This is a genomic window from Antarcticirhabdus aurantiaca (assembly GCF_009765365.1).
In the GTDB taxonomy this organism is placed as follows: Bacteria; Pseudomonadota; Alphaproteobacteria; order Rhizobiales; family Rhizobiaceae; genus Antarcticirhabdus; species Antarcticirhabdus aurantiaca.
Map to the genome: position 1 here is coordinate 276,103 of NZ_VTOM01000001.1, position 55,306 is coordinate 331,408.

57 protein-coding genes and 1 tRNA gene (2 of these 58 running past the window's edge) are annotated in these 55,306 nt (G+C 69.1%); 48 read left to right on the forward strand and 10 right to left on the reverse strand.

Going from position 1 to position 55,306, the window contains the following annotated elements; translation table 11 throughout:
* Positions 1-561 carry the 3' portion of a DedA family protein gene (locus tag FZN60_RS01370; protein WP_158870265.1) on the forward strand. 99 nt of this gene lie to the left of the window's left edge, so the window shows 561 of its 660 coding nt (coding positions 100-660); the start codon falls outside the window, past its left edge; it ends in the stop codon at positions 559-561.
* Between the two features lie 395 nt (positions 562-956).
* Positions 957-1,127: a hypothetical protein gene (locus FZN60_RS01375; RefSeq protein ID WP_210253405.1), complete on the forward strand. Its 171-nt coding sequence runs from the start codon at positions 957-959 to the stop codon at positions 1,125-1,127.
* A gap of 433 nt (positions 1,128-1,560) precedes the next feature.
* Here the strand turns inward: FZN60_RS01375 and FZN60_RS01380 are convergent, their stop codons facing one another.
* The gene (locus FZN60_RS01380) at positions 1,561-2,220 is read right to left on the reverse strand and encodes an RraA family protein (protein ID WP_158870269.1); all 660 of its coding nucleotides are present in this window, start codon (positions 2,218-2,220) and stop codon (positions 1,561-1,563) included.
* An 18-nt stretch (positions 2,221-2,238) separates the two neighbouring features.
* Positions 2,239-3,447 carry an aspartate transaminase gene (locus tag FZN60_RS01385; protein ID WP_158870271.1) on the reverse strand — a complete coding sequence of 403 codons (1,209 nt, stop codon included), beginning with the start codon at positions 3,445-3,447 and terminating at the stop codon, positions 2,239-2,241.
* Positions 3,448-3,581: 134 nt separating this feature from the next.
* Between FZN60_RS01385 and nac the strand changes: the two genes are divergently transcribed.
* The 12 genes from nac (at position 3,582) to FZN60_RS01445 (ending at position 13,279) form a co-directional block, all read left to right on the forward strand.
* A complete protein-coding gene (gene nac / locus FZN60_RS01390; RefSeq protein WP_158870652.1) occupies positions 3,582-4,520 on the forward strand; it encodes a nitrogen assimilation transcriptional regulator NAC in 939 nt (312 codons plus the stop codon).
* Between the two features lie 108 nt (positions 4,521-4,628).
* Positions 4,629-5,072 carry an acetyl-CoA carboxylase biotin carboxyl carrier protein gene (accB, locus tag FZN60_RS01395; RefSeq protein ID WP_158870272.1) on the forward strand — a complete coding sequence of 148 codons (444 nt, stop codon included), beginning with the start codon at positions 4,629-4,631 and terminating at the stop codon, positions 5,070-5,072.
* Positions 5,073-5,077: 5 nt separating this feature from the next.
* Entirely contained in the window at positions 5,078-6,430 is a 1,353-nt protein-coding gene (accC, locus tag FZN60_RS01400; protein WP_158870654.1) for an acetyl-CoA carboxylase biotin carboxylase subunit, read from the forward strand.
* Entirely contained in the window at positions 6,427-7,086 is a 660-nt protein-coding gene (pxpB, locus tag FZN60_RS01405; RefSeq protein WP_158870274.1) for a 5-oxoprolinase subunit PxpB, read from the forward strand. Before accC ends, pxpB begins: the two co-directional genes overlap by 4 nt.
* The gene (locus FZN60_RS01410) at positions 7,083-8,072 is read left to right on the forward strand and encodes a 5-oxoprolinase subunit C family protein (protein WP_158870276.1); all 990 of its coding nucleotides are present in this window, start codon (positions 7,083-7,085) and stop codon (positions 8,070-8,072) included. The genes pxpB and FZN60_RS01410 overlap by 4 nt, the downstream gene beginning before the upstream one ends.
* Complete coding sequence (locus FZN60_RS01415) at positions 8,069-8,488, forward strand: acetyl-CoA carboxylase biotin carboxyl carrier protein (RefSeq protein WP_158870278.1); 420 nt, start codon at positions 8,069-8,071, stop codon at positions 8,486-8,488. The genes FZN60_RS01410 and FZN60_RS01415 overlap by 4 nt, the downstream gene beginning before the upstream one ends.
* 18 nt (positions 8,489-8,506) lie before the next feature.
* Positions 8,507-9,271 (forward strand): LamB/YcsF family protein, encoded by a 765-nt coding sequence (locus FZN60_RS01420; RefSeq protein ID WP_158870280.1) that lies wholly within the window; start codon positions 8,507-8,509, stop codon positions 9,269-9,271.
* Between the two features lie 141 nt (positions 9,272-9,412).
* Positions 9,413-10,177 carry an SDR family oxidoreductase gene (locus FZN60_RS01425; protein ID WP_158870282.1) on the forward strand — a complete coding sequence of 255 codons (765 nt, stop codon included), beginning with the start codon at positions 9,413-9,415 and terminating at the stop codon, positions 10,175-10,177.
* Positions 10,174-10,875, forward strand: a complete 702-nt coding sequence (locus tag FZN60_RS01430) for an amino acid ABC transporter permease (RefSeq protein WP_158870284.1) — start codon at positions 10,174-10,176, stop codon at positions 10,873-10,875. Before FZN60_RS01425 ends, FZN60_RS01430 begins: the two co-directional genes overlap by 4 nt.
* Before the next feature lie 3 nt (positions 10,876-10,878).
* On the forward strand, positions 10,879-11,628 hold the full coding sequence (locus FZN60_RS01435; protein ID WP_158870286.1) for an amino acid ABC transporter permease: 750 nt from the start codon (positions 10,879-10,881) through the stop codon (positions 11,626-11,628).
* A 17-nt stretch (positions 11,629-11,645) separates the two neighbouring features.
* Positions 11,646-12,407, forward strand: a complete 762-nt coding sequence (locus tag FZN60_RS01440) for an amino acid ABC transporter ATP-binding protein (protein ID WP_304505828.1) — start codon at positions 11,646-11,648, stop codon at positions 12,405-12,407.
* 32 nt (positions 12,408-12,439) lie between these two features.
* Complete coding sequence (locus tag FZN60_RS01445; protein WP_246726536.1) at positions 12,440-13,279, forward strand: ABC transporter substrate-binding protein; 840 nt, start codon at positions 12,440-12,442, stop codon at positions 13,277-13,279.
* Positions 13,280-13,355: 76 nt separating this feature from the next.
* Here the strand turns inward: FZN60_RS01445 and FZN60_RS01450 are convergent, their stop codons facing one another.
* From FZN60_RS01450 to FZN60_RS01460, 3 genes are all read right to left on the reverse strand, one after another.
* On the reverse strand, positions 13,356-14,375 hold the full coding sequence (locus FZN60_RS01450) for a LacI family DNA-binding transcriptional regulator (protein ID WP_158870290.1): 1,020 nt from the start codon (positions 14,373-14,375) through the stop codon (positions 13,356-13,358).
* Positions 14,376-14,438: 63 nt separating this feature from the next.
* Positions 14,439-14,966, reverse strand: coding sequence for a gluconokinase (locus tag FZN60_RS01455; RefSeq protein ID WP_246726517.1), 528 nt, complete (start codon positions 14,964-14,966; stop codon positions 14,439-14,441).
* 10 nt (positions 14,967-14,976) lie between these two features.
* Complete coding sequence (locus FZN60_RS01460; RefSeq protein WP_158870292.1) at positions 14,977-15,750, reverse strand: SDR family oxidoreductase; 774 nt, start codon at positions 15,748-15,750, stop codon at positions 14,977-14,979.
* Positions 15,751-15,879: 129 nt separating this feature from the next.
* Between FZN60_RS01460 and FZN60_RS01465 the strand changes: the two genes are divergently transcribed.
* From FZN60_RS01465 to FZN60_RS01485, 5 genes are all read left to right on the forward strand, one after another.
* A complete protein-coding gene (locus FZN60_RS01465; protein ID WP_158870294.1) occupies positions 15,880-16,827 on the forward strand; it encodes a 2-hydroxyacid dehydrogenase in 948 nt (315 codons plus the stop codon).
* 11 nt (positions 16,828-16,838) lie between these two features.
* Positions 16,839-17,870, forward strand: a complete 1,032-nt coding sequence (locus FZN60_RS01470) for an L-idonate 5-dehydrogenase (protein WP_158870296.1) — start codon at positions 16,839-16,841, stop codon at positions 17,868-17,870.
* A gap of 258 nt (positions 17,871-18,128) precedes the next feature.
* The gene (locus FZN60_RS01475) at positions 18,129-18,350 is read left to right on the forward strand and encodes a helix-turn-helix transcriptional regulator (protein ID WP_158870298.1); all 222 of its coding nucleotides are present in this window, start codon (positions 18,129-18,131) and stop codon (positions 18,348-18,350) included.
* 566 nt (positions 18,351-18,916) lie between these two features.
* On the forward strand, positions 18,917-21,244 hold the full coding sequence (locus tag FZN60_RS01480) for a DUF4214 domain-containing protein (RefSeq protein ID WP_158870300.1): 2,328 nt from the start codon (positions 18,917-18,919) through the stop codon (positions 21,242-21,244).
* A 207-nt stretch (positions 21,245-21,451) separates the two neighbouring features.
* Positions 21,452-23,002, forward strand: a complete 1,551-nt coding sequence (locus tag FZN60_RS01485; protein ID WP_158870302.1) for a methyltransferase regulatory domain-containing protein — start codon at positions 21,452-21,454, stop codon at positions 23,000-23,002.
* 57 nt (positions 23,003-23,059) lie between these two features.
* On the opposite strand, the gene FZN60_RS01490 is transcribed toward FZN60_RS01485, so the two are convergent.
* The gene (locus FZN60_RS01490; RefSeq protein ID WP_246726519.1) at positions 23,060-24,085 is read right to left on the reverse strand and encodes a class I SAM-dependent methyltransferase; all 1,026 of its coding nucleotides are present in this window, start codon (positions 24,083-24,085) and stop codon (positions 23,060-23,062) included.
* 683 nt (positions 24,086-24,768) lie between these two features.
* Here FZN60_RS01490 and FZN60_RS01495 point away from each other — a divergent pair.
* Positions 24,769-25,623 (forward strand): outer membrane protein, encoded by an 855-nt coding sequence (locus tag FZN60_RS01495; protein WP_158870304.1) that lies wholly within the window; start codon positions 24,769-24,771, stop codon positions 25,621-25,623.
* A 593-nt stretch (positions 25,624-26,216) separates the two neighbouring features.
* Here FZN60_RS01495 and FZN60_RS01500 read toward each other — a convergent pair.
* Positions 26,217-26,306, reverse strand: a tRNA-Ser gene (locus tag FZN60_RS01500).
* Between the two features lie 407 nt (positions 26,307-26,713).
* On the opposite strand from FZN60_RS01500, the gene FZN60_RS01505 reads away from it, so the two are divergent.
* The 4 genes from FZN60_RS01505 to FZN60_RS01520 all read left to right on the forward strand — a co-directional run bounded on the left by FZN60_RS01505 (position 26,714) and on the right by FZN60_RS01520 (position 30,083).
* Positions 26,714-27,010 (forward strand): PetM family of cytochrome b6f complex subunit 7, encoded by a 297-nt coding sequence (locus FZN60_RS01505; RefSeq protein ID WP_158870306.1) that lies wholly within the window; start codon positions 26,714-26,716, stop codon positions 27,008-27,010.
* Positions 27,011-27,057: 47 nt separating this feature from the next.
* Positions 27,058-27,735: a peptide-methionine (S)-S-oxide reductase MsrA gene (gene msrA / locus FZN60_RS01510; protein ID WP_199266451.1), complete on the forward strand. Its 678-nt coding sequence runs from the start codon at positions 27,058-27,060 to the stop codon at positions 27,733-27,735.
* A 209-nt stretch (positions 27,736-27,944) separates the two neighbouring features.
* The gene (locus tag FZN60_RS01515) at positions 27,945-29,027 is read left to right on the forward strand and encodes a BMP family lipoprotein (RefSeq protein WP_158870308.1); all 1,083 of its coding nucleotides are present in this window, start codon (positions 27,945-27,947) and stop codon (positions 29,025-29,027) included.
* 117 nt (positions 29,028-29,144) lie between these two features.
* A complete protein-coding gene (locus tag FZN60_RS01520; RefSeq protein ID WP_158870311.1) occupies positions 29,145-30,083 on the forward strand; it encodes a nucleoside hydrolase in 939 nt (312 codons plus the stop codon).
* 199 nt (positions 30,084-30,282) lie between these two features.
* Here FZN60_RS01520 and FZN60_RS01525 read toward each other — a convergent pair whose 3' ends face one another.
* Entirely contained in the window at positions 30,283-30,498 is a 216-nt protein-coding gene (locus FZN60_RS01525) for a SlyX family protein (protein WP_158870313.1), read from the reverse strand.
* Entirely contained in the window at positions 30,495-30,947 is a 453-nt protein-coding gene (locus FZN60_RS01530; RefSeq protein WP_199266452.1) for an acyl-CoA thioesterase, read from the reverse strand. The genes FZN60_RS01525 and FZN60_RS01530 overlap by 4 nt, the downstream gene beginning before the upstream one ends.
* Positions 30,948-31,083: 136 nt before the next feature.
* Between FZN60_RS01530 and FZN60_RS01535 the strand changes: the two genes are divergently transcribed.
* Genes FZN60_RS01535 through deoA form a run of 8 tightly spaced genes read left to right on the forward strand, consistent with a single transcriptional unit; the run spans position 31,084 to position 38,489 of the window.
* Positions 31,084-32,616, forward strand: coding sequence for an ABC transporter ATP-binding protein (locus FZN60_RS01535; RefSeq protein WP_158870315.1), 1,533 nt, complete (start codon positions 31,084-31,086; stop codon positions 32,614-32,616).
* A complete protein-coding gene (locus tag FZN60_RS01540) occupies positions 32,613-33,077 on the forward strand; it encodes a VOC family protein (RefSeq protein WP_158870317.1) in 465 nt (154 codons plus the stop codon). The genes FZN60_RS01535 and FZN60_RS01540 overlap by 4 nt, the downstream gene beginning before the upstream one ends.
* Entirely contained in the window at positions 33,074-34,213 is a 1,140-nt protein-coding gene (locus tag FZN60_RS01545; RefSeq protein ID WP_158870319.1) for an ABC transporter permease, read from the forward strand. The genes FZN60_RS01540 and FZN60_RS01545 overlap by 4 nt, the downstream gene beginning before the upstream one ends.
* A complete protein-coding gene (locus tag FZN60_RS01550; RefSeq protein ID WP_158870321.1) occupies positions 34,213-35,181 on the forward strand; it encodes an ABC transporter permease in 969 nt (322 codons plus the stop codon). Before FZN60_RS01545 ends, FZN60_RS01550 begins: the two co-directional genes overlap by 1 nt.
* A complete protein-coding gene (locus FZN60_RS01555; protein ID WP_158870323.1) occupies positions 35,181-35,582 on the forward strand; it encodes a cytidine deaminase in 402 nt (133 codons plus the stop codon). The genes FZN60_RS01550 and FZN60_RS01555 overlap by 1 nt, the downstream gene beginning before the upstream one ends.
* Complete coding sequence (locus tag FZN60_RS01560; RefSeq protein ID WP_158870325.1) at positions 35,579-36,382, forward strand: purine-nucleoside phosphorylase; 804 nt, start codon at positions 35,579-35,581, stop codon at positions 36,380-36,382. Before FZN60_RS01555 ends, FZN60_RS01560 begins: the two co-directional genes overlap by 4 nt.
* The gene (gene deoC, locus FZN60_RS01565) at positions 36,379-37,158 is read left to right on the forward strand and encodes a deoxyribose-phosphate aldolase (RefSeq protein ID WP_158870327.1); all 780 of its coding nucleotides are present in this window, start codon (positions 36,379-36,381) and stop codon (positions 37,156-37,158) included. Before FZN60_RS01560 ends, deoC begins: the two co-directional genes overlap by 4 nt.
* 11 nt (positions 37,159-37,169) lie before the next feature.
* Complete coding sequence (deoA, locus tag FZN60_RS01570) at positions 37,170-38,489, forward strand: thymidine phosphorylase (RefSeq protein ID WP_158870329.1); 1,320 nt, start codon at positions 37,170-37,172, stop codon at positions 38,487-38,489.
* A gap of 4 nt (positions 38,490-38,493) precedes the next feature.
* Here deoA and FZN60_RS01575 read toward each other — a convergent pair whose 3' ends face one another.
* Positions 38,494-39,054, reverse strand: coding sequence for a retropepsin-like aspartic protease family protein (locus tag FZN60_RS01575; RefSeq protein ID WP_158870331.1), 561 nt, complete (start codon positions 39,052-39,054; stop codon positions 38,494-38,496).
* A 269-nt stretch (positions 39,055-39,323) separates the two neighbouring features.
* Between FZN60_RS01575 and FZN60_RS01580 the strand changes: the two genes are divergently transcribed.
* The 16 genes from FZN60_RS01580 to flhA form a co-directional block, all read left to right on the forward strand.
* Entirely contained in the window at positions 39,324-39,893 is a 570-nt protein-coding gene (locus tag FZN60_RS01580; RefSeq protein WP_158870333.1) for a flagellar basal body-associated FliL family protein, read from the forward strand.
* A gap of 5 nt (positions 39,894-39,898) precedes the next feature.
* Complete coding sequence (fliP, locus tag FZN60_RS01585; protein WP_158870335.1) at positions 39,899-40,699, forward strand: flagellar type III secretion system pore protein FliP; 801 nt, start codon at positions 39,899-39,901, stop codon at positions 40,697-40,699.
* Between the two features lie 211 nt (positions 40,700-40,910).
* The gene (fliF, locus tag FZN60_RS01590; RefSeq protein WP_158870337.1) at positions 40,911-42,635 is read left to right on the forward strand and encodes a flagellar basal-body MS-ring/collar protein FliF; all 1,725 of its coding nucleotides are present in this window, start codon (positions 40,911-40,913) and stop codon (positions 42,633-42,635) included.
* Between the two features lie 3 nt (positions 42,636-42,638).
* Entirely contained in the window at positions 42,639-43,478 is an 840-nt protein-coding gene (locus FZN60_RS01595; RefSeq protein ID WP_158870339.1) for a hypothetical protein, read from the forward strand.
* Positions 43,475-44,632 (forward strand): flagellar motor protein MotB, encoded by a 1,158-nt coding sequence (locus FZN60_RS01600; protein WP_158870341.1) that lies wholly within the window; start codon positions 43,475-43,477, stop codon positions 44,630-44,632. The genes FZN60_RS01595 and FZN60_RS01600 overlap by 4 nt, the downstream gene beginning before the upstream one ends.
* Positions 44,629-46,209: a MotC family chemotaxis protein gene (locus FZN60_RS01605; protein WP_158870343.1), complete on the forward strand. Its 1,581-nt coding sequence runs from the start codon at positions 44,629-44,631 to the stop codon at positions 46,207-46,209. The genes FZN60_RS01600 and FZN60_RS01605 overlap by 4 nt, the downstream gene beginning before the upstream one ends.
* Positions 46,206-47,750, forward strand: a complete 1,545-nt coding sequence (gene fliK, locus FZN60_RS01610) for a flagellar hook-length control protein FliK (RefSeq protein ID WP_158870345.1) — start codon at positions 46,206-46,208, stop codon at positions 47,748-47,750. Before FZN60_RS01605 ends, fliK begins: the two co-directional genes overlap by 4 nt.
* A 303-nt stretch (positions 47,751-48,053) precedes the next feature.
* On the forward strand, positions 48,054-48,722 hold the full coding sequence (locus tag FZN60_RS01615) for a response regulator transcription factor (protein WP_158870347.1): 669 nt from the start codon (positions 48,054-48,056) through the stop codon (positions 48,720-48,722).
* 182 nt (positions 48,723-48,904) lie between these two features.
* A complete protein-coding gene (locus FZN60_RS01620; protein ID WP_158870349.1) occupies positions 48,905-50,275 on the forward strand; it encodes a flagellar hook protein FlgE in 1,371 nt (456 codons plus the stop codon).
* Between the two features lie 106 nt (positions 50,276-50,381).
* Positions 50,382-51,806: a flagellar hook-associated protein FlgK gene (gene flgK / locus FZN60_RS01625; protein WP_158870351.1), complete on the forward strand. Its 1,425-nt coding sequence runs from the start codon at positions 50,382-50,384 to the stop codon at positions 51,804-51,806.
* 17 nt (positions 51,807-51,823) lie between these two features.
* Positions 51,824-52,906, forward strand: a complete 1,083-nt coding sequence (locus FZN60_RS01630) for a flagellar hook-associated family protein (protein ID WP_158870353.1) — start codon at positions 51,824-51,826, stop codon at positions 52,904-52,906.
* Positions 52,907-52,962: 56 nt separating this feature from the next.
* Entirely contained in the window at positions 52,963-53,313 is a 351-nt protein-coding gene (gene flaF, locus FZN60_RS01635; protein WP_158870355.1) for a flagellar biosynthesis regulator FlaF, read from the forward strand.
* Positions 53,310-53,777 carry a flagellar biosynthesis repressor FlbT gene (flbT, locus tag FZN60_RS01640; protein ID WP_158870357.1) on the forward strand — a complete coding sequence of 156 codons (468 nt, stop codon included), beginning with the start codon at positions 53,310-53,312 and terminating at the stop codon, positions 53,775-53,777. The genes flaF and flbT overlap by 4 nt, the downstream gene beginning before the upstream one ends.
* Entirely contained in the window at positions 53,774-54,184 is a 411-nt protein-coding gene (gene flgD, locus FZN60_RS01645; protein WP_158870359.1) for a flagellar hook assembly protein FlgD, read from the forward strand. Before flbT ends, flgD begins: the two co-directional genes overlap by 4 nt.
* 15 nt (positions 54,185-54,199) lie before the next feature.
* The gene (gene fliQ, locus FZN60_RS01650) at positions 54,200-54,466 is read left to right on the forward strand and encodes a flagellar biosynthesis protein FliQ (protein WP_158870361.1); all 267 of its coding nucleotides are present in this window, start codon (positions 54,200-54,202) and stop codon (positions 54,464-54,466) included.
* A 194-nt stretch (positions 54,467-54,660) separates the two neighbouring features.
* Positions 54,661-55,306, forward strand: the 5' end (the start) of a protein-coding gene (gene flhA, locus FZN60_RS01655; protein ID WP_158870363.1) for a flagellar biosynthesis protein FlhA. 1,451 nt of this gene lie beyond the right edge of the window; 646 of the gene's 2,097 nt are visible here — the first part of the coding sequence; its start codon is at positions 54,661-54,663; its stop codon lies beyond the right edge, outside the window.

Sequence of the window (55,306 nt, forward strand, 5' to 3'; positions counted from 1 at the left end):
CTGGTCGGGCTCCTCATTCCGGCCACCGCGATCATGCTGCTGATCGGTGGCCTGGCCGGAGCAGGCCTCGTCGAGCCGTTGCCGGTGCTGGCCGGCGCGATCCTCGGAGCGATCCTCGGCGACATCGTCTCCTATTTCATCGGCCGCTGGCTGGGACCGGGCATCGTCCACCGTCCGCTCCTGCGGCGCTACCGGCCCGCAGTCGCCCGAACCCGCCTGTTCTTCCGACGCTACGGCTTCGCCGCGGTCTTTCTTGGGCGCTTCCTCGGGCCGATCCGCTCCACCGTGCCGCTGGTCGCGGGCATGATGGCGATGGGGCAGGCACGCTTCCAGATCGCCAACGTCGCCTCCGCCGCCCTGTGGGCGCCGCTGATGCTGGCGCCGGGCTTCCTGGGCGCGCGGGGCGCCGGCGAGGTCGGGGCGATGAGCGGCGAGGGCGCCTTCGGCATCGTCGGCCTCGTTCTCGCGCTCACCGTGGTCGGCACCGTCCTCGTCGGCAAGCGCATGGCCGGCGCCAACCGGCCCCGCCGCAGACTGGCCGCTCCCCGCCCGGTCGCGTGAGGCCGGAGCGCCGCGGCGCGGGCCGGCGCACCATCATCGCTTCAATCGGAAGGCTTTGACGTTCCACGAAATGGATCGCAGGAGCGCCGAACCGCCGGCATGTCGCCGCGGGCGCTTTCGCGCGGGCGTATCCCGACGCGGGGCCAATGAAGCCGTTCGGGCAGACGCTCATCGAGATGATCACCGGCACTTCGGTGGCCGCCTATGCCGGAAGGTTCACCCACTTTTTGGTCATTCAGCGACGGTGAATCGGCTAAGCCCCTGATGTCGGTCAGGGTGCTTGCCGCTCGACTGTGAAAGCGCGCATGTTTGCCGCCGGGGCTGAACCGGATCCCGGGATGCCCGGGGATCGGTCTCCCGGAGCGGGATGCTGCAAGGGGATGTTGGAAGAGGCGATGGTTCACGATCAGACACCTCCAGGCGGTCCCAAGCCGGAGACGACAAGCGAGAAATCGAAGCGGCTGAAGGAGGCTCGACTGCAAGCCGAGCGGGACAAGGAGGCGCGTATCGAACGTGCCAACCGCAAGGCGGCGGCTCGACGGAAGGTTCTCGGCGGCGCGACCTGAGGGACGAGCCTGCCTTCGTGACGCGCGGGGGAGCGACGGGTTCGCTCCGCAGCCCGTGTAGGGAATGAGGATCGCACGGCACGGCACGACGCTGGCGATGCGGTGTCGACGTCACTCTCTTCTGTGCGAGCACGACCGCCCAATCGTTCAGCGAGGCAAGGGGCGATGGCCCTCGACCCGATCACGTCGCTGCTCGACGATCCGTCGCGCATCCCGAAGGCACGTTACCGGCAGCGCGTCCACCCCGACGCCTCGGCATGGGGCCGAGCATTGGTTGGGCCTGTCAACCGACGGTCGCCTCGGTCGACAGGCTCGGGAATGGGATCGGCAGCGGTTCAGCCTCTCCGCCGCGCGAGATTTGGGGCCGCCGCGGAGCTTGCTCCCCAACCTCTCGGCAGGCAGGCGCCGGTGCCGCGGTCCTGCGGAACCGCCATCAGTTCACGGCTCTCGCTTCCAGCGCGTCGACGAAGGACAGGTCCCAGCGATTCTCGCGAATGGCCTGCATCGTCGCTTCTTCCTTGGCGTGCTGGGCGAGGGCGCCGGCGATCACCGTCTCGGCCTCCTGGCGACCGAAGGCGAGGATGCCGTCCTGATCGCCGACGACGATGTCGCCGGGATGGACCAGCATGCCGCCGACGCTGACGGGCACGTTGATTGCGCCGGGGCCGTCCTTGTAGGGGCCGCGATGCGTGTGGCCGCGCGCATAGACCGGGAAGGTGCGCGCGCCCAGTTCGGCGATGTCGCGCACGGCGCCGTCCAGCACCATGCCCGCCATGCCGATCGTGGCGGCGTGGAACGTCATGATGCCGCCGACGAGCGCGTTGGCCGTTTCTCCGTCCGCATCGATCACGAGGACGTCGCCCGGGCGGCACTGGTGGAAGGCGCGCAGGATGGCGAGGTTGTCGCCGCCGCGCGTCCTCACCGTCAGCGCCGTGCCGGCCATCGGCGCGGGGCTGTGATAGGGTTTGAGAAGCGCCGTCCCGCGGTTGCGGTGGAGCTGGTCGCTGAGGAGCGCGACGGGAATCTCGCGCAGGCGCCGCAGGATGTCGGCATCCACCGGCTCGGCGTTCGGGTTCGTCTCGATGGTGGGCATGGAGCCGCTCCGTTCGGGTTAGGCGAGGTCGCCGACCGCCTTGGCGATCCGCGCGAGGCCGTCGTTGAGAATCTCGATCGAGGTCGCGATCGACAGCCGGAAATAGGGCGACAGGCCGTAGGCCGTGCCCGCGACCACGGCAACGCCGACACGTTCGAGAAGGTAAAGGACGACATCGTTGTCGGTCGCCAGCACCTTGCCGTCCGGCGTGCGCTTGCCGATGAGGCCCGCGCAGTTGACGAAAAGATAGAAGGCGCCCTCCGGCAGGCGGCAGGACAGGCCGGGAATGGCGTTGATGCCGGCGGCAATCGCGTCGCGCCGTTCGCGGTAGGTCGCGAGGCTTTCCGCGACGAAGCTCTGGTCGCCGTTCAGCGCCGCGGCGGCCGCCGCCTGGCTCACCGAGCAGCTGTTGCCCGCCGACTGCGAGGTCAGCGTGTCGAGGGCGCGGATCAGCTCGCGCGGCCCGGCCGCCCAGCCGATGCGGAAGCCCGTCATGGCGTAGGTCTTGGAGACGCCGTTGACGGCGAGCGTGCGCTCGCGCAGCTCGGGCGCGGCGTTGAGGAGATGAGGCGCGGTGCCGCCCTCGAAGCGGATGTGCTCGTAGATGTCGTCGGTCATCACCAGCACGTGCGGGTGGCGCGCGAGAACGGCGGCGAGCGCCTTGTACGCCTCGATCGAATAGGTGGCGCCGGTCGGGTTGGACGGCGAGTTCAGGATCAGCCAGCGCGTCTTGGGGGTGATCGCGCTTTCGAGCTTCTGCGCGGTGAGCTTGAAGCCCTCGTCCTCCGTGCAGGCGACCGCGACGGGCGTTCCGTCGCAGGCGAGCACCATGTCGGGGTAGGAGACCCAGTAGGGTGCCGGAACGATCACCTCGTCGCCCGGCTCCAGCGTCGCGGCCAGGGCCGTGTAGATGACGCTTTTTGCGCCGTTGCCGACGATGATCTCGGTGATGTCGTAGTCGAGCCCGTTCTCGCGCTTCAGCTTGGCGGCGATCGCCTGGCGAAGCTCCACGGTGCCGGGCAAGGCGGTGTAGCGCGTCGCGCCCGCGTTCATCGCCTTGGCCGCCGCCTCGCGGATGTGGGCGGGCGTATCGAAGTCCGGCTCGCCGACCACGAGGCTGACGATCGAGCGGCCCTCGCGCTTGAGCTGGTTGGCCCGGTCGGCCGCCGAGGAACTCGGCGAGGGCTTGATGCGCCTGACGCGCTCGGCGACGTGGATCGAGGTCAAGGTTTGGTCATCCCGGCTGACGATGTCCGCCGGACGCTAGTCCCGCTCCTTGCGCGAGGCTAAGACGAGTTGGCTCTGCCCTGATAGCCAACGCTTATATCTCGGCAGGCGGGATGCAGGGGGCCACGCGCATGATGAACCTCAGACGCCTGCACTACTTCGTGAAGATCGTCGACGTCGGCAGCCTCACCCAGGCGGCGGACATCCTTCACGTGGCGCAGCCGGCATTGAGCCAGCAGCTCGCGACGCTGGAGGGCGAGGTGCGCCAGCAGCTTCTCCTGCGCACCAAGCGCGGCGTCACGCCGACGCAGGCCGGCGAGGTGCTTTATCGCCATGCCCAGGTCATCTTGCGCCAGTGCCAGCAGGCCATGACGGAGATGCGCGCGGCCGGGCGCGAACTGTCCGGCTCGGTTTCCGTCGGCCTCGCGCCGGGAACGGCTGCGGCCGGCCTCGCGGTGCCGCTGCTCAGGACGGTCCGGGCCCGGCATCCGGGCATCCTCCTCTACCTCAACGAGACCTATGGGACGACCCTGTCCGAGCTCGTCATGAACGGGCGGATGGACATGGCGGTGCTTTACGGCGGGCGCGTCGCGGTCCACGGCCTCGCCTTCCGTCCCCTTCTGTCCGAGCGGCTGTTCCTCGTCGGGCACGGCGACATGCCGCCGCCGCCCGCCGCGCAGGTGCCCCTCGGCGACATCGCCGGACGCGAACTCTACCTCCCGCGGCCCTACAACGTCGTGCGCAAGATGGTGGATGACGCCTGCGCCGGGATCGGCATCGTGCCGAGAGTCGTCGCCGAGATCGAATCGGACGGGACGCTGACGGCCGTCATGGCCGAGGGGCTGGGCGCGACGATCCTGCCCGAATCCATGGCGCGCCAGGTCGTGGCCTCGTGCGACGCCTGGCTGTGCCGCATCGTCGAGCCCTCGATCGAGGCGCCGCTGGCACTCTGCGAGTCCGACCATCTCCCGCTGTCGGAGCCCGCCCAGGCCGTGAAGGACATTCTCCTGGAGCTTGCCGCCGAGCTGCCGGGCTTCGCGGCGTCGCCGGAGACCGGTGCTCCCGCGACATAAGCTGCCCTTATCCACACAGAGACAATCCGTCTTGGATGCGCGCCCGGCGCCTCGGTAACCTTTTGCCGAGGATCGCCGCTCCCCGCGGCGAGACGGTTGGGCCCGGCCATGGATATCGACGAGATCAAGGTTCTGATGGAGGCGATGGCGGCCTCCGACCTGTCCGAGATGCAGGTCGCGAAGGAGGGCTGGACGCTCCGCCTGACCCGGGCCGCCGGCCAAGTTGGCACTGCGCAGGCCGCGACCGCGCCGGCCGGCAAGGCGGTGGCCGCCGCCCCTGCCGCGCCCCGGTCCGGCGAGCCCGCTGCTCCGGCGGCGGACAGGACCGTCCGTTCGCCGCTGTCCGGCGTCGTCCACTTCCGCCCGTCGCCCGACGCGCCGCCTTTCGTGGAAACCGGCCGGGCGGTGTCGGCCGGCGAGGTCCTTTGCCTGGTCGAGGCCATGAAGATGTTCAACGAGATCCGCGCCGAGCGCGCCGGCACGGTGGAGGCGATCCTCGTTTCGCCCGGCGAGGACGTCGATGCCGGACAGCCGCTCCTGACGCTCGCGTGAGGCCCATGTTCCGCTCGCTCCTCATCGCCAATCGCGGCGAGATCGCGCTGCGCATCCAGCGCGCAGCCCGCTCGCTCGGGATCGAGACGATCGCCGTCCATTCCGAGGCCGACCGCGAGGCGCGCCACGTGGCGCTCGCCGACAAGGCCGTCTGCATCGGCCCGGCGTCGGCTGCGCGCTCCTATCTCGATCCGGCCGCGATTCTCCTCGCGGCCGAGGCGACGGGGGCCGAGGCCGTGCATCCCGGCTACGGCTTCCTGTCGGAGAACGCCGACTTCGCGCAAGCCTGCGAGACGGCCGGCCTCGTCTTCGTCGGCCCGCCGCCGCAAGCGATCCGCGTCATGGGCGACAAGGTCGCCGCCAAGTGCGCCATGCGCCGGGCCGGCGTGCCCTGCGTGCCCGGGCCCGACGAGGGATTGCCCGACGATCCCGACGCCGTGCGCCGCGTCGCGGCGGAGATCGGCTATCCCGTGATCCTCAAGGCCGCCGGGGGCGGGGGCGGGCGCGGCATGCGCGTCGTGGATGCCGAGGCCGGCCTCCTCGACGCCCTGGCGCTGACCCGGGAGGAGGCGCGACGCGCCTTCAACAATCCGGAGATCTACGTCGAGAAGTTCCTGACGCGGCCCCGCCACGTCGAGATCCAGGTCCTGGCCGACCGGCACGGCAAGGCTCTCTGGCTGGGAAGTCGCGACTGCTCGCTTCAGCGGCGTCACCAGAAGGTGCTGGAAGAGGCGCCCGCGCCCGGGCTCGACCACGCCCTCGTCGCCGAAGTCGGGGCTCGCTGCGCGGAGGCCTGCCGGCAACTCGGCTATGTCGGGGCGGGCACCTTCGAGTTCCTCTACGAGGACGGCGTCTTCTCCTTCATCGAGATGAACACCCGCGTCCAGGTCGAGCACCCGATCACCGAGGAGACGACGGGCATCGACATCGTGCGGGAGGGCATCCGCGTCGCGGCCGGGCTCCCGCTGACGATCCGCCAGGAGGAGATCGTCTCGCGCGGCCACGCCTTCGAATGCCGGATCAACGCCGAGGACCCGGAGAGCTTCCAGCCCTCGCCCGGCACGATCACCCGCTTCGACATGCCCGGCGGCCCCGGCATCCGCGTCGATACGCACATGGTGCCGGGCGCCCGCGTGCCGCCGCACTACGATTCGCTCATCGCCAAGATCATCGCCTACGGGCCGACGCGCGAGGAGGCGCTCGTCCGCCTGCGGGTCGCTCTGTCGGAAGCGCGGATCGAGGGCGTCTCCACCAACCTCGCCCTCCATGCCCGCATCCTCGCCGATCCCGGCTTCATCGCCGGAGGCGTCGACATCCACCACCTCGAACGGCTCCTGAAGGGGGCGGACCAGCCATGAGCGCGCCAAGGCCGACCGTCAGCCATCTCGGCACCACCGCCCTCCTGTTCGAGGCGCCGGGCGAGACCTCGCTCGACCAGCAGCAGCGCATCTGGTCGCTGGCGAGGCTGGCCGAGACCTGGCCCGAGGTCCGCGAGGCGGTGCCGGGCGTCAACAACCTCCTCGTCTCGTTCCGAACCGTGCCGCGCCGCTTCGAGCCGCTGGCCGACAGGCTATGCGAGGCCTGGGACTCGGCCTCCGCGCTCTCGCTCGGCGGGCGGGTGATCGAGCTGCCCGTCGTCTACGGCGGCGAGGGGGGACCGCACATGGCCGACGTGATCGCCCATACCGGGCTCGACGTCGAGGAGATCGTCGCGATCCATTCCGCGCCGGTCTATCCCGTCTTCGCGCTCGGCAGCCATCCCGGCTACTGCTACCTCGGCGGCATGGACCCGCGCATCGCGACGCCGCGCCGCCAGGTGCCGGTGGTGAAGATCCCCGGCGGCGCGGTCTCGATCGGCGGCGCCCAGACCGGCGTCTCGGCCTCCGACGGACCCAGCGGCTGGAACACGATCGGCTCGACGCGGATGCGCTTCTTCGACGCCTCGCGCGATCCGCCCGCGCTTCTCCAGCCGGGCGACAGCATCGCCTTCACGGTGGCGGAGATCCGGCGATGATCGAGATCCTGTCGCGCGCCGCGCTCGCCAGCGTCCAGGACCTCGGCCGCTTCGACGCCTTCAGGTGGGGCGTCGGCCTGTCCGGCGCGATGGACCCGCTGGCGCTGACCTGCGGCAACATCCTTCTCGGCAACGAGGACGGGGCCGCGGCAGTGGAGATGCAGGTCTTTCCCTTCTCCGTCCGCTTCGAGGCCGACACCCTCTTCGCGCTGACCGGCGCCGACTGCGCCGCCATGCTCGACGGCGTCCCGCTCCTGCCCTGGAGCCGGGCGCAAGCCAAGGCCGGCGCCGTGCTGCGGCTCGACCATGCGCGGGACGGGCGCTGGCGCGGGGCCCGGGCCTATCTGTGCGTCGCCGGCGGCATCGACGTGCCGGAGGTGCTCGGCTCGCGCTCGACCCAGCTTCGCGGGGCCATCGGCGGGTTCGACGGGCGCATGCTGCGCGAGGGCGACAGGCTGCCGCTCGGGCGCGCTGCCGGCGAAAGCCGGGGGACGGAGATCGCCCTCGTGCCGCCCGGCCTCGCCTTGCCGCTGGAAGCGGACGGCCTGCCGGCGGTGCGCGTCCTGCCCGCCGCCGAATACGGGCGGTTCACCCCCGCCTCGCTCGACGCCTTCTGGCGCGAGCCCTTCAGGATCACGCCGCAGAGCGACCGCTACGGCTTCCGCCTCGCCGGGCCCGGCCTCGAGCCGGTCGCGCCGATGGAGCTCCGCTCCCACGGCATCGTGCCGGGCGTCATCCAGGTGCCGCACAACGGCCAGCCGATCGTCCAGATGTGCGAGGGCCAGCCCTCCGGCGGCTACCCCAAGGTCGGGACCGTGATCGAGGCCGACCTCTGGCGCCTCGGCCAGATGCCGATCGGCACGCGCTTCCGCTTCCTCGCCACCGATTGGGACGGGGCGCTCGCCGCCCTCGACGAGCGGCAGGCCTGGCTCGCCGAGGTGCGCCGCCTGGCCGATCTCCTCAGCGCCCGGAGCGCCGCGCGATGACTTCGCCTCTCGACCAGATCCCGCGCCTTGCCGCGCTGCTCGCCGAGACCGGCATCGACACGCTGGAGCTCGCCGGGCCCGAGGGCCGCGTGTTTCTCGCGCGCAACGGTGCGCCGGCAGCGCCCGCGCACGCGCCAGCCGAAGCCGCCGCGGGCGAGCCGCAGGGCTCGGCGCCTGGCGCCGTGACCGTCGCCTCGCCCGGCATCGGCGCGTTCCGGCGTGCCCATCCCCTGCACGCGCAGCCGCTCGCGGACGAGGGGACCGCCGTCGTCGCGGGGCAGGTTCTGGCTCTCCTGCAGGTCGGCGCGCTGCTCCAGCCGGTGCGCGCGCCGTCGAGCGGCATCCTCGCCGCCGTGCGCCGCGAGGACGGGGCGCTGACCGGTCACGGCGACCCGCTCTTCGACATCTCACCCTGACGCCATAGGAGAGCCCCGATGCGGATCGATCTCAACGCCGATCTCGGCGAAGGCTTCGGCCCCTGGCGCATGGGCGAGGACGAGGCGCTGCTCGACGTCCTGTCCTCCGCCAACATCGCCTGCGGCTTCCATGCCGGCGATCCGCTGATCATGCAGCGGACGGTCGAGGCGGCTCTGGCGCGGGGCGTCGACGTCGGCGCCCATGTCGGCTTTCCCGACATCCAGGGCTTCGGCCGGCGCCGCATGGACGTGCCCGCGCCCGAGCTCGCGGCGATGGTGACCTACCAGCTCGGCGCGCTCGCCGGCATCGCGCGGGCCGCCGGCCACCGCATGACCCATATGAGCTTCCACGGCGCGCTGGGAAACCTCGCGGCGGCCGAGGCATCCGTCGCCGATCCGCTGGTCGAGGCCGTCGCCCGCTTCGATCCGGAGGTGACGATCGTCACCTCGTCGAGCCGGGCGATCGAAGGCGCTGCGGCGCGCTGCGGCCTTCGCGCGGCGATCACCTTTCTCGCCGACCGCGCCTATCATGCCGACGGCCTCCTCGTGCCGCGGCGCCTGCCGCGCTCGGTCATCCACGACGAAGCCGAGGTGCTGCAGCGCGTGCGGCTGCTCCTCACCGAAGGGGTCGTCGTGACCTATGAGGGCGAGCGTCTCCCGACGAAGGCGGACAGCATCCTGCTCCACGGCGACACGGCAGGAGCGGTGGATCTCGCCCGCACGATCCGCCGCGAGATCGAGGCGGCCGGCGGCTCCGTGGTGCCGGTCTCACGCATCGCCTGATGCCTTTCGTCGCAACTGCACACTTGATTGGCGCGCCGCAGCAATAGGCATAAGCCGGTCTTATCGCTCCACAGCCAATCCGTCTTGGCGCCGGCTATCCCGTCTTCGGTAAGCTTCCGGCAACACATGGAACCGCAGCCCATGCCCTTCTCCGACTACAGAACCGCACTCGTCACCGGCGCTTCGGGCGGCATCGGCGCGGCCGTCGTGGAGCGCTTCGCCCGCGAAGGGCTCACCGTCCACGCCATCGCCCGCAGCGCCGAGCCCTTGAAGGCTCTGGCGGAGAAGACCGGCTGCGTGCCGCACGTCGTCGACGTCACCGATCGGGCGGCGCTCGCCAGGCTGACGAGCGAGGTCGCGTTCGACGTCCTCGTCAACAATGCCGGCGTCGATCGGCCGAAGAAGTTCCTGGAGGCCGACGAGGGCGACATCGACCTCCTGGTCGACGTGAACCTGCGCGCCGTCCTCCACCTCTGCCGCATGGTCGTGCCGGGCATGGCGGCGCGAGACCGGGGGCACGTGATCAACATCTCCTCGATCGCCGGCAACTACAATTTCGGCGGCAACTCGACCTATCACGCCACCAAGGCCGGCGTGGCGATGCTGTCGAACCAGCTGCGCATCGACACCTTCGGGCGCCGCGTGCGCGTGACCGAGGTCTGCCCGGGGCGCGTGGCCACCGACATCTTCGCCCACGTCCACGGCGACAGCCCGGAAATCCGCGAGCGCTTCATCGACGGCTTCGAGCTGCCGACGGCCAGCGACATCGCCGACGCCATCGCCTTCGCGGTCGCCGCGCCCGTCTCGATGAACGTCGGCCATATCGAGATCACCCCGACCCTCCAGGTCATGGGCGGCCTCCAGACCGCCAAGCCCGCCTCGCCCGGCGGCGGGGAGGCGCGATGAGCGGCTTCGACGTCCTCGCGGTTCTATCCAATCCCGAGTTCGCCGGGATGCTGATCGCCGGCATCCAGATGACCTTCGTGATCGCCGTCGGCTCCTGGACGCTCGCCATGAGCCTCGGTTTCCTGCTCCTGGTGATCCGCCAGATCCCGGTGCCGATCGCCGACCGCTTCGTCGCCGCCTACGTCTCGTATCATCGCAACGTCCCGACGCTGGTCCAGCTCATCCTCTGGTACTTCGGCATCTACAGCCTGCTCCCCGAGGAGCTGCAGTACTGGCTGAGCGATCACAACGCCGAGGTCATCTTCGCGATCATCGGTCTCGGCCTGTGCCAGGCGGCCTACTTCACCGAGGACCTGCGCTCGGGGCTTCGCTCCGTGCCGAAGGGTCAGGTCGAGGCGGCCCGCGCGCTCGGCCACGGCCACATCTCGTCCATGCGCTACGTGCTTCTGCCGCAGGCCTACCGCAACGCTCTCCCCGCGCTCGTCAACCACTCGGTCTCGCTGTTCAAGAATTCGAGCCTCGCCATGGCGATCGGCGCCTCGGAGCTGACCCATGCGGTGCGCGAGGTCGAGAACCTGTCCTTCCGCACCTTCGAGACCTACGCCATCGCCACGGTCGCCTATCTCGTCTGCTCGCTCCTCATCATGGCCGTCGGCGCGCTCCTGATGAAGCGCGCGCAAGTGGCGGGAGCACGCTGAGCCATGATCGAGAACATCGTTTCGATCGTCCAGGAGAACTGGCTCCTCCTCCTCATCGGCCAGTATCCGAACGGACCGCTCGGCGGCCTCGCCTCGACCTTCATCCTGTCGGTCCTGTCGATCGTCCTCGCCTTCCCGGTCGGCATCCTGCTGGCGCTCGCGCGGCTCTCGCCGTGGCGGGCCGTGCTCTGGCCGGCCACCGCCTTCGTCTACGTCGCGCGCGGCGTGCCGCTGCTCATGCTGATCCTCTGGGTCTACTTCATGGTGCCGCTGCTGATCGGGCGCACCGTGCCGGGCTTCGTGACGATGCTCGTCACCCTCGTCCTCTACGAGGCGGCATTCCTGAGCGAGATCATCCGCGCCGGCATCCTCGCTTTGGGACGCGGCCAGATGGAGGCGGCCCGCTCTCTCGGCCACGGCTATTTCGGCGCCATGCGCTGGGTCATCCTGCCCCAGGCACTCTACAACATGCTGCCGAGCATCCTCAGCCAGTTCGTCTCCACCATCAAGGAAACGACCCTCGGCTACGTCATCAACGTGCCCGAGCTGACCTTCGCGGCCAACCAGATCAACAACCGCTTGCTGACCCAGCCCTTCGAGGTCTTCGCGATCCTGGCGATCGTCTACTACGTGATCTGCTGGAGCCTCACCAAGGCCGCGACGACCCTCGAGCGCCGCATCGCCGCCAAGCGGGCCGGCACGCGCCGCATCGCTCCCGAACTGCGCCCGCAGGCGCTCACCGCCGAGCTTTGAACCCGAGGAGCCACCCCATGAGCGTTTCCCAGGATGCGGCGCCCGCGATGATCCGCTTCTCCAACGTCAACAAGCATTACGGCCAGTACCACGCCCTCGTCGACATCGACGCCTCCGTCTCGAAGGGCGAGGTGCTGGTGGTCTGCGGTCCCTCGGGCTCGGGCAAGTCGACGCTCATCCGGACGGTGAACCGGCTGGAGGAGATCGATTCCGGCTCGATCACCTTCGACGGGCGCGAGGTGTCGGGCCGCGTCGGCCGCGCCGACCTCAACCGGCTGAGAAGCCGGATCGGCTTCGTCTTCCAGAGCTTCAACCTCTTCCCGCACCTGTCGACGCTGGAGAACATCACGCTCTCGCCGATTCGCATCAACGGCGTGAAGAAGGACCTCGCCAGAACCAAGGCCATGGCGCTCCTCGACCGGGTCGGCCTCGCCGAGAAGGCCAACGCCTATCCGGCGCAACTCTCCGGCGGCCAGCAGCAGCGCGTGGCCATCGCCCGCGCGCTCGCCATGGAGCCGCCGGCCATGCTCTTCGACGAGCCCACCTCCGCCCTCGATCCCGAGATGGTCGGCGAGGTGCTCGCCGTCATGAAGGGGCTCGCCGCCGAGGGCATGACGATGATCTGCGTCACCCACGAGATGGGCTTCGCCCGCGAGGTCGCAGACCGGATCTGGTTCATGGATGCCGGCCGCATCCTCGAGACCGCCGACCCCGAGACCTTCTTCACCAACCCGCAGCACCCGCGCGCCCAGCGCTTCCTGTCGGACCTCCGCCACTGACCATCCCAACCCAAGAGGACACCAGCATGACCATGAAACGACTCGCCTTCGGCGCCTCGGCTGTCGCCCTCGCCTTGATGGCAGCGTCCGGTGCCGCAAAGGCCGACAAGCTCGCCGACATCCAGGCGGCCGGCGTCCTCAAATGCGGCACCTTCGCCGACGTGCCGCCCTTCGCCGCGCCCGATCCGCAGACGCGCGAGATGGTCGGCTTCGACGTCGACCTATGCAACACCATCGCCAAGCATTTGGGCGTGAAGGCCGAGATCACGCCGCTCTCGGTCGAGGCACGCGTGCCGGAGGTCAAGCTCGGCCGCGTCGATCTGACCATCGCCAACCTCGCCTACACGCTCGGCCGCGCCGAGCAGATCCAGTTCAGCGATCCCTACTACCTCGCCAAGGAGATGCTGGCGGTCAAGGCGAGCGACCCCGGCACGACCAAGGACGACTTCAAGGAGAAGCGCCTCGCCTCGACCAAGGGCTCGACCTCCGAGGCCGCGATCAAGATGAACGGCTCCGACCCGCTGACCTTCCAGGACACCGGCTCGGCCTTCATGGCCGTCCAGCAGAACAAGGCGCGCGGCATGGTGGCCAACACCATGACCATCACCAAGCTTGTCAACCAGTCGCAGACCGCCGGCGTGCCGCTCAAGATGATCGAGACGCCGATGCTCTACCAGCCGGTCGCCATCGGCATGATGAAGGGCGAGGACGCGCTGCTCGCCAAGGTCAACGAGACGCTGCGCGCCATGGACGAGGCCGGCGAGATCAACGCGGCCTGGGACAAGTGGCTCGGCCCCTCGACCGAGTACAAGATGACCCGCACCGACAAGGTCGTCCCGCTCTCCGAACTGAAGTTCGAGCCGATCCCGTAAGGGGCCGCTCGGTCATCGGGAAATGAGCGCCGGCCCGTCGCGAAACCCGCGCGGGCCGGCAGTTTCACGGGCCGGCTCAGCTGCTCTGGCCGATCAGCAGACGATACGGCACCTCGATCCGCAGCCGCTCGGTCCGCTCGATCCGGCCGTCGAGGAGGCCGGTGACCAGCCGCGCCGCTTCCGCGCCGATCTCGGCGGCGCGCGCGTCGATCGTCGTCAGCGTCGGCACGCTGTAGGCGGCGATCTCGTAGGCGCCGAAGCCGCCGATCGCCACGTCCCGAGGCACGGCGAGGCCCTGCCTCTGGCACTCCGTCAGCGCGCCGAAGGCCGCAAGGTCGGAGACGCAGATCACGGCCTGGGCGCCGAGCCCCCGTTCGATCAGCGCGCGCATGGCGAGCGCGCCCTCGCGCACGGAGATCGGCGGCGGCCCGGCATCGATCAGCCGCCCGGCATCGAGGCCCCGCGCCGTCATCGCTTCGACGAAGCCTTGCCGGCGGTCGTGGCCGCGGCTGTCGCGCGCCGCCTCGCCGCCGATGAAGGCGATGTCGCGATAGCCTGCATCGGCGAAGTGGTCGACCATCGTCCGGATCGCCGCGGCGTTCGAGAAGCCGACGACGTGGCCGATCGGCTCGGCGGGCAGATCCCAGGTCTCCACCAACGGAATGGCCGCCTGTTCCAGCATGCGCCGGGCGCGATCGGTGTGGCTGCCGCCGGTGACGACGATCGCCTCCGGGCGGCGGCGCAGGAACTGCTCGATCAGCCGCTCCTCCTCGGCGAGATCGTAATTGGTGGCGCCGAGCAGCACTTCGAGCCCGGCCGCCTTCAGCCCCTCCGTCAGGGCGCCCACCGTCGCGGCGAAGTTGGCGTTGTCGATGGAGGGGATGGTCGCGGCGACGAAGCCGCTGCGCTGGAGGCGGAAGCTCGACGCTGTGCCGTCGAGCACGTAGCCGATCGCCTCCGCCGCCTCCAGGATCGCCTTGCGGGTGTCGGGGTTCACCGAGCTCGTCGATTTGAGCGCCCGCGACACCGTCATCGCGGACACGCCCGCCACGCGCGCGACGTCGGCCATGGTCGGGGCTTTGCGGGGCTCACGCATGGCGGAACGGGCGCTCGGGTTCGAGGGGACGGCCGCGACCGGCCCTTGGGAAAGGGGAGGGGTTCAGCCGGCGCCTTGCGTGGCAAGGGGAGGCGCGGCCGTCGCTTCGGCCCGCGCCGCCAGCGCCGAGACGAGGTCGTCCAGCGGCTGGTCGATCGAAGCGATCCAGGCGTTCTCGTCATCGGTCGGACGTTCGAGCGCCGCGAACTGGCTGTCGAGAAGCGAGGTCGGCATGAAGTGGCCGGTGCGCGCGGCCATGCGCGCGCCGATCAGCTCCCGGCTGCCGTCGAGGTGAACGAAGACCACCGGCCCGCCCGCCGCCGCCCGGATGCGGTCGCGATAGCTGCGCTTGAGCGCCGAGCAGCCGATCACCGTCGAGCCGCTTCCCGCGCGGAGCGCGGCGCCGACGCGGTCCAGCCACGGGTGGCGGTCGGCATCGCTCAGCGGCTCGCCGCGCGCCATCTTGGCGATGTTGGCCTCCCCGTGGAGGTCGTCGCCGTCCAGGAAGACGGCGCCGATCCGGGCGGCGAAGGCCGTGCCCACGGAGGACTTGCCGCAGCCGGCGACCCCCATCACGACGTAGTTGGGCATGGATTGATCCTCACAGCGAGGCGGTGATGCCGCCGTCGACGAAGAGCGTGTGGCCGTTGACGAAGCTGGAAGCGGGCGAGGCGAGGAAGACGCAGGCGCCGACGAGCTCCTCGACGCGGCCCCAGCGTCCGGCCGGCGTGCGCTTCTCCAGCCAGGCGCTGAAGGCGGGATCGGCGACGAGCGCGGCGTTGAGCGGCGTGTCGAAGTAGCCCGGCGCGATGGCGTTGCATTGGAGGCCGTGGCGCGCCCAGTCCGTCGCCATGCCCTTGGTCAGGTTGCCGACGGCGCCTTTGGTCGCGGTGTAGGGGGCGATGCCGGGGCGGGCGAGGGCCGTCTGCACGGAGGCGATGTTGATGATCTTGCCGGCGCCCCGCCCGATCATGTGCCGCGCCACCGCCTGGCCGACATGGAAGACGGATGCGATGTTGGTCTGGAGGAGGCGCTCGAAGGCATCCGCCGGGAACTCCTCCAGGGGCCCCCGATGCTGCATGCCGGCATTGTTGACGAGGATGTCGATCGGCCCAACGGCGGCCTCGAAGCCGTCGACGGCCGCGCGCACCTCCTCGTGGCTGGTGACGTCGAAGACGAGGCTGTGGACGGCGGGGCCCTGGTCCCCGAGTTCGCCCGCCGCAGCGTGGAGCCGGGCGGCGTCGCGGCCGTTGAGGACGACCTCGGCACCCGCCGCGCGAAGGCCCCGCGCGAGCGCGAGCCCGATGCCCCCGGAGGAGCCGGTGACGAGGGCGCGGCGGCCCCCGAGATCGAACAGGTTGGTTCCGGCCGTCATGTCAGCCTCCGATTTCGTCTCGACATCCGCGGCTGGCGCCGCTACACGTTCCCACACCTTATGTTATCGATAACAATCCGAGTCAAGCGTCGGCTAGGCTCGAATGGTGGTGCTTCGGGAGAGCTTCGGATGACGAAAGCGGGCGTGCTTCAGATCGGTCCCTATCCGGCCTGGGACCAGGAACCCCTGGATCAGGCCTACGAGGTTCATCGCCTGTTCGAGGCCGGCGACAAGTCGGCCTTCCTGGCTGAGATCGCTCCGCGCATCCGGGCGATCGCGACCCGCGGCGAGCTCGGCGCCTCGCGCGCCCTCATCGAGGCGCTGCCGAACCTCGAGATCGTTTCCGTCTACGGCGTCGGCTTCGACGCAGTGGACCTCGCCGCCTGCCGCGAACGCGGCATCCGCGTCACCAACACGCCGGACGTCCTCACCAAGGACGTCGCCGACCTCGGCGTCGCCATGATGCTCGTCCAGTCGCGCGGCATGATCGGGGCGGAGGCCTGGGTGCGCGACGGGAGCTGGGCGGCGAAGGGCCTTTATCCCCTGAAGACGCGCGTCCACGGCGCCAAGGCCGGCGTCCTCGGCCTCGGGCGCATCGGCTACGAGGTCGCCAAGCGCCTCGTCGGCTTCGATATGGACATCGCCTACAGCGACGTCTCGGCCAAGGACTACGCGCCGGACTGGCGCTTCGTCGCCGATCCGGTGGAGCTGGCGAGGCATGCCGACGTCTTCTTCGTGACCCTCGCCGCCTCGGCCGCCACCCGCCACATCGTGAACCGGCAGGTGATCGAGGCGGTCGGGCCGAACGGCATGATCGTCAACATCTCGCGCGCCTCCAACATCGACGAGGAGGCGCTCCTCGACGCTCTGGAGGACGGACGCCTCGGCTCCGCCGCCCTCGACGTCTTCGAGGGCGAGCCGGCTCTGAACCCGCGTTTCCTTGAGCTTCCCAACGTTCTTCTGCAGCCCCACCACGCTTCCGGCACGGTCGAGACGCGCAAGGCCATGGGCCGGCTCGTGCGCGACAACCTCGCCGCCCACTTCGCCGGCGCGCCGCTTCCCACCCCCGTTCTTTGAAGGTGTCCCTCATGAAGTCCATCGTCATCCACGGGCCGAAGGACCTGCGCGTCGAGGAGGGGCAAGCGGGCGAGCCCGGCCCCGGCGAAGTGCGCCTTCGCCTCGCCATCGGCGGCGTCTGCGGCAGCGACCTCCACTACTACAATCACGGCGGCTTCGGCGCGGTCCGGCTGAAGGAGCCGATGATCCTCGGCCACGAGGTCTCAGGGCATGTCGAGGCGCTCGGCGCCGGCGTGTCGGGCCTCGTCGTCGGCCAGCTCGTCGCCGTCTCGCCCTCGCGCCCCTGCGGGCACTGCCGCTACTGCGCCGAAGGCCTTCGCAACCACTGCCTGAACATGCGCTTCTACGGCAGCGCCATGCCCTTTCCGCACATCCAGGGCGCCTTCCGCGAGGTGCTGGTGGCCGATGCCGCGCAGTGCGTGCCGGCTGACGGGCTGACGCCGGGCGAGGCGGCGGTGGCCGAGCCGCTGGCGGTCTGCCTCCACGCCGCGCGCCGAGCCGGCGACCTCATGGGCAAGCGCGTCCTCGTGACCGGCTGCGGACCGATCGGCACCCTCGCGATCATCGCGGCGCGCCGGGCGGGCGCGGCCGAGATCGTCGCCACCGACCTGTCCGCCTTCACGCTGGACATGGCGCGGCGGGTCGGCGCCGACCGGGCGCTCAACACCCGCGACGAGCCGGACGCGCTGGCGCCCTACGCCGCCGACAAGGGCACCTTCGACGTCCTCTTCGAATGCTCCGGCTCGGCGGCCGCGCTCGCCGGCGCCATTCCCGTCCTGCGTCCCCGCGCGGTGGTCATGCAGCTTGGCCTGGGCGGCGACATGACGATCCCGATGACCGCGGTCACGGCCAAGGAGCTGGACCTGCGCGGCTCCTTCCGCTTCCACGAGGAATACGCGACCGGCGTCGAGCTGATGAGGAAGCGCCTCGTCGACGTTTCGCCGCTGATCACCCACACGCTGCCCCTGGCCGAAGCCGAGAGCGCCTTCCACCTCGCCAACGACCGGACCTCCGCGATGAAGGTCCAGATCGCCTTCGCCTGAAGCATCGCACCGGCCGGTCACCGACCCGAAGCGCGTGGATGGGGGAGGCGGAAATGCCGGCCCCCGTCTTCGGGGATCGCGCCCGCCGGGTGGCGATGCGGCCCCCGCGCGGGCCCGTCAGCGGCCGGGCCCGCGGGCGCGCGGTCCGACAACCGCAAGGCGACCAACCATGGCGCGACCACCCATCTACGATGGGGATGGCGGGTGATGGAGGGGCGCGATCGGTCTATGCTGGCCTCGCCTTGATGAGGATCGACCATGGCCGAGCGCGCGCACGCCACAGACGAGGTGAGGCCCGGCGGCGGCGAGCGCCTGCTGCGGCTTCGCGAGGTTCAGCAGAAGCTCGGCATCAGCCGCGGGGCCGTCTACGACCGCATGGCGAACGGCACGCTCCCCCGGCCCCTGCAGGTCGGACCCGGCACCGTCCGGTGGCGCGAGTCGGAAATCGACGCCTGGATCGAAAGCCTTCCCAGAGCCTGAACGGCTGGCGCGAGGCGAGGGGCCCGCGCACCCAGCCCCGACGCCTGCAAGACGCGGCCCTCCGCGCAACCGGGCGCAGGTGGATGCGCCGGTCGTGGATCGCCGCATCGTTGCGCCGGAACCTCACCTCCTGTGAAACGACGATCGGCCGGATGTCGTTCGGCGCCCAAGCATCTGGAAAGCATCCCTTGATTGTGGGACGGCTCGCTCGGCGAGAAGTCATCGATCCCGATCGACGAAACTGTCGCGAAGCTGGACAAAGCCGCTCGTTCCGGTGCCGGAATGCAACATGTTGGACGGCTCTGGAATCCCTTGGCAGCTTGCGGAGTTGATCCAGATTAATCTCACTTGCCGCCGTAGAGTGATCACTGTATGGAACTGGCAGTCGGGGAAGGAGACAGTTCACCAGCCCGAGTACCGTAGCCGGGACACGCTCTGCGTGTTCGGGAAGGCTGGTTGCTGACGTCTTTTCCTGCTCGGCAGGCCTCGGGCCTGCGCTGCAGAATTGGGGAGGGGAGACCCGACCCTTTGGGGCGCCTCGGCGCCTGTCTCACGTGGAGAGAAACGTGGCTACGATCGACGATATCCGTCTAGCATTTCAGAACATCCTGCAGCGCTCCGGCACTGAGGTCTCCGACGCCGAGCTCAACTCGTACGTCTCGGCCGTCAACTCGGGCGCCCTGACGCTGGCCCAGGCCCGCGCCGCCCTGATCAACTCGCCGGAAGGCCAGGACGTCCAGGACGTCGTCCGCCTGTACCAGGTGGTCTTCGGCCGCGTTCCGGACCAGGCCGGCCTGAACTTCCAGGTCGACGCGCTCCGCGGCCCGGCCAACGAGCAGAACATCGCCGAAGGCTTCGCCGCCTCGCCGGAGTTCGCCGCCCGCTTCGGTGGTAACACCGTCAACACGGCCTTCATCAACGCCGTCTACCAGCAGGTCCTCGGCCGCGCTCCAGCCGCCTCGGAAGTTGACTTCTACCTCAACTCCGGCTTCTCGGCCGCCCGCATCGCGCTGGCCTTCTCCGAGGCTCCCGAGTTCCGTCGCAGCGTTGACACTGCGGTGTCGAACTTCCTCGACGCTGCTGGCCAGGGCACCGCGACCTACACCGGCTCGCTCGGTGGCGCGACCAACCCCGGCGCGACCTTCGCCTTCACTGCGGGTATCGATGCGCTTTCGGGCACTGCTGGCAATGACACGTTCGTCGGCGACTATGCTGTGACCAATCAGGTCACTGCTGCCGACTCGGTTAATGGCGGCGCTGGCGTCGACACGCTGAACCTGTTCGGTGCCACTGGTACCGCGACACTCCCGCAGCTTTCTGGCGTTGAAGTCGTCAACTTCACGGCACCGGCTGGTGACGTAACGGCCAATGTTGCTTCGATCACCGATGTGACGACAGTTGGCCTGACGAACACGGCAACTGCCGCTGGCACCTTTACGGTCAACGCCACGCAGGGCGCTTCTTTCTCGGGCGTCACTGGCGGTAAGACCCACACCGTCACCACCACCGCGACCGACACGGCCGTGACGGTAAACGTTGCAGCCAGCACGCTCGGCACGCTGAACGTCGATGGCGCGGCTCTGACGACGATCGACCTGAACGCGACCGGCACTGGCGCTTCCACGATCGGCACTCTCGCCTCGACCGGCACGGAGACCACGGTAACCGTTTCGGGCACGCAGAAGCTCACGGTCACGAACGCGCTTGCCGACTCGGTCAAGACGGTCAACGCCGCCGCCAATTCCGGTGGCGTTACGTTCACCGTCGGCACCAGCGATGCCTCCGTCACGGGCGGCTCGGGTAACGACCGCTTCGTGTTTGGTACCACGCTCACCACGGCTGACACGGTTGTCGGCGGTGCGGGCACGGACACCATCGCGGTTGCGGGCGCTGATTACTCGACGGTCGTCGCGAACGGCACCCTTGCTGCCCTGAACAGCAAGGTCACCGGCTTCGAGGTCCTCGAGTTCACCGGTGCTACTGCCACCACGATCAGCGGCACGACGTTCACGAACACGGAGATCACCAAGCTCCTGTTCAACACGACGGCTGCCGATACCATCAACTCGGCCGGTTCGACCCGCACGTACGCTTTCGGTGAGTTGAACACCGACGCTGCGACGATCAACACGGGTGCCGACGTCAAGTCGGTGAACGTTGCGCTCGAAGGCATCACTGGCAACGGCGGTGACGTCGGTGCGCTGACGGTGAACTTCACCAACAACACGGCGGCTCAGGTCGGTACGGGCACGATCAACATCGCGTCGACCGGCGTCAATGACGCTGCCAATCCGAACACCATCACGTCGATCACCGGTCAGAGCAATACCGGGGCGCTCACCACGACTTCGGTCGTCGTAACGGGCTCGCATGACCTCACGGTCGGTAGCGTCGGTACTGCCGCAAACGTCAACGCTTCGGCCTTCACCGGCAAGCTGGTCATCACCGGCTCGGCGGCGCAGGACATCATCGTTGGCGGCGCGGGTGCCGACACGATCAACGCGACGGCTGGCGCCGACACTTACGCCGGTGGCGCTGGTGTTGACACGTTCAAGTTCACTGCCCTTGGCCAGGCGAGCGCGAACAATCTCACCACCATCGCGGACTTCACATCGGGTACTGACAAGCTCGACGTGTCGGGTCTCTCGACCGCTGCTGGTACCTTCAACGCTACGGCGGTAAACGTCGCTGCTGCTCCGGACTTCGCGGGTGCTCTCAACCTCGCCGCTGCTGGCAACGGTGGTGCCGCCGGCGTGACCACGTACTTCCAGTTCGGTGGCAACACCTTCGTGGTGGTCGACAATGGCGCTGGTGCCGCGTTCGATAGCACGACCGACGCCGTGATCAAGCTGACGGGTGTTGTCACGCTGACCGCAACCGACGTCATCGCCTAAGCAGGAAGAACGGGGCCAGCTTGGGTCGGCCCCGATCAGACAGGCGGCGGGAGATCGAAAGGTCTCCCGCCGTTTTTGCTTTTAGAACACTGCATCGCGCCGGAAGCCGGCCTGACGATTGCCGCTTGAGCGCCGCCTTGCTAGTCAAAACTCCTGACGGTCCCGGCGACCTCGGCCGTTCCCCCTTCCAACAACAAGAGAGTGAGCATGGCCCTAGCAACGGATTGGACGCAGGGCTACGTCGCCGATCTCGGCTACACCCATGGCTTCTATCGCGAGTTGACGCCGACAATGCTGTCCTTCGTCGCTCTCGCTGCCGGGCAGGCCTCCCTCGATGCAACTACGCCGTTCCGCTTCTGCGAACTGGGATGCGGGCAGGGCGTATCGATGAACGTCCTCGCTGCGGCCAACCCGCATGCTGAGTTCTATGCTACCGACTTCAACCCCAGCCAGGTCGCGGGAGCGCGTGCGCTCGCCGCTGAGGCTGGACTCACCAATCTCAGCTTCTTCGACACGCCCTTCGCCGCCTTTGCTAACGAACCCGGCCTGCCCGTCGAGTTCGACGTCATCGCCCTCCATGGCATCTATTCTTGGGTGGGCGCGGAGAATCGACAGGCCATCGTCGATTTCATCGCCCGCAAGCTGAAGGTCGGTGGTCTTGTCTACGTGTCCTATAACGCGCTGCCCGGCTGGTCGGGATCGGCCCCGCTCCGCCAACTGATGTATCTCCACGGCAAGGCTACTGGCGGCCCAACCGGTGGCCGCCTCGAACCCGCGCTCGCCTTCGCCGAGCGGCTGATCAACGCCAATGCTGCCTTCTTCCGCGTCAATCCCGGCCTCAAAGAGCGCTTCGAGCGCCTCAAGGGGCAGCCGCGCAATTACCTTGCACACGAGTATTTCAACGACGCCTGGTCGCTGTTCTATCACTCAGACGTTGCGGCAGACCTTTCCGCAGCCAAGCTGACCTTTCTCGGCTCCGCCGCGCTGCTTGAAGGCGTCGATGGCATCAACCTGACGGAGGAGCAGCGCACGATCCTGGCCGAAACGCAGGACCCCACCCAGCGCGAGGTGCTGAAGGACTATATGTTCAATCAGCAGTTCCGCCGCGACGTCTTCGTCAAGGGACCGCTGCCGGTGCCACCGCGGATCGCCCGCGAGGCTTGGCTTGCCCAGCGCTTCGCCCTCTCGACACCTCGTCCGGATGTGACGCTGACCGTGAGAGGAGCGCTAGGCGACGCTAACCTGCAAGCGGACGTTTACAACCCGATCATCGAGGCGCTGGCGGACGGGCCAAAGACGCTCCAGGCCCTCGTCGCGGACAAGGCGATTGACGCCCTTGGCTCGGCCCGGATCATCGAGGCGCTGACCGTCCTCATCGGGGCCGGTCACGTCCAGCCCTGCCTGCCGACCAAGGACGAGGGCAAGCGCGCCAAGTCGACCCGCGCCTTCAACGCTGCCGTCTGCGAGCGAGCTCGAGACAATGCGGATCTCTCCTATCTTGCATCGCCGGTGACTGGCGGCGGCATCACCGTCGATCGCATTCAGCAGCTCTTCCTCCTGGCGATCTCGCAGAACGCCAAGCAACCTGACGACTGGGCGAAGTTTGCCTGGACGGCGCTGTCCACCGCCGGTCAGCGGATGGTGAAGGACGGAAAGACGCTCGCCACGCCCGAAGAGAACGTCGCCGAGCTGGCCGCCCGCGCCTCCACCTTCGCCGAGAAGACCCTGCCGGTGCTCAAAAGCCTCCAGGTGGCCTGAGCGCCGCCGCGGCGCCCGTCCCTGCGGGCAGCGTCGCCGCGCTCGGCGGCGGCGCGCTCAGCCGAGCTGCCGGTTGCGGTAGAGGTGGACGCCGTCCACCCGGACCATCGGGCGGCCGTCCTGGATGCTGGTGAGGGCAGGGCGGTCCATCTCCACGGCCCATCCCGCATCCTGCAGGAACTGCATGAGGCGCCCCTCGATCGCGCGCGAATGGGTGCCGATCAGCAGCCGCTTCACGAAGCGCTGGATCTCACCGAAGTTCTGCTCGACGAAGTCGACCTCGCCGCCCTGGATGTCGACGTGCAGGAGGTCGATCGGCTTGCCCCTGCACAGATCCGTCAGCGGGACCGCCGGCAGAATGTCGTGGCTCTTGGTTTCCCCGGCCGCGCGGATCTGGTCGTCGGTCGGATTGAAGATCGGCGCCGTGTCCCAGAACTCGGCGGGTCTGTCGATGTTGGGGAACAGGGCCTGCCCGTTGTAGGGCGCGGCGACGCCGCGGGTCAGCTGGAAGTCGCCCGGTCCGAAGCCGTTGATCGCCATGGTGGCGAAGGCGGTCGAGAGATGCTGCCCGTCGGCCTCGATGCCGATCAGATCCACGCTCAGACCCCGGTCCCGGGCGGCGGAACCGAGATTGACGAGCCAGCAGGCCCAGCCGCATCCGAGCTCCACCATCCGGAAGACGCCCTGCGCCTCGTCGACCGCGAGCAGGGCCGCGCCCCACTCGGCGATGTCGGCGTGCCAGTTCGCCGGGATCGGCAGCGGCTCCACGACGCCGTGCGCGTCGGGCAGGATGCCGCCGAACATGTCGGGATCGACGCGAACGCCGAGGAAGTTCGTCAGGTAGGTCGGATGCGAGGACCGATCGGTCTTCTCGAACTTGCGGATTAGCGCGAGCGGATCGAAGGCGGCATCGTAATGCGCGAACGGGCTGAGGCGCCATTGACCGTGCTCGATCGAGATCTCCTGCTTGAGGCTCCTGATCTCGTCCTGCAGGGCGGCCTGGCGGTCGATCGCTTGAACCCGTTCATCCCACACCCGTTTCAGCCGGGGAATGCGCAGAGCGAGATCTTTGCCGATGGCCATTTGTGTCCTGATCGTCGGTCGCCGAAACCCGGCGAGGACGACGTCCGCCGGCCTTGCAGTGGCTGCTGATAGTCACCTTGCCTGCATAATCTGCGGTTGATCAAGTAACCTTCGGCCCCGTGCCGCCACCGGAATGCTGTCGCAGGCATCCGTCGCGCTTACCGGTTCGGCGTGGCTCGGCGATCGTCTCGACCCGCGGCCCGGAACGGATCCTTGCAGGCATTCGCGTGGCGCAGATTCGCGCCGTCGTCCCGATCGGCCGGCTCCGTTCGCACTGTCGCAGGGACGCGCGTCCGGAGGGTGTCCGCAGCCTGATGGTGACGGCGCGCCGCCTGCCTGACGACCCGACCGGCAGCTCGGTCACCACCCGGTGGTCGAAGGCAGTCCTTGCCCGGCACCGACCCATCGTCGGCCCCACACTGCCCGCCCGCTTGCGCCCGCACATCCCTGGCACGAAATCGTGATCCCGCCCGTCGGGCGGCCAAACGGCTGGCGACAAGGGCGTTCGGCACCGCGATCCATGTGCTTTTACGGGCACACCTGTCGCACAGCGGTGCGCGCACCCGTTGCACATTCCGAAACATCAGCCAGACTTATTTTCAACGAGAAATAGGCGGCAGCCGCGCAAGCAGCGGTTCGCCTCGACCTCGCGTTGAGTACGGCTCTTTCCCGAGGGATCACCTATGACGCGCATCACGCTGGCTCTCCTCCTCGCAACCTCCTTCGCCGCCCCGACCTTCGCCGCCGACATGATCATGGTCGCCGACCCGGCGCCCGTGCCCGTCGATCTGGCGATGCCCGTGGGCTTCACGGGTCTCTACATCGGCGTCCAGGGCGGCGGCGCCTTCAATCCGGACGACCCGGACAACCTCCGGGTCAATCCGAGCTTCGGCCCGACCGTGCCCGCCGGCGGGGCTGCCGACGCCTTCGGCGACAGCTTCTCCTCCGAGTTCGACTCGAGCTTCATCGGCGGCGTTCACGTCGGCTACGATTATCAGATCGAGAACTTCGTGATCGGCGCCGTGGCCGACATCAACGCGACCGACATCTCGATCAAGCAGAACGCGTTCTCCAACACGCCGGCCTTCTACACCGCCGAGCGCAGCCTCGACTATCTGGCCACGGCCCGCCTCCGCGGCGGCGTGATGGTCACGGACCGCGCCCTGGCCTACGCGACGGGCGGCGTCGCCTACGGCGAGATCGACTACCGCTTCTCGACCGATTCGCCGGCCGTGAGCGGCAACGGCCGCTCGCTGGCGACAGCGCGCCCGGCATCGGTCTCCGAGGACGAGGACGAGTGGGGCTATACGGTCGGCGGCGGCCTCGAGGTCCTGCTGACGGACAACGTGTCCTTCGGCGCCGAGTACCTCTACACCAACCTTGGCAGCAGCAACTCCTCGACGCGCCTCGACGGCGGCCCGTTCGACGGCAGCGCGACCAATGGCGGCGGCACCACGGGCGAATTCACGGACTTCGAATCGGATGACGACTTCGACTTCCACACCGTGACGGCGAAGCTCTCCTACCGCTTCAACTGACCGGGGCTTCGATCGATCGAAGGCCAACCATGCCCCGCCGGATTGCCGCCGGCGGGGCTCATTTTTATCTCCCTACTTCAAAGCCGCGATGGCGCAGACACGGCTGCGCCGCACGGTGCTGGATTTCCAATTGCGGGACCTCCTGCCGAGCTGCCGCTGGGATGCGCTGGCGACGCCCTGGACTCGAGAGATGGCTGGCACTCCGACGATTGTTCCGGAATGTCGAGGTGTTCCAAAGGTGTAGGACGTCGCAGCGTGATCCTGCGCGACTTCTGTCCTTTGTCGAACGCAGCGTCTGCGTCCGGCGTGGCGTGGTCGGGCACCTCGGGCTCGAAGAACCTGTGAGCGGCATGGGTCCGATACGCTCGGCATTGCGCCGTAGGGACTTGGTGACCGCAGGCGCCGAGATCCCGAACGTCTTCACGACCATGCGGCGCGCGTCCTCGTCGCCGATCGGTCGACCGCTCGCATCCGCGGGACGCAGGCAGGGTTCCACCGCCGATGCGATGTCTCTGCATCGCGGACCTCATCCGCGTGCCGAAGCGATCTCAACGCTGATTACTCAGCAATAACAGAAATTTGTCGGGGCTGGATGGCGGTGAGAGAGGGATTCGAACCCTCGATACGGTTTCCCGTATACACGCGTTCCAGGCGTGCGCCTTCAACCACTCGGCCACCTCACCCATGTCCTTTTTCGGGACGCCTCCGGGTACGGCGCAGGCGCCGTTGAGGGCGCGCCGTCCTGACCGCGGCCGACCGCCGGAACAAGCGGAAGAGCGGCGTTTGACCGGAAGGTCCCGCCGGCCTTGACGGGCGCTCCGAAGCGGAGCGCCGAACCATGCCGGTCGGACGGCGGGGACTTACAACGAGATCGCGCGGCCGCGCAAGCACCGTTTTTCCCGATGCCGGCGCCACGGCGCGGTCCGGCCCGGAAAGAGCCGCCATGGGGCTGAGTGGAGGAGAGAAAACCCATGCCTTTCAAACGAGAGGCGTTCTTCCCATATTGGTTCGGGATAGGGGCTTGGGTGGAAGGGCGGCGCGATGCCGCCGCCGGGAGACCTGTGCCAAGGGTTCGAAAGGCGTCACATCCATGCTCCGGTTCATCGCTCGGGTGCTCGGCAACCTTCTTCTCGCGGTTGCCGTGGTCTACGCGGTCGGCGACATTGCCCGCACCATCGCCGACGACGTCGTCGCCACCACCTCGCTGACCCAGGCGCTGGCCGTTCTCGGCGTCAGCGCCGAGGATGCCGCCGGAGGCGCGCTCGCACCGCTTCTCGCCGTGATCGGCCCGCTGCCCGCCGCGCTCGTGTTCTTCGCCGCCGCCCTCGTGTTCCTGCTCCTCGGCCGCAGCCGCCGGCGACGCGACGAGATGCGCGTCGTGCGCTGAGCGGCGCCACGGGAGCCCCGACCATTCCATCAGAAGGCCTACGATCCATGTTCATTCTCGATATGTTTTCCAAGAAGATGAAGCTCCCGACCGTCGAGGAGGCGCTGCCCGGCCGCTCCGAAGCCCTGCCGACCGCCGCGACCCACTTCGTCACCGGCGCGGATCTCAAGGCGCCCTTCGCCGATCCGAGCCTTGAGACGGCCATGTTCGGCATGGGCTGCTTCTGGGGCGTCGAGCGCATGTTCTGGAAGCTGCCGGGCGTGAAGGGCACGGCGGTCGGCTACGCCGCGGGCGTGACGCCGAACCCGACCTACGGGGAGGTCTGCTCCGGCCAGACCGGGCACAACGAGGTGGTGCTCGTCGCCTTCGACCCGACCGAGACGAGCTACGAGGCGCTGCTCAAGACCTTCTGGGAAGGCCACGACCCGACGCAGGGCATGCGCCAGGGCAACGACATGGGCACGCAGTATCGGTCGGGCATCTACGTCACCTCGCCGGCCCAGCGCGAAGCGGCCGAGCGGACCAAGGCGGCCTACGGCGAGGCGCTGGCGCGCGCCGGCCACAAGTCCGCCATCACGACGGAGATCCGCGAGGCACCGGAGTTCTTCTTCGCCGAGGACTACCACCAACAGTACCTCGCCAAGAACCCGAACGGGTATTGCGGCGTCGGCGGCACGGGCGTGTCCTGCCCGATCGGGCTCGGCGTCGGCGCCGCGGCGGAGTAGGGCGAGGTCCGGCACGGATCGCATCGGAGCGGGCCGGAGGGGCGGGGCGAGGGCTCCGCCCGTTTTTTCATCATGCTGGCGAATCCGCTTGGATTTCGCGCGGGCGCCATGCAATCTCCGGCCCGGCCGGTGCGTCCCGGTTCCGCGCCGTTCCGGCCGGCGGAGCCGGGCGCGGCGCGGCGACACGGCAACCATTCGGGATGACCTTCATGAAACAGTTCCTGGCCGGACTCCTGGCCGCCACCGTCCTCGGCCTGTCGGGCGCGGGCGCGGGCGCCGCGGAGATCAACCCCGCCGTGATCTTCGACATCGGCGGCAAGTTCGACAAGTCGTTCAACGAGGCCGCCTTCAATGGTGCCGAACGCTTCAAGTCCGAGACGGGCACCGAGTACCGCGAGTTCGAGATCACATCCGACGCCCAGCGCGAGCAGGTGCTGCGCCGCTTCGCGCGCGACGGCCGCTCGCCGATCATCGCCGTCGGCTTTGCCCAGCAGACCGCGATGAACGCCGTCGCCGCCGAGTTCCCCGACCTGAAGTTCATGGTCATCGACACGGTCGTCGAGCAGCCGAACGTGCGCTCCGTCCTCTTCAAGGAGGAGGAGGGCTCCTACCTCGTCGGCATGCTGGCGGCGCTGAAATCGCAGTCGGGCACGGTCGGCTTCGTCGGCGGCATGGACATCCCGCTGATCCGCAACTTCGCCTGCGGCTACAAGGGCGGCGTGCTCGCGGCCAAGCCCGACGCCAAGTTCCTGGAGAACATGACGGGCACGACGGGCGCGGCCTGGAACGACCCGGTGCGCGGCGGCGAGCTGACCAAGGCCCAGATCGACCAGGGCGCCGACGTGATCTTCGCGGCGGCCGGCGCGACCGGCCTCGGCGTTCTCCAGACGGCCGCCGACAACAGCAAGTTCTCGATCGGCGTCGATTCGAACCAGAACATGCTGCATCCCGGCAGCGTGCTGACGTCGATGGTCAAGCGCGTCGACAACGCCGTCTACGCAGCCCTCAAGGACGCGGCGGAAGCCGCCGCCTTGACGGAAGCAGCCGAGGCTGCGGCTCAGCAGAACTCTCCGAATGCGGCTGATATGATGGAAGCTGCTAAAAATAGCTTCACGACCGGAACGCAGACGCTCGGCCTCAAGGAGGACGGCGTCGGCTACGCGGTCGACGACAACAACAAGGACCTCCTGACCCCCGAGATGATTGAGGCCGTCGAGGCCGCGAAGGCCCGGATCATCTCCGGCGAGCTGCAGATCCACAACTACAACACCGACAACACCTGCCCCTATTGATCGGGCGGCGCTGAACGCGAGGAGGGCGCGCGGTGGTACACGCCGCGCGCCCTTTTCGTTGATGCGACGTCGGTGCTATCGCGCTGGGCGACGCCAAGTGAATGAGGAGTGCCGACCATGGCCAGACGCGTGATCTTCGACACCGATCCCGGCCAGGACGACGCCGTCGCGATCCTCGCCGCGCTCGCGAGCCCGGAACTCGACGTCCTCGGCATCGTGACGGTGGCCGGCAACATCCCGCTCCACCACACGACGCGCAACGCCTTGCGCCTCGTCGAACTGGCCGGGCGCAGCGACGTGCCCGTCCATGCCGGCTGCGACCGGCCGATGCGGCGCCAGCTGGTGACGGCCGAGCACGTCCACGGCCCGACCGGTCTCGACGGGCCGGACTGGCCGGAGGTGACGACGAAGGCCGGCGCGGCGCACGGCATCGATTTCCTGATCGAGACGATCCGCGCGCAGCCCGAGAAGACGGTCACCATCCTGGCACTCGGGCCGCTGACCAACGTCGCGATGGCGCTGGTGAAGGCTCCGGACATCGCGGAGCGGCTGGAGGGCATCGTCCTCATGGGCGGGGCCTATTTCGAGGTCGGCAACATCACGCCGGCGGCCGAGTTCAACATCTTCGTCGATCCCGAGGCCGCGGCCATCGTCTTCGGCGCGGGCGTGCCGCTTACGGTCCTGCCGCTCGACGTCACGCACGCGATGCGCTCGACGCCGGCGCGCATCGAGGCCTTGCGCGGCCTCGGCAACAAGGCGGGCACAGCGGTCGCGCAGATGCTGTCCTTCTCCGAGAGCTTCGACCTCAAGAAGTACGGCTGGGACGGCGCGCCGCTCCACGACCCCTGCGTGACGGCCTTCCTTCTCAAGCCCGAGATCTTCGAGGGCCGGCAGATCAACGTCGAGATCGAGCTGGCGAGCGAACTGACCCGCGGCATGACGGTGGCGGATTATTGGGGCGTGACGGACCGCCCGAAGAACGCCTTCTACGTGCGCAGCGGCGACGCGGAGGCTTTCTACGCCCTGCTCCTGGAGCGCATCGCGCGGCTGCCGTGACGAGATAAGGGCACGGCGGCGAAGCTTCTCCCTTCTCCCGCTGGCGGGAGAAGGTGCCGGCAGGCGGATGAGGGTGGTGGCGCAGCCAATCAGGTTTCTTGCTTGATCGCTTGGCGCAGATCCCCTCTCCCGGAAGCGAGCGAGAGGATCTGCGCCTCTTCCGATGGCGTCTGCGCGGACAGGCGGGCGTGCCGCGCCTTCAATAATGCGGCGGCTTCGTCGCCTCAGGCTTGGGCAGCGCATCCTCGACGGCCTGGAAGCGCTCGGTCAGGTGCCGGCACTGGCGCTGGAGGATGGTGATCGCGTCGAACGCCTTCTTCAGCTCGGTCGACAGTTCCTCGATCTCGCGCGCCTGGTGGGCGACGAGCACTTCGAGGTCCTCGACCCGCCCACGCGCATCGAACGTTTCGCTCATTGCACGATCCTTTCGAGTTCCAGCCGGAACGCTTCCGGCAGTGCCGCCGGGCGCCGCGTCCGGCGATCCACGGTGACGTGGACGAAGAAGCCTTCCGCCGCTGCCACGTCCGACTCGCCCGCGAAGAGCCCGATCTCGTAGGTGACAGCGCTGCGCCCGATCCGGCCGACGCGCAGGCCCGCCGCCACGGGATCGGGAAATGCGATCTCGGCATGGTAGCGGCAGCCGGACTCGACCACCAGCCCGATCCGCTCGCCGTGTCCGATGTCGAGCAGTCCCGCCTCGACGAGGAAGGCGTTCACCGCCGAATCGAACAGGGTGTAGTGGACCGCGTTGTTCATGTGCCCGTAGACGTCGTTGTCGTGCCAGCGCGTCTGGAAGCTGCGGAACAGGCGATAGTCGGCGCGCCGGCCGGGCGGCGGGCGCGAGGCGGGGGAGGGCTGATCCAAGGGCTTGCATCCTGCGGCCGATCGTCGGTTTCCCGAGCTTTCCACGGCCTTGCGGCGACGGGAAGGCTGGCGCGTGCGGCCCGATCTGCACTATCGTGCCGCGAAATTTTCGGCGTTTTACGTCAAAGGCAGGCGAATGGCGGTACCGGCGATCGAACTGATCGGCATCTCGAAGAGCTTCGGCCCGGTCCAGGCCAACCGCGACATCAACCTCACCGTCGAGGCCGGCACCATCCACGGTATCGTCGGCGAGAACGGCGCCGGCAAATCGACGCTGATGTCGATCATCTACGGCTTCTACCAGGCCGACGCGGGCGAGATCCGGGTGAAGGGCGAGCCTGTGTCGATCCCGGATTCCAACGCCGCGATCGCCCACGGCATCGGCATGGTGCACCAGCACTTCATGCTGGTCGAGAACTTCACCGTCACCGAGAACGTCATGCTCGGCGCCGAGCAGTCGGGCCTCCTCAATGCCGGCATCCGCCGCGTGCGGGCCGAGCTCCTGCGACTGGAGCGCGAGCACGGGCTGGAGATCGATCCGGACGCGGTGATCGAGGACCTGCCCGTCGGTCTCCAACAGCGCGTCGAGATCCTGAAGGCGCTGTATCGCGGCGCCGAGATCCTGATCCTCGACGAGCCGACGGGCGTCCTCACGCCCGCCGAGGCCGACCAGCTCTTCGGCGTCCTCCGCCAGCTGAAGGCGGAAGGAAAGACCATCGTCCTCATCACCCACAAGCTGCGCGAGATCCTGGCCGTCACCGACGCGGTCTCCGTCATGCGGCGCGGCGAGATCGTGGCGACGAAGCGGACCGCCGAGACCAGTGCCGGCGAGCTCGCCGAGCTGATGGTCGGGCGACGGGTGCTTCTGCGCGTCGACAAGGCCGAGGCGAAACCGGCCGCGCCGGCGCTGAAGGTCTCGAACCTCACCGTCCACGATTCGCGCGGCGTGCCGATGGTGAAGGACGTGTCCTTCGAGGTGCGCGCCGGCGAGATCGTCGGCATCGCCGGCGTCGCGGGCAACGGGCAGTCGGAGCTTCTCGAAGCGCTGGCCGGGATCCGGCCGGCGAAGTCCGGCACGATCGAGCTTCTGGGCCAGCGCCTCGATCCCTGCGGCGGCATCGATCCGGCCGGCATGCGCGCCGCAGGCCTCGCCCATGTACCGGAGGACCGGCACGGCATGGGGCTCGTCCTGCCCTTCCGGGAGGCCGAGAACGCCATTCTCGGCTATCACCGCGATCGATCCTACGCCAAGGGACCCTTTCTCGACCTGTCCGCCATGCGGCGCGATGCCGAAGCCAAGATCGGCGCCTACGACATCCGCCCGCCCAACAGCGAGCTGAGAACCGCCAACTTTTCCGGCGGCAACCAGCAGAAGATCGTGCTCGCCCGCGAGATGGAGCGCGGGCCCAAGGTGCTGCTCATCGGCCAGCCGACGCGCGGCGTCGATGTCGGCGCCATCGAGTTCATCCACCGCCGCATCGTCGCCATGCGCGACGAGGGCCGCGCCATCCTCCTCGTCTCCGTCGAGCTCGACGAGATCCGTGGCCTCGCCGACCGCATCCTCGTGATGTTCGACGGCCGCATCGTCGGCGAGCGCTCGCCCGACGCGTCCGAGGGCGAGATCGGCCTCCTGATGGCCGGCGTCGAGAGCCGGGACGCAGCCGAATGAGGCTTCCCGACGCGCGCCTCTCGCTCGTCACGCTCGGCGTCGCCGACCTGGCACGCTCGGCCCGCTTCTACGAGGCGCTCGGCTGGCGCCGCGCACCGATCGAGGCCGAGGGCGTCGTCTTCCTGCAAGGGGAGGGGATCGCGCTCTCGCTGTTCGGCGTGACCGACCTCGCGAAGGACGCGGGGCTCGACTTCGCGCCGCTGCCCGCCTTCCGCGGCATCGCGCTCGCGATCAACCTCGCCTCGCGCGCCGACGTCGACCGGCTCTTCGCCGCGGCGCTCCAGGCCGGCGCCCGCGCGACGAAGCCGCCGGAGCCAGCCGCCTGGGGCGGATATTCCGGCTACTTCGCCGATCCCGACGGGCACCTGTGGGAACTCGCCCACAACCCGTTCTTCGCCTTCGACGCGTCGGGGCATCTCGATCTCTTCACCCCTCCCGAGCCTTCCGAGGAGCCGGCATGAGCCGACCCTATGCCAAGCTGCCCGGCTGGATCGACTACGGTCTGATCCCGCTCGTCAACGTCGTCGTCGCCTTCCTCGTCGCGGGTCTCGTGGTGCTGGCCGTCGGCGAGAGCCCGATCGAGGCGGCGCAGCTGATGCTGCGCGGCGCCTTCGGCTACGGCGAGGGCTTCGGCTTCACGCTCTACTACGCGACGAACTTCATCTTCACCGGGCTCGCCGTCGCAGTCGCCTTCCACGGCGGCCTCTTCAACATCGGCGGGGAGGGGCAGGCCTATCTCGGCGGCCTCGGCGTCGCGCTCGTCGCGCTCAACCTCGACGGCACCTTCCCCTGGTGGGTGAACCTGCCGCTCGCGGTTCTCGCCTCCGCCGCCTTCGGCGCGGCCTGGGCGCTGATCCCCGCCGTTCTCCAGGCCAAGCGCGGAAGCCACGTCGTCATCACGACGATCATGTTCAACTTCATCGCCGCCGCGCTCATGGTCTACCTCATCGTCGAGCGCCTGCGCCCGGTCGGCTCCATGGCGCCGGAAAGCCGCGTCTTCACGGAGGGCGGCCAGCTGCCGAAGCTCGAGGGCTTCTTCGCGCTGCTCGGCCTCGACCTCGGCGGCGCGCCGCTGAACGTCTCCTTCTTCGTCGCGCTCGCCGCCGCCTTCGCCGTCTGGGTGCTGATCTGGCGCACCCGCCTCGGCTACGAGATCCGCACGCTCGGCTTCTCCCCGAAGGCCGCGCTCTATGCCGGCATGAGCCAGACGCGGCTCGTGGTCGTCACCATGCTGATCTCCGGCGGGCTCGCCGGCATGATGGCGCTGAACCCGGTCATGGGCGACCAGTACCGCCTGCAGATCGAGTTCCCCGCCGGCGCCGGCTTCGTCGGCATCGCGGTGGCGCTGATGGGCCGCGGCCACCCCGCCGGCATCCTGCCGGCAGCCCTTCTCTTCGGCGTCCTCTACCAGGGTGGCGCCGAGCTCGCCTTCGACATGCCGGCGATCAGCCGAGACATGATCGTCATCATCCAGGGCCTCGTGATCCTCTTCGCGGGCGCGCTCGAGAACATGATCCGCCCCGGCGTCGGCGCCGCCTTCCAGTTCGTGCGCTTCCGCCCCTCGGCGAAGACCGTGCAAGGGGAGCTCGGCCGCTGATGGACTTCGCGACCACCCTCAACGTCCTCGAAGCGACGATCCGGCTGGCAACGCCGCTCCTCTTCGCGGCGCTCGCCGGCCTCTACTCCGAGCGGGCCGGCGTCTTCGACATCAGCCTGGAAGGCAAGATGCTGGCGGCCGCCTTCGCCTCGGCCTCCGTCGCCGCGGTCTGGGCCTCGCCGCTTCTCGGCCTCTTCGCCGGCGTCCTCGTCGCCGTCGCCTTCTCGCTCGTCCACGGCCTCGCCTCGATCACCTATCGCGGCAACCAGATCGTCTCGGGCGTCGCCCTGAACTTCATCGCGGCGGGCCTGACGATCATCCTCGGCAGCGCCTGGTTCGGGCAAGGCGGGCGCACCCCGCCGCTCTCGCCCGGCCAGCGCTTCGGCGACATCGCGCTGCCGGGGGCGGAGGCGCTGTCCGGCGTGCCGGTGATCGGGCCGATCTACGCGCAGGTCATCTCCGGTCAGAACCTTCTCGTCTACCTCGCCTTCCTCGCCGTGCCGCTGACCTGGTTCGTGCTGTTCCGCACGCGCTTCGGCCTGCGCCTGCGCGCCGTCGGCGAGAACCCCGCTGCGGTCGACACCGCCGGCATTTCGGTGACCTGGCTGCGCTACCGCGCGGTCATCATCTGCGGCGTTCTGACGGGCTTCGCCGGCACCTACATGTCGGTCGCCCAGGCCGCCGGCTTCAACCGCGACATGACGGCGGGCAAGGGCTACATCGCGCTCGCCGCCCTCATCTTCGCCAAGTGGAAGCCGGTGCCGGTGCTCTTCGCCTGCCTGCTCTTCGGCTTCCTCGACGCCTTCTCCATCCGAATCCAGGGCCTGTCGCTGCCCGTCGTCGGCGTCGTCTCGCAGCAATTCGTCCAGGCGCTGCCCTACATCCTGACCGTCGTCCTCCTCGCCGGCTTCGTCGGCAAGGCCGTACCGCCGAAGGCCGGGGGCGTCCCCTACGTGAAGGAGCGGTGATGACCAAGCCCGCAGACCTCTTCGACCGGGCGAGGACCGCCATGGCGCGCGCCCACGCGCCCTATTCGCGCTTTCCCGTCGGCGCCGCGATCCTCACCCCCGAAGGCCGCGTCTTCTCCGGCGCCAACATCGAGGTGGTGAGCTTTCCCGAAGGCTGGTGCGCCGAGACCTCGGCCATCGCCCACATGGTCATGGCCGGCGAGACCCGGATCGCCGAGGTCGCCGTCGTCGCGGAGAAGATGCGCGCCTGCACGCCTTGCGGCGGCTGCCGCCAGCGCCTCGCCGAGTTCGGCCGGCCGGACACGCTGGTCCACCTCTGCGACGCGGTCGAGGGCGTGATCGAGACGGTGCGGCTGGAGGAGCTTCTGCCCAAAGCCTTCCCGAAGGACGCGGTGTCGTGAGCCCGGCTGCCGAGGCACTTCGCTCGCGGCTTCGCGATCGGCGCCCGCGAATCGCGATGATCCTCGGCTCCGGCCTGGGGCCGCTCGGGGACAGCGTGGAGGACGCGCTCCGCATCCCCTTCGCCGACATTCCCGGCTTTCCCGTCTCGGCCGTGTCCGGCCATTCCGGCACGCTGATCGCCGGGCGCCTCGCGGGCATCGAGGTGCTCGTCCTGTCCGGGCGCGTCCACTTCTACGAGCGGGGCGACGCCGCGGCCATGCGCCCGGCGATCGAGGCGCTGGCCGCGATCGGCATCGAGGTGCTGGTGCTGACCAACGCCGCGGGATCGCTGCGCGAAGAGATGGGGCCAGGCTCGGTCATGCTGATCGAGGACCACATCGCCTTTTCCGGCGCGAACCCCCTGATCGGCGAGCCGAGCGACGGGCGCTTTGTCGGCCTGACGGCGGCCTATGATCCGGACCTTCGCGCCGCCTTCCGGGCGGCGGCGGACTTCATCGGCGTGTCCGTTCATGCCGGCGTCTACATGTGGTTCTCCGGTCCGTCCTTCGAAACGCCGGCCGAGATCCGCATGGCGCGGGTGCTCGGCGCCGACGCGGTCGGCATGTCGACGGTGCCCGAGGCCATCCTCGCGCGCTTCTTCGGCCTGCGCGTGCTGGCCGCTTCGGTCGTCACGAATTACGGTGCCGGCATGACCGGGGCCGAGCTGTCCCACGACGAGACCAAGGAGATGGCGCCGAAGGGCGGCGCGCGGCTGGCGCGCGTGCTCTCCGCCCTCCTGCCGGAGATCGAGCACCCATGATGGAACCCGTCCACGACGCGGCCGCCGAGGCGCGGCTGCTGATTTCCTGCCTCGACCTGACGAACCTCAACGACACGTGCGCCGAGGCCGATGTCGACCGGCTGATCGAGCGGGCGGAAACGCCGGACGGCCCGGTCGCGGCCATCTGCATCTGGCCGCGCTTCGTCGCGCATGCCCGGCCGCGCCTGCCGCTCGGCATCCGGCTCGCGACGGTGGTGAACTTCCCGCATGGCGGCGAGGACGTCGAGGCGACCTGCCGCGAGGCGGAGCAGGCCGCAGCCGACGGGGCGGACGAGATCGACCTCGTCGTCAGCTATCCCACCTTCCTGCGCCACGAGGGCGGTGGGCCGGACTTCGTCCGCCTGCAGGTGCAGCGCGTGAAGGAAGCGGCCGGCGGCCGGACGCTGAAGGCGATCCTGGAGACGGGCGAGATGCGCGACCCCGCCCTGATCGCCGCGGCCGGCGAGGCGGCGCTCGCGGGCGGCGCCGACTTCCTCAAGACCTCCACCGGCAAGACCGCGACGAGCGCGACGCTCGACACCGCCCGCATTCTCCTCGAGACCGTCCGCCGCACCGGCTGGGCGGCCGGCGTGAAGCCATCGGGCGGCATCAAGAGCTTCGAGGACGCTGCCGCCTATCACCGCCTCGCCAACGAGGTCATGGGCCCGGACTGGGCGGGGCCGGAAACCTTCCGCCTCGGCGCGTCCGGCGTTCTCGACGATCTCCTGGCGGTTGCGGGCGCCGGCCCGCGCGAGCTGCCGACCGCCGGCTACTGAGGCGACGCGCGATGCGGTTGCCGCAGGAGATCATCCGCGACAAGCGGGACGGGCGCGCGCTTCGCCCCGCCGACATCGCCGACTTCGTGGCCGGCGTGGCGGACGGCCGCGTCTCGCCCGAGCAGATCGCCGCCTTCGCCATGGCGACCTGCCTGCGCGGCATGGCGGCCGAGGAGACGGTGGCGCTGACGCTCGCCATGCGCGATTCCGGCGAGGTTCTGGACTGGCGCGACCTCGAAAAGCCCGTTCTCGACAAGCATTCCACCGGCGGCGTCGGCGACGCGGTGTCCTTGATGCTGGCGCCGCTGCTCGCCGCCTGCGGCGCCGCCGTGCCGATGATCTCCGGCCGCGGCCTCGGCCATACCGGCGGCACGCTGGACAAGCTGGAGGCGATCCCCGGCTACGCGGCCTATCCGCCCAACGAGCGCTTCCGCGCCGCGGTGGAGGCGGCGGGCTGCGCCATCGTCGGCCAGACCGGCAGCCTCGCGCCGGCCGACGGGCGCATCTACGCCGTGCGCGACGTGACGGCGACGGTCGAGTCCGTGCCGCTGATCACCGCCTCGATCCTGTCGAAGAAGCTCGCCGCCGGGCTCGACGCGCTCGTGATGGACGTCAAGACCGGTTCGGGCGCCTTCATGGCCTCGGAGACGGCAGCGCGGGAGCTCGCCGCCAGCCTCGTCTCCGTCGCGCGCGGCGCTGGCCTGCCGACCGTCGCGCTGATCACCGGCATGGACGAGCCGCTCGGGCGCGAGGCCGGCAACGCGGTCGAGGTGCGCGGCGCGATCCGCTTTCTGACGCAAACACCGCGCGATCCGCGCATGGAGGCGGCCGTTCTCGGCCTCGCCGCCGAGCTTCTGGTGCTGGGAGGCCTCGCGACCGATGCCGGCGACGCGGACAGGCGCGCGCGGGAGGCGCTCGACGCGGGCGCCGCCGCCGAGCGCTTCGCCCGCATGGTCGCGAGCCTCGGCGGCCCTGTCGACCTCCTGGCGCGGCCGGAGGTCCACCTGCCCGAGGCGTCGGTCGTGCGCGACGTGCGGGCCGAAACGGCCGGTGTCGTCGCGGCGGTGGATGCCCGCGCGCTCGGCCTCGCCGTGGTCGAGCTGGGCGGCGGACGCACGAAGGCGAGCGATCCGGTCGATCCGGCGGTCGGGCTGACCGCGATGCAGCGGGTGGGCGCGCGGATCGAGGCCGGCGAGCCGCTCGCGCTCGTTCACGCGCGCGACGAAGCCGGGGCGGAGCGGGCGGTCGAGAGCGTTCGGGCCGCTTATCGCCTCGATCCGGGCGGTACTCCCGCGCCGGAGCGGCCGGTGATCCTCGGCCGGGTCGGCTGACGGCCTACTGGACGAGGCTCAGCGTGTCGGCGTGGACCTCGAAGCGCTTCAGCTTCGACAGGAAGCTCATGCCGAGCAGCGTCACCGGCAGGACGTCGCCCTTGGACACCATGACCTCGACGTCGCGCACCTCGACGCTGCCGATCTTCACGCGGTCGAGCACGGCCAGCGCCACCTTGTTCTCGCCGTTGGCGGTGCGGGCGGTGTGCTTGAAGTCGCCGGCGGTCAGCATGAGCCCGAGCTGGCGGGCCTGCCGCTCGGAGATCGCGACGTAGGTCGCGCCGGTGTCGACGAGGACGTGGACGGGCCGGCCGTTGAGGTTCGCCGTCGTTTCGAAATGGCCGGACGGGCCAACGTCGATTTCCGCGACGCGCCCGCCATAGGTCGGGGTCGCTTCCTGCGCCCGCGTCCGGTTGGCCTGGACGCCCGCCTCGACGATGCGCTGCTGGCTCACGGCCGTTTCCGACTGCTCCTGCCGCATCTCGGCGAGGTAGCGATCGAAAACGGAGGGCAGGGCGAGTCCGAGCATCGAGGCACCCGCGAGGAGCGCCAGGGCCTTGTACATCGAGAACTCCCGAGGCGGCGGTTTTTCCGACCCTAGAACGCAAGCGTTTTCGGAAGGGTGAAGGCGGTGCCGTCAAACCGCGCGGGGCGGCTCCCGCCCGGTCAAGTTCTCCGTTCGGATAGGGGCAAGGGTTAACGGCTCGTTAAGTCTCGGATCAGCCAAACGGCCTATCCCTCGTCTCGGCGCCGGATGCGGCGGTCGGGACCACGCTTGCCCGACCCCATCCCAGGCGCCGCAAGTCGATATCGAGGCGCGGGGAGTCGCGAGACATGGCCGAGGACGAGACCTCCGAGGCGCCTGCCGGCAAGGCCAAGGGCGGCATTATGCCGACGGTTCTGGCGGTGGGCGTTCTGACGGTGCTGGCCGGCGGCGCCGGGGCGCTCACGGGCACGCTGCTCGCATCCGAGGAAGCCGCGCCCGTCGCCGAAGCGCCGGCCGCCGCGGCGCCTGCCGCGCCGAAGCCGGAGGGCGGGGCGCAAGCCGAGCACGGAGGCGCCGCGCCGGCCGGCGAGCACGCTGCGGCCGAGGGCGAGGCCGATGAGCCCGTGCCGGACAAGCTCGTCGTCATGAAGCCGATCGTCACCAACCTCGCGGCGCCGGCCAACATGATCGTGCGCCTCGAATCCTCGCTCGTCATCTCGGGCGCGTCGGAGGAGGACACCGAGCTCCTGCTCGCCCGGATCGAGGCGGACACGACGACCTTCCTGCGCACGGTGCAGCTGCCGCAGCTCGAAGGCGCGCGGGGCATCACCCACCTGCGCGAGGACCTCGTCGAGCGGGCGCGCATGCGCTCGCCGCACGTGTCCGACGTGCTCATCCAGTCCCTGGTGGCGGAGTAGTCGCGATGCGCCGGCCCTTCCTCGGGCGCGCGGCCCCGCTCGCGGCGGCCGCGGCCGTCCTCCTGCTCGGCCTCGCCGGCGTCGCCCATGCCCAGGACGGCGACGTCGCCCAGTCGCTCGCCTCGCTGCTGCCGGCCGGAGACGCTGCGGTCTCCGGGCGCATCGTTCAGCTCTTCGGCCTCGTGACCGTGCTCTCGATCGCGCCGGGCCTCCTGGTGATGGTGACGTCCTTCACCCGCATCGTCATCGCGCTGTCGATCCTGAGAACCGGGCTCGGCCTGCAGACGACGCCGGCCAACCTCATCCTGATCTCGCTCGCCCTGTTCATGACCTTCTTCGTCATGTCGCCGACCTTCGACAAGGCGTGGCAGGACGGCCTGAAGCCGATGATGAACAACGAGATCAGCGAGGAAGTCGCCTTCACGCGCATCGCCGAGCCGTTCCGCGAGTTTATGCTGGGACAGGTTCGCGAATCCGATCTCGCCCTCTTCGGCGGCATCGCCGAGGCGACGGACCGCTCGCGCGTGCCGCCGCTCGAGCAGGGCTCTGCCGAGGACGGCGTGGTGGAGTTCCGCGTCCTGATCCCCGCCTTCATGATCTCCGAGCTGCGCCGCGGCTTCGAGATCGGCTTCCTGATCGTCCTGCCCTTCCTGGTCATCGACATGATCGTGGCGACGCTGACCATGTCGATGGGCATGATGATGCTGCCGCCGACCATCATATCGCTACCCTTCAAGATCCTGTTCTTCATCCTGATCGACGGGTGGAACATGCTGTCGGGCTCCCTGGTGCGATCCTTCTTCTAGCGACGATCCGTCGATCGAGAGCCGTCATCGAGGCCGGCGCGGGGAAGACCCGGCGCCGGCCTTCGCGCGCGCGAAGCGAGCCGCCGCGGCCTTCGCAAACCTTGCCGCGTCAGGGCTTTCGAGCCGACCCCCATCACGTCCGCACAAGCTTTCTCGACCAGATTGCGGACCATTCAAGCATCCATAAAAATCGACAGCGAACAGGCGTTTCATGGTGACCGTCGCCCGTACAGAGGCCGAAAAGCTTCTGACCAGCCTCAAGGACCTCGGACCACGCAAGCTCGGTGGGCTCGCCCTCGTCGGGCTTCTCGTCGTCGCCATCGTTTCGCTCGGCGGGTACTACCTGTCGCGGCCCGACATGGAGACGCTCTATTCGGGCCTCGACCGCACCGACATGTCGTCGATCGGCGCGGCCCTGACGGAAGCCGGCATTCCCTTCGACGCCGCCCCGTCCGGCGACGCCATCATGACGCCGTTCTCCCAGACAGCGCCGGCGCGCATGCTGCTCGCCGAGAAGGGCCTGCCCCGCTCGGAAAACGCCGGCTACGAGCTGTTCGACAATCTCGGTTCGATCGGGCTCACCTCCTTCATGCAGGAAGTGACGCGGGTGCGCGCCCTGGAAGGCGAGATCGCCCGCACCATCCAGTCGATCGCCGACGTGCGCGCCGCGCGCGTCCATATCGTCCTGCCGGACGAGGGCTCCTTCCGCCGTGATTCGCGCCCGCCCTCCGCGAGCGTCGTGATCCGCACCGACGGCTCGGGCTCGTTCAAGTCGGCCGAGGCGATCCGCCACCTCGTCGCCGCCGCCGTTCCCGGCATGAGCGTCGACGAGGTCACCGTTCTCGACACCGACGGCACGCTTCTCGCCTCCGGCGGCGACGGTCTGAACGCCGCGCCCCAGAAGCTCCTCGGCGTCGAGCAGATCGTGTCGAACTCGGTGCAGGACTCGATCCGCCGCACGCTCGCGCCCTATCTCGGCGTCGGCAACTTCCAGTCCAGCGTCACCGCGCGCCTCAACACCGACCGGCGCCAGATCAGCGAGCGCACCTTCGATCCCGAGGGCCGCGTCGAGCGCTCGACCCGTACCGTCCGCGAGACCGGCGAGAGCCAGAACGCCACGCAGGATCAGGCGACCACCGTCGACCAGAACGTGCCCCAGCCGGTCGATCAGGCCAATGCGGGCGCGAACGGCCGCTCCTCCTCGGACTCCAAGGAACGCCGCGAGGAGCTGACCAACTACGAGATCAACGAGAAGACCATCTCGACGACCAGCGACGGCTACCAGGTCGAGAACCTGTCGGTGGCCGTGGTGGTGAACCGCGCCCGCCTGAAGGAAGCGATCGGCGCCGATGCGACCGACGAGCAGGTCGACGCGCGCCTGAAGCAGATCGAGACCCTCGTCGCCTCGGCGGCCGGCGTGTCGCAGAGCCGCGGCGACCAGCTGACCGTCACCGCCGTCGACTTCCTCGACTCCACGACGGCTCTCGAACCCGTGCCGGCGCCCGGAATCGGCGAGATGTTCATGCGCCAGTCGGGCACGCTCATCAACGCGCTCACCATCCTCGTCGTCGCGGTTCTCCTCGTCTGGTTCGGCATCAAGCCGGCGATCCGCGCCCTTTCGCCGGCCGCTCAGGACGCGCAGGACGGTGCCGGCTCCGACAGCATCGAGCTCGCCAATGCCGGCTTCATGAACGATGCCGACGGCAGCGCCATCGGCGGCATGGACGCCGGGGGAGCCTTCGGCGCCCTCGGCAGCCCCGGCGCCACCGCGGCGCTGGGCGGCCCGCGCGCCATGGCCGACATGGCCTTCCTCGACGACATCGCCCAGACCCAGATCAACTCGCCCCAGGCGCGGCTCAGCCAGCTCGTCGAGTACGACGAGAAGCAGGCGGCGGCGATCCTCAAGCAGTGGATCCACGAGAAGAAGGCCGCCTGATCCATGATCCCTCTCGCGCAATACCTGTCCGAGATCGGGCCTGCCGAGCCGGCCTTCGCCAGCGCCTCCGGCCTCTCGCCCCTCAAGCGCAAACCGGTCTTCGAGCGCTTGTCGCTCGTCGAGCGCCCGCCGGCGAACCACGAGATCGAGTTCCGGCCGCTGAACGCCGTCGACGACGTCCTCATGGACGAGACTGCCTTCGAGCCGCTCGGCGGCTTCGGCGCGATGAGCCTCGACGGCTTCGACGCCGACCTGGAAAACGCCTTCGAGATGGGCGATGGCGAGGTCGAGGCCGAGCCGGAGGTCGACCACGAGGCGATGCTCGCGCAAGCGCGCGCGGACGGCGAGGCCGAGGGACGCGCGGCGATGCGCGCCGAGATGGAGGCCGCCTTCGCGGCGGAGCGGGCGAGCCTCGAAGCGCGCTTCGCGGCCGAGCGCGAAGCGGCGCTGGCACAAGCGCGCGCTGACTGGGCGAGCGCGGAAGGGGAGAAGCTCGCCGGGCTCCTGTCGGACCAGGCCGATCGCATCGGCCTCGTCATTCGCGAGTCCTTCGGGGCGGTGCTGAAGCCGCTGGCGCGCGGCGCCCGCGAGCGGCAGACCATCGCCGAGATCGTCGAGACCGTTTCGCTGCTCTCGGGCGACGGCAAGGCGCTCGCCATGCGCGCCGCCGGGCCGCGCGATCTTCTCGACGCGCTGAAGAAGGCGCTGCCCGCGCGCCAGGCCGCTCTCATCGCCTTCGTCGACGAGGCCGAGGCCGTCGAGCTGCGGATCCAGGCCGACGCCACCGTGATCGAGACCCGGCTGACCGACTGGCGCCGCGCCCTGAACGAGGCCTTGTCGTGAGCGAGCAGGGCGCGGCCGGGCACACCGCCCAGCACAACGAGATCATCATCGTCCGCCGCCACAGCGATCACGAGGACGGCCATCACGGCGGCGTCTGGAAGATCGCCTTCGCCGACTTCATGACGGCGATGATGGCCTTCTTCCTGGTGATGTGGCTCACCAACTCGTCGGAGGACGCGACGAAGAAGGAGATCGCCAAGTACTTCAACCCGATCGAGATGAACGACACGGCCCCGTCCTCCAAGGGCGTGTCGACCGACATCAGCCCCAAGCCCGAAGTCTCAAACGTCGAGGGGCCGAGCGAGGTGAAGATGCCGGGCGATCCGAGCGGCAATCCACTCGCCGGCAACGAGACCGGCGGCGAGGAGCAGGCGCTGTTCCGCGACCCCTACGCCGTTCTCGCCGAGATCGCGGCGCAGTCGACGAGCAGCGGCTCGGGCCGCGAGAGCGGCAAGCCGGACGGAACAGGGCTGCCCGGCCTCAACGGCGGCGAAGCCTATCGCGATCCCTTCGATCCGTCCTCCTGGCAGCTGAGCGCGGCGGCCAGCGTCCCGGCCGTTCCCAACGTCGACGCGCCGCCGCCCGAGCTGCAGACGAGCGTCGAGCTCGTGCCGGCCGACGGCGCGGAGCCGAAGCCCGCCGAGGCCGCGGCCGACCCGTCGCAGCCGGCCGGCGACGCCGGGAAGCAGCAGGCCGAAGCCGCGGCGATCCGCGACGAGATCGCGAAGTCGCTCGCCGCGAGCAACCAGTCGCTGCCCTCCAGCGTCGAGGTGAAGGCGGGGCCGGACGGCATCGTCGTCTCGCTCGCCGATGCCGGTCCCAGCGGCATGTTCGAGGTCGGCTCGGCCAAGCCGACCGGCCCGGCCGTCTCCATGATGGAGAAGATCGCCGCCGTGCTGCAGGAGCGCCAGGGCACGATCGTGATCCGCGGCCACACCGACTCGCGTCCTTATCGCAGCGGCGACTACGACAATTGGCGCCTGTCCACCGCCCGCGCCCACATGGCCTACTACATGCTCGCCCGCGGCGGGCTCGACGAGAACCGCGTCAAGGCGATCGAAGGCTTCGCCGACCGCGATCCGAAGGATGCGGCCGACCCGCAGGCGGCCGTCAACCGGCGCATCGAGATCCTGCTCAAGGAGCCCGCGGCGTGATCCACCGCTCTTCGACACCCATGCGGCGGGGCCTGCGTGCCCTGGCGGGGGCGAGCGCGCTCGCGGCGATTTTCGCCCTCGCCTCGGCGCCGGCCGGCGCCGAGGAGGAGGCCCACGCTCCCGCCTCGTCGCCGACGCAGGCTCCGGCAGAGGCGGCGCACGGCGAGGCGGGGGACGAGCATGTCCTGCCGCCGGTTTCGCCCGGTACCGCGGAGGCCGTGCGCCAGCCGGCGGCCGAAGCCGCCGCTGCCGGCTCGGCCCCCGCGCATGGAGAGGCTTCGGGGGCTCATGCAGAAGCCCCGGCGCCCGGCAGCGCCGGCGACCACGCGGCGGCAGCCGATCACGGCGAGGCCGTTGCCGCCGGCGGCGAAGCGCATGCCGAGAGCGCCGAGGGAGACGGGCACGAGGGCGCGCCGCCGGCGAGCTGGCCGACGACGCGGGGCCCGATGCCCTTCGAGATCGTGCGCTCGCTGGAATTCCTGCAGGACCAGATCGGGCGCGGCAACGCGGCTGCGATGCGCGCCCAGCAGACCGTCCTGAACCGCTTCGCGCCGGCCTTCCTGTCGGTCGAACCGGACGTCTGGAAGGACCCGCGGAACCTGCGCGCCGCGGTGATCTTCACCATGAGCGGCGGGCCGCCCAGCGTGCTTCGCGGCGTGTCGGCCCGCGCCGAGATGTCGTCGACCGACCGGGCGCTCGTCGAGGCGGCGCTCGCCTACGTCGAGAACCGCAACAAGGACGCGGCGCGTCGGCTGGCGGCGCTCGACCTCGCGACGATGGAGCCGGCGCTCGCCGCGCAGGCGAGCCTGGCGCGCGCCCAGCTCCTGGAGGCCGACGCGCCGGACAGCGCGCTCGCCGACATCCAGCGCGTGCGGCTCCTGATGCCGGGAACGCTTCTCGAAGAAGCGGCGCTGCGCATGGGCGTTGCCATCGCCGAGGGGCAGGGCGAGTTCCGCCTCGCCGACACGCTGGCGCGCCGCTACTTCGACGCCTATGCCCGTTCGGCCTATGCCGGCAATTTCCGGGCGCGCTTCGCCGCCGCCTATGCCGAGCGCGGCCGCGACGGCGGCATCGAGGTGCTGGCGGTGATCCGCGACGTGACGCACGCGCTTCCCGACGACGAGCGGCTCGGCATCCTCCTGTCCGTCGGCCGGCGCGCGCTGGTGATGGGCAACGAGGCGCTGACGGCGGCGATCTGCGAGGACGCGCTGCTCCTGCCGGAGATGCCGCCGGGCGAGCGCGAGCGCGCCAAGCTCTACCAGGCCGCCGCGACCATCGCCGGCCGGACGACCTCCGAGGCTCGGGCGATGCTCGACGCCATCGATCGAAGCCTTCTCCACCCTGCGGACGTGGAGATCCTCTCCGCCGCCTATGCCGTGGTCGACGGCATGGCGACGCCCGTGGTGGCCGCGCGCGACCTGTCGCTCGGCGACCGGGCGGAGCAACCGGACGCGGTGGAGCAGACGGAGATGCAGGCGGCGCTCGACGTGCCGGACATCGCCGCTTCTCCGGTGCTGCGCCGCGGCGCCGAACTTCTCGACCAGATCTCGAACGACTTGCAGAATACACACAGATGACATCCATGATCGTACTCGCCGATGCCGGCGATCCCCGTCCGGGATCCGGACGCGTCCCCGCGCAAGACCGCTCCAAGGCCGGGTCCGCCTTCGACGCGGCGCTCGGCGCCGCCACCAAGCACAACGGCGCGAAGGCCGAGCGCCATGGGCACGGCAAGGCCGCCGATGCATCGGCCGAGAAGGCCGACGGCAAGAACGCCGCCGACGGTGCCGAAGCCGCCGCGGCGCAGGCCATCGCGGAGGCCGAGGCCTCGGCGATCGCCGCCGACCCGGCGATCGAGGGAGTAGACGGCTCCGAGATATCGATGCCCGACGACGGGGGAAACACGGACGCCGAGGGCGCGAAGTCGCTCTCGTCCCTCCTGCCGGACCTGCGCGCGGTCGAAGCCGCCCGCGTCTCGCAGGATGCCGCGGCCGCGCTGACCGCGGCGGCACAGACGCGCGCGGCGGGTGACGACGGAGTCCAGGCGGCCCTTGGCAGCAACGCGTCCGCCGCCGGCCTGTCGCCCACCATGCGTCTCGCCAAGGTTCTCGCCGCAAGTCTCGGCAGCGCGGACGCGCAAGCGCACGGGGCGAACCGTGCCGATGCCGCATCAGCCAAGGACGCGAACGCCGCCGTCGAAACCGAAGCCCTGCCGATGCCAACCGACGACGGCGTGGCGCTCGCCTCGACGCCGGGCGCCGAGATCGCGCGCGCCGCGGATGCCGCGACGCTCCGGGCGGCGGCGGCGCTCAGGCCGGCCGATGCCGGCATCGCCACGGCCAAGATCGACGTCGTCGCCATGCGGACGCACTTCGAGCCGCACCGTCACGATCCGGTTCTCGTCGGCGACGAGAGCGGGGCGTCCTCCGACGATTTCGCCGGCCGGGACGAGAAGGGGGCCGACGAGCTCCTGTCGGCTCTCGGCGGCGCGAAGTCGTCGGCCAAGGCTTCGTTCGAGGCGGGCTTCGGCGGCCAAGGCGGCTACGGCTCGCCCTCGAGCCAGATCGCCAGCGCGGTGGCGAGCCTCGTCGATCCGCGCGACGGCCACTCCTCGGCGCGCGGCGCTTCGGAGGCCGGTGTCCTGCGCTACCAGGCGGGCGGCGCCGCGTTGAAGTCGATCCGCATCCAGCTCCAGCCGGAGCATCTCGGCAAGGTCGACGTGTCGCTGCGCATGGTGCGGGGCGAACTGGCGGTCGAGATCGCGACGCCCCTCGACGCCACCGCCGCGATCCTTTCCGAGGATGCCGACGGGCTGAAGAGCCTGCTGCGGCGCGCCGGCTTCACGCTGGACGACGCGGCCGTGACGATCGTCGTGCGCGATCTCGCCGCGAGCGCTCCGGCTTCGACGTCGTCTGCCGGCAACGCGGGCGGCGCCGGCCGCGACGGCTCCGGGCAGGCGGGGCAGGGCGGCTCCGCGGACGGAGGCTCGGCGGGCGGCGGTGCGTCCGGCGGCGAGAGCCGCCGCGAGACCGGTGGTCGTGAGCCCGGCGCGACGCGAGCCACGGCGGCCGGCGGTGCCGACGCGCCGGCCCGCAGCGGCGGCTCGCTCTATCTCTGATCCGGCGAGAGCAACGACGCCGCGAAGCCGGATTGCCGGTTTCGCGGCATCGTCGCATTTGAAGAACAGGCCACGAACGCAGAATTTCTATACACAGGGCTCGCCGGGCTCTTGCCTTTTGCGCAAAGCCACTACTGGCTCGCGTTAACCTTCTGTTAAGTAAAAAAATTCGTCAGGTGGAACGGGTATTTAGGCTGCTGTCGTCCACTGTGGTTAATGGACCATGAAATTTGAGGATTGGGTCCAGATTCGGGTCAGGTTAGGGTTTTTCCACAGGCAAGAACGGCACTGAGGGGCTCTCAAATGATCGTCGTTGTGGATAACCGGGAATTGGTGACGAGCGGCTACCAGTCGCTCTTCGGTCGCGAGGGTGTCTCGGCGACCGGCTTCTCCGCCAGCGAGTTCCGCGACTGGGTCGAGACTGCGCCGGAGACCGACATCTCCGCCGTCGAGGCCTTTCTTCTCGGCGACTTCGACGAGCGTGCCGTCAGCCCCCGCCTCATCCGCTCGCGGTCCAAGGCGCCGATGATCGCGCTCTCGGAGTCCAAGAGCCTCGACGGCACGCTCGACCTCTTCGCCGCCGGCGTGGACGACGTCGTGGCCAAGCCGGTCCACGTCAAGGAGATCCTGGCCCGCGTCGGCGCCATCCGCCGCCGCGACGCCGTCGACACGGCCCGCACCATGATCGGCGAGATCGCCGTGTTCGCCGACGGCCGCGACGCCGAGGTCGCCGGGCGCGCCATGGCGCTGCCGCGCCGCGAGCGCCGCATCCTCGAATACTTGGTCGCCAACCGCGGCCGCCGCGTGTCCAAGCAGCAGCTCTTCTCCGCCATCTACGGCGTCTTCGACGAGAACGTCGAGGAGAACGTCATCGAGAGCCATATCTCGAAGCTGCGCAAGAAGCTGAAGATGCGCCTGGGCTACGACCCGGTCTCCTCCAAGCGCTACCTCGGCTACGGCATCGGCGTCTGATCCGACGCTCGACCGAAGCATTGCCTCCGTTCATGCCTGGAGCCTCCGGTCGATCAAAGGATCGACCGGAGGCTTCTTCGTTTAACCTTGACGTTTACTTTTCAGCAACTAATCCAGCAGTTTCGCGCAAGCCGTTAGAGCTACAAACAGGCCCAGTTTCCACGGAACCCAGGGACGAACTGATGAGCATCGGCGGCGTCATGCGCACCAGCACCTCCGGCATGAACGCGCAGGCGAATCGCCTGTCCGCCGTGTCGGAGAACATCGCGAACGCGAACACGACCGGCTACAAGCGGTCCTATACCGAGTTCTCGTCGCTGGTACTGCCATCCTCCGCCGGCCTCTACAATTCGGGCGTCGTCCAGACCCAGACCCGCACCCTGATCTCCGAGCAGGGCGGCCTGTCCTACACGACCAATTCCTCGTCCTCGCAGGCGATCGACCTCGCCATCTCCGGCAAGGGCTACATGGTGGTCGGCGACGGCGAGACCGGCAAGTACCTGACCCGCGCCGGCTCCTTCGTGAAGAACGGCAACGGCGACCTGGTCAATGCCGCCGGCTTCATCCTCCAGGGCTACCCGCTGCCCGAGGGCGACACGAACGGCGTCGCCAACGGCTATGCCGGGCTCGTCAACGTGAACTTGAATGCGTCGCGCCTCATCTCGAAACCGTCGGACGCGGCGACGCTGCAGGTGAACCTGAACAAGGACTCCAAGCTCATCGACCCTGCGGCGACATCTGCGCAGGTCGCCGCGGGAACTCACACCGCGGGCACGACGCCGAAGAACCAGGCCTCCGCCACGACGGCTGCACCGGTTTCGTACACGGCGAAGGAGTCGATCGTCACCTACGACAACACCGGCAAGGAGGTGATCCTCGACGTCTACATGTCGAAGACGGCGGTCGGCGACTACGGCGCCACCCCGCCGACGGAGGACACCTGGGAATACGCTGTCTTCGATCGTGCCAAGGCAGCCACGACCGGCGCCTCGGCGCCGTTCCCCTATGGCACGGGCGGGCTCCTGGCCAGCGCGGACGTCAAGTTCAAGACCGATGGAACGCTGTCGACCGCGAACCAGACGCTGGCCGTGACCATCCCCAACGGACAGGCCCTGACCCTCAGCCTGACGAGCACGACGCAGAAGAACGCGCCGTTCCAGACGCTGTCCCAGACGAAAGCCAACGGCAATCCGCCGGAGATGGTGGACAAGGTGTCGGTTGGCGACGACGGCATCATACGGGCGGAGTTCAAGTCGGGCGCTTCGATCAACCTCTACAAGATCCCGCTCGCCATGGTGGAGAGCCCGGACAATATGACGGCTCTTCCGGGCAACGTCTTCAGCGCGGGCCTCGAATCCGGAACCGTGCTGGTCGGCTTTCCGGGCGAGAGCGGCATCGGCAAGCTGGTCTCGGGTGCTCTGGAAGGCTCGACCGTCGACCTCGCCTCCGAGTTGACCAACATGATCGAGTCGCAGCGCTCCTACACGGCGAACTCGAAGGTCTTCCAGACCGGGTCGGAAATCCTCGACGTCCTCGTCAACCTGAAGCGTTGAGCGGCCGGCGCCGTCCGTCGGTGCCACCGCCCGCTAAGACCGATGGCCGCCCCTGCAACCACATGGGCGGCCCGTCCCCATCCCCTTTGCTCGGCGGATCCGTTCCATGTCGCTTTCTTCCGCCCTCAACACGGCGAAGTCTTCGCTCGCCGCGACCCAGACGCACACGCAGCTGGTGTCGCGCAACATAGCGAACCTCAACACGGCGGGGGCGACTCGCAAGTACGCCAACGTCGTCACCGGCATCAACGGCAAGGTCGAGATCGCCTCGATCGCCCAGTCGCAGAACTCGGTCCTGTTCCGCAACATGCTGGACTCGACCTCCTCGCTGGCCGCGACCAAGACCGTCGCGAACGGCCTGAGCCGTATCAGCGAAACGATCGGCGATCCGGAACTCGGACGTTCGCCAGCGGCGCTCGTCTCCAAGCTCAAGGATACGATCGACGCGGCTGCTGCGCAGCCGAACAATTTCGAGCTGGCGCGCGCCGCCGTGCAGACTGCCCAGGACCTCGCGACCTCGCTCAACCAGGGCGCAGCCATGGTTCAGGCGGTCCGCCAGGACGCCGACGGCGAACTCGTCGCTGCGGCCAAGTCGATGAACGACATCCTGTCCCGCATCAAAGACCTGAACGATCAGGTCATCGCAGGCACGACCGGTGGAACCGACGTCACCGACTTCGTCGACAAGCGCGATCAGGCCGTCGCCGAACTGTCGGAATATGTCGGCGTTTCCGTGGGCTTCCGCGCCAACAACGACATGGTGCTCTACACCGATTCGGGGGTCACGCTTTTCGAGCGCGTGCCTCGTCTGGTGGAGTTCTCGACCTCGGGAGCGCTGACGTCGGGCTCGCCCGGCAACGTGTTCAAGATCGACGGCGTGACCGTAACCGGCGATAACGCCTTCATGCCGATCAAGTCCGGCAAGATCGCCGGCCTCGTGGAGCTGCGCGACAAGATCGCCGTGACCTACGGCAACCAGCTCGACGAAATGGCGGGCAAGCTGCGCGAAGCGTTTCAGGAGACCGGGCCGACAGGCCTGCTCACGCCCGTCGACGGCCTCTTCACCGGCACCGTGACGGCGCCGCCTTCCACCGGGCTCGCCACCACGATCAAGGTCAGCGCCAACGCGATGGCCGATCCCAAGAAGCTGCGCGACGGCGTCGCCGGAGGCACATACGACTACAATGCCACGGGTCTGGCAGGCTTCACGGGGCGCTTGAACGCACTTTCGACGGCGCTCTCGACCTCGCGTTCCTTCACCACGCTCGGCTCAGCAACGAACGGGTCCATTGCGGAGTTCGCCGCCTCGTCCGTCGGATGGCTCGAAGCCAACCGGTCGAAGTCGCTCACCGACAGCGAGTACAAGCAGACCCTCCTGTCCCGCACGCAGGAAACGCTGTCGGACACCACAGGCATCAACCTCGCCGAGGAGATGACGCTGCTCATCGATCTCGAGCGATCCTACCAAGCGTCCTCCAAGCTGATCTCGACCGTAGACGAGATGCTGGCGGCGCTCCTCCAGGCCATCTGACGAGGCACCGCACCACTATGACCGTTTCGTCGCTCTCCATGAGCAATTCGTCGCGCACCGTGATCCAGCGCCTCCAGCTCGAGCTCGCCAAGGCCGAGAAGGAAACGGGCACGCTGCGCCACGCCGATGTCGGCCTCACGCTGGGCGGCCAGACAGCAGCGACCGTCAGCTTCCGCAGCCAGGAAGCGTCGTTCAAGAGCCAGATCACCTCCAACAAGGCGGTGGCGTCGAACCTGGAGCTCGTCGACGATTCGCTGACCAGTTTGTCGAAGAATGCGGAGGCGATGAAGGCTGCGCTGGGAAGCGCCATCGCGATCAAGGACACGAAGACCCTCGGTACGGTGATCGACCAGGCCAAAAGCTCGCTCGAGCAGATGGCCGGGGCGCTCAACATCTCCTTCGGTGGCCAGTCCCTGTTCGCCGGCGCCAATACGGGCGCGGGCGTGGTCTTCGATCAGGCGGGGGGGCGTGCTGCGGCCAAGACCAACTTCGACGCCTTCGTCGCCGCGGCGAAGGCAGCCAACGGGGGGGGCGACGTAACCGTTGCGCAGATGAACGCCTATCTCGAGAACGGTGCCCTGCCCAGTCAGGACGTCGACATCACTGTCGGGAACCCCTTCCGCTTCTCCAGTCAGACCGCCGACAACGCCAACTGGGACGCGAACTGGTCGAACGCTTCCGACACGCAGATGACGGTGAGCATCGGCGACAACGAGACGGTGACTGCCTCGCTGTCCGCCAATGATACGGCCTTCCGCAAGCTTGCTTCGACATACTCCATGATTGCCAGCTTCGATCTGGCAGGTCTGGGGCAGGAGGCTAGAAACGCCGTTCTCAACAAGGCGGTGACCGAGCTTCAGGCCGGCATCGACGGGGTAACCCGGATACAGGCCGATGTCGGGTTCCGCCTGGGGCGCATCGAGGCCGCCAACGAGCGCCTCACCACGCGCATGGATACGGCGACGAAGTCCTACGGCAGCCTGGAGGACGTCGACCCGGCGGAGGTGGCGTTGCGGGTCAACAACCTCCTCACCCAGCTTCAGGCGACGGCCGAGGTGACCGGCCGGATCCGCTCGCTGAACATCCTGGACTATCTCTGACGGCCGGCCCCTTCGCCGACCGAGCATGACGCATAACCCCCGAACGAGGACCGGGAATGTACCAATTCTCCTATGCCGAGGTTGCTCAGGAAAGCGGCGCGACGGCACGCGACCGCGAGCGCCAGGCGCTCGGCCACGCGATCTCGCTTCTGGAACGGGCCGAAGAGGCCGGGCCTCGCTCGCGCGAGGCCGTGGAGGCCATCTACGTCACGCGCAACCTTTGGTCGATCCTCGTCGAGGACCTGGCCAATTCGGACAACGCCCTGCCGGACGAGCTGCGCGCCAACCTCATCTCGATCGGCCTCTGGATCATGAAGGAAGCCGAGGCCGTGCGGCTCGGCAAGTCCGGCTCGTTCCAGGGCATGATCGAGGTGACCACCATGATCCGGGACGGGCTCGCCGCATGACGACGCCAACGCTCCGCATCACGCTGCGGGCCGGCGAGCGGATCTTCGTCAACGGAGCGGTGCTCAAGGCCGACCGCAAGGTCCAGCTCGAGTTCCTGAACGACGTGACCTTCCTCCTGGAAAGCCACGTCCTGCAGGAGGCGCAGGCGACGACGCCGCTGCGCCAGCTCTACTTCATCATCCAGATGATGCTGATCGACCCGGCGGGGGCCGATACGGCGCGCGAGGTCTTCGACCGGACCTGCCCGATGCTGCTCGCCGCCTTCAAGAACGTCGATGTCCGCTCGGGGCTTCACGACATCATGGACATGATCGGCCGCGACCGGCCCTTCGACGCCCTGAAGCGCCTGCGCGGGCTCTTCCACATCGAGGAGGAGATCCTCGAAGGCAGCCGCGCCCAGATGCAGGCTGCCGCCGAGCTCGCCAACGTCAACCGCCTCGTCGCCGCGGGAGCTGCCCGATGACCACCGTGAACCCGACCAGCGCGACGACCACCGCCGCGACGGCTGTCTCCCAGGCGACGAAGGACGGCATCAAGACCGGCCTCGACTACAACGCCTTCCTGCAGCTCCTCGTCGCGCAGATGAAGAACCAGGATCCGCTGAACCCGACGGACCCGACGCAGCAGATGAGCCAGCTGGCTTCCTTCTCCAACGTCGAGCAGTCGATCAAGCTGAACCAGAAGCTCGCGGCGATGACGACGCTGACGGCGCTGACGCAGGCCGACTCGCTGGTCGGCCGCACCGTCACCTCCGGCGACGGGGCGACCTCGGGCGTCGTCAAGTCGGTGCGCATCACCGACGACGGCGTGACCGCCACGCTGACGAGCGGCAAGACCATGGCGCTCGGCGCCGGCACGACGATCGAATAGGGGAGGGCCCGAGCCTTGAACGAAGCCGACGCCCTCGACATCGTCCAGTCCGCCGTCTGGACCATCGTGGCCGCCTGCGGCCCGGCGGTCGGCGCGGCGATGCTGGTCGGCATCATCATCGCTCTCTTCCAGGCGTTGACCCAGATCCAGGAGGTGACGCTCACCTTCGTGCCGAAGATCCTGGCGATCTTCGTCGTGATCGCGCTGACCGCTTCCTTCACCGGCGCGCAGGTCTACGCCTTCACGCAAGAGTCCTATTCGAGGATCGAGACCGGCTTCTGAGCGCTTGATCCCCGCGCGAACCGCTAACGGCCGCCCCGGAGCTTCCGGGGCGGCCGTCGTCGTTCGGGCCAAGGCTGGCGGGTTAAGAATTCCTTTCCAGTTCGGCACCAGCGAGCCCCGGCACAAGCGGGGCAGGGACCGCGCGCTCTTCCCTTCCAATCCGGCGCGGTTCGATGCCATGGAGCTCGCCCGCGATGGCCCTGATCGAGAGCGTCGGCCTCAACCCGCCGAAAGCCGCCCCGAAGAGCAGCCGCGACCTCGGCTTCGCGCTCGCCGTCGTCTTCGTGCTGACGGTGCTGTTCGTCCCGATCCCGGCCTTCGTCATCGACATCGGGCTGTCGATCTCGATCGCGCTGTCGATCCTGATCCTGATGGTGGCGCTGTGGATCCAGAAGCCGCTGGAGTTCTCGGCCTTCCCGACCGTTCTCCTGCTCGCCACCATGCTGCGACTGGCGCTGAACGTGGCCACCACCCGCGTCATCCTGTCCCACGGCGACGATGGCGTGCACGCGGCCGGCTACGTCATCGGCGGCTTCGCCGAGCTGGTCATGAGCGGCGACTTCGTCATCGGCGTCATCGTGTTCACGATCCTCATCATCGTGAACTTCATGGTCATCACCAAGGGCGCGACCCGCATCGCGGAGGTCGGCGCCCGCTTCACCCTCGACGCCATCCCCGGCAAGCAGATGGCGATCGACGCCGACCTGTCGGCCGGCCTCATCGACGAGAAGGAGGCCCAGCTGCGCCGGCGCGAGCTGGAAGAGGAGAGCTCCTTCTTCGGTGCGATGGACGGCGCCTCGAAGTTCGTGCGCGGCGACGCCATCGCCGCCCTGATCATCA

What these genes read in the sequence shown, in the direction of transcription:
- FZN60_RS01460 (WP_158870292.1), bottom strand. Translation starts at nt 15,750, where the DNA reads ATGACGGCCGGAACCAACCTGTTCGATCTCGGGGGCCGCCGCGCCCTC.
- FZN60_RS01575 (WP_158870331.1), bottom strand. Translation starts at nt 39,054, where the DNA reads ATGTACAAGGCCCTGGCGCTCCTCGCGGGTGCCTCGATGCTCGGACTC.
- accB (WP_158870272.1), top strand. Translation starts at nt 4,629, where the DNA reads ATGGATATCGACGAGATCAAGGTTCTGATGGAGGCGATGGCGGCCTCC.
- FZN60_RS01490 (WP_246726519.1), bottom strand. Translation starts at nt 24,085, where the DNA reads ATGGCCATCGGCAAAGATCTCGCTCTGCGCATTCCCCGGCTGAAACGG.
- deoC (WP_158870327.1), top strand. Translation starts at nt 36,379, where the DNA reads ATGATGGAACCCGTCCACGACGCGGCCGCCGAGGCGCGGCTGCTGATT.
- pxpB (WP_158870274.1), top strand. Translation starts at nt 6,427, where the DNA reads ATGAGCGCGCCAAGGCCGACCGTCAGCCATCTCGGCACCACCGCCCTC.
- FZN60_RS01580 (WP_158870333.1), top strand. Translation starts at nt 39,324, where the DNA reads ATGGCCGAGGACGAGACCTCCGAGGCGCCTGCCGGCAAGGCCAAGGGC.
- FZN60_RS01525 (WP_158870313.1), bottom strand. Translation starts at nt 30,498, where the DNA reads ATGAGCGAAACGTTCGATGCGCGTGGGCGGGTCGAGGACCTCGAAGTG.
- FZN60_RS01555 (WP_158870323.1), top strand. Translation starts at nt 35,181, where the DNA reads ATGACCAAGCCCGCAGACCTCTTCGACCGGGCGAGGACCGCCATGGCG.
- FZN60_RS01630 (WP_158870353.1), top strand. Translation starts at nt 51,824, where the DNA reads ATGACCGTTTCGTCGCTCTCCATGAGCAATTCGTCGCGCACCGTGATC.
- FZN60_RS01550 (WP_158870321.1), top strand. Translation starts at nt 34,213, where the DNA reads ATGGACTTCGCGACCACCCTCAACGTCCTCGAAGCGACGATCCGGCTG.
- FZN60_RS01615 (WP_158870347.1), top strand. Translation starts at nt 48,054, where the DNA reads ATGATCGTCGTTGTGGATAACCGGGAATTGGTGACGAGCGGCTACCAG.
- FZN60_RS01450 (WP_158870290.1), bottom strand. Translation starts at nt 14,375, where the DNA reads ATGCGTGAGCCCCGCAAAGCCCCGACCATGGCCGACGTCGCGCGCGTG.
- flgD (WP_158870359.1), top strand. Translation starts at nt 53,774, where the DNA reads ATGACCACCGTGAACCCGACCAGCGCGACGACCACCGCCGCGACGGCT.
- FZN60_RS01495 (WP_158870304.1), top strand. Translation starts at nt 24,769, where the DNA reads ATGACGCGCATCACGCTGGCTCTCCTCCTCGCAACCTCCTTCGCCGCC.
- FZN60_RS01520 (WP_158870311.1), top strand. Translation starts at nt 29,145, where the DNA reads ATGGCCAGACGCGTGATCTTCGACACCGATCCCGGCCAGGACGACGCC.
- fliP (WP_158870335.1), top strand. Translation starts at nt 39,899, where the DNA reads ATGCGCCGGCCCTTCCTCGGGCGCGCGGCCCCGCTCGCGGCGGCCGCG.
- FZN60_RS01595 (WP_158870339.1), top strand. Translation starts at nt 42,639, where the DNA reads ATGATCCCTCTCGCGCAATACCTGTCCGAGATCGGGCCTGCCGAGCCG.
- FZN60_RS01535 (WP_158870315.1), top strand. Translation starts at nt 31,084, where the DNA reads ATGGCGGTACCGGCGATCGAACTGATCGGCATCTCGAAGAGCTTCGGC.
- deoA (WP_158870329.1), top strand. Translation starts at nt 37,170, where the DNA reads ATGCGGTTGCCGCAGGAGATCATCCGCGACAAGCGGGACGGGCGCGCG.
- FZN60_RS01435 (WP_158870286.1), top strand. Translation starts at nt 10,879, where the DNA reads ATGATCGAGAACATCGTTTCGATCGTCCAGGAGAACTGGCTCCTCCTC.
- FZN60_RS01465 (WP_158870294.1), top strand. Translation starts at nt 15,880, where the DNA reads ATGACGAAAGCGGGCGTGCTTCAGATCGGTCCCTATCCGGCCTGGGAC.
- FZN60_RS01620 (WP_158870349.1), top strand. Translation starts at nt 48,905, where the DNA reads ATGAGCATCGGCGGCGTCATGCGCACCAGCACCTCCGGCATGAACGCG.
- FZN60_RS01410 (WP_158870276.1), top strand. Translation starts at nt 7,083, where the DNA reads ATGATCGAGATCCTGTCGCGCGCCGCGCTCGCCAGCGTCCAGGACCTC.
- FZN60_RS01420 (WP_158870280.1), top strand. Translation starts at nt 8,507, where the DNA reads ATGCGGATCGATCTCAACGCCGATCTCGGCGAAGGCTTCGGCCCCTGG.
- flgK (WP_158870351.1), top strand. Translation starts at nt 50,382, where the DNA reads ATGTCGCTTTCTTCCGCCCTCAACACGGCGAAGTCTTCGCTCGCCGCG.
- FZN60_RS01415 (WP_158870278.1), top strand. Translation starts at nt 8,069, where the DNA reads ATGACTTCGCCTCTCGACCAGATCCCGCGCCTTGCCGCGCTGCTCGCC.
- flaF (WP_158870355.1), top strand. Translation starts at nt 52,963, where the DNA reads ATGTACCAATTCTCCTATGCCGAGGTTGCTCAGGAAAGCGGCGCGACG.
- FZN60_RS01430 (WP_158870284.1), top strand. Translation starts at nt 10,174, where the DNA reads ATGAGCGGCTTCGACGTCCTCGCGGTTCTATCCAATCCCGAGTTCGCC.
- FZN60_RS01440 (WP_304505828.1), top strand. Translation starts at nt 11,646, where the DNA reads ATGAGCGTTTCCCAGGATGCGGCGCCCGCGATGATCCGCTTCTCCAAC.
- accC (WP_158870654.1), top strand. Translation starts at nt 5,078, where the DNA reads ATGTTCCGCTCGCTCCTCATCGCCAATCGCGGCGAGATCGCGCTGCGC.
- flbT (WP_158870357.1), top strand. Translation starts at nt 53,310, where the DNA reads ATGACGACGCCAACGCTCCGCATCACGCTGCGGGCCGGCGAGCGGATC.
- FZN60_RS01470 (WP_158870296.1), top strand. Translation starts at nt 16,839, where the DNA reads ATGAAGTCCATCGTCATCCACGGGCCGAAGGACCTGCGCGTCGAGGAG.
- FZN60_RS01445 (WP_246726536.1), top strand. Translation starts at nt 12,440, where the DNA reads ATGAAACGACTCGCCTTCGGCGCCTCGGCTGTCGCCCTCGCCTTGATG.
- FZN60_RS01455 (WP_246726517.1), bottom strand. Translation starts at nt 14,966, where the DNA reads ATGCCCAACTACGTCGTGATGGGGGTCGCCGGCTGCGGCAAGTCCTCC.
- msrA (WP_199266451.1), top strand. Translation starts at nt 27,058, where the DNA reads ATGTTCATTCTCGATATGTTTTCCAAGAAGATGAAGCTCCCGACCGTC.
- FZN60_RS01515 (WP_158870308.1), top strand. Translation starts at nt 27,945, where the DNA reads ATGAAACAGTTCCTGGCCGGACTCCTGGCCGCCACCGTCCTCGGCCTG.
- FZN60_RS01540 (WP_158870317.1), top strand. Translation starts at nt 32,613, where the DNA reads ATGAGGCTTCCCGACGCGCGCCTCTCGCTCGTCACGCTCGGCGTCGCC.
- nac (WP_158870652.1), top strand. Translation starts at nt 3,582, where the DNA reads ATGAACCTCAGACGCCTGCACTACTTCGTGAAGATCGTCGACGTCGGC.
- FZN60_RS01545 (WP_158870319.1), top strand. Translation starts at nt 33,074, where the DNA reads ATGAGCCGACCCTATGCCAAGCTGCCCGGCTGGATCGACTACGGTCTG.
- fliK (WP_158870345.1), top strand. Translation starts at nt 46,206, where the DNA reads ATGACATCCATGATCGTACTCGCCGATGCCGGCGATCCCCGTCCGGGA.
- FZN60_RS01485 (WP_158870302.1), top strand. Translation starts at nt 21,452, where the DNA reads ATGGCCCTAGCAACGGATTGGACGCAGGGCTACGTCGCCGATCTCGGC.
- fliF (WP_158870337.1), top strand. Translation starts at nt 40,911, where the DNA reads ATGGTGACCGTCGCCCGTACAGAGGCCGAAAAGCTTCTGACCAGCCTC.
- FZN60_RS01380 (WP_158870269.1), bottom strand. Translation starts at nt 2,220, where the DNA reads ATGCCCACCATCGAGACGAACCCGAACGCCGAGCCGGTGGATGCCGAC.
- FZN60_RS01475 (WP_158870298.1), top strand. Translation starts at nt 18,129, where the DNA reads ATGGCCGAGCGCGCGCACGCCACAGACGAGGTGAGGCCCGGCGGCGGC.
- FZN60_RS01425 (WP_158870282.1), top strand. Translation starts at nt 9,413, where the DNA reads ATGCCCTTCTCCGACTACAGAACCGCACTCGTCACCGGCGCTTCGGGC.
- FZN60_RS01375 (WP_210253405.1), top strand. Translation starts at nt 957, where the DNA reads ATGGTTCACGATCAGACACCTCCAGGCGGTCCCAAGCCGGAGACGACA.
- FZN60_RS01505 (WP_158870306.1), top strand. Translation starts at nt 26,714, where the DNA reads ATGCTCCGGTTCATCGCTCGGGTGCTCGGCAACCTTCTTCTCGCGGTT.